Annotated in this window: 52 protein-coding genes, 2 tRNA genes, 1 other RNA gene and 1 CRISPR repeat array (1 of these 56 running past the window's edge); of the genes, 21 read left to right on the top strand and 34 right to left on the bottom strand. The window is 57.9% G+C overall.

Translation table 11 applies throughout. The features are described from left to right. The 6 genes from gcvP to ABRP64_RS06540 all read left to right on the top strand — a co-directional run. A protein-coding gene (gene gcvP / locus ABRP64_RS06565) for an aminomethyl-transferring glycine dehydrogenase (protein ID WP_349865903.1) crosses the window boundary here: on the top strand, positions 1–610 show its 3' end. It extends 2,234 nt beyond the left edge of the window; 610 of the gene's 2,844 nt are visible here — the last part of the coding sequence; its start codon lies beyond the left edge, outside the window; its stop codon occupies positions 608–610. Between the two features lie 2 nt (positions 611–612). Further along, on the top strand, positions 613–1,725 hold the full coding sequence (gene gcvT / locus ABRP64_RS06560) for a glycine cleavage system aminomethyltransferase GcvT (RefSeq protein ID WP_349865897.1): 1,113 nt from the start codon (positions 613–615) through the stop codon (positions 1,723–1,725). 45 nt (positions 1,726–1,770) lie between these two features. After that, the gene (gene gcvH / locus ABRP64_RS06555; RefSeq protein WP_284769478.1) at positions 1,771–2,163 is read left to right on the top strand and encodes a glycine cleavage system protein GcvH; all 393 of its coding nucleotides are present in this window, start codon (positions 1,771–1,773) and stop codon (positions 2,161–2,163) included. A gap of 103 nt (positions 2,164–2,266) precedes the next feature. Further along, on the top strand, positions 2,267–3,070 hold the full coding sequence (gene lipB, locus ABRP64_RS06550; protein ID WP_284782405.1) for a lipoyl(octanoyl) transferase LipB: 804 nt from the start codon (positions 2,267–2,269) through the stop codon (positions 3,068–3,070). A gap of 136 nt (positions 3,071–3,206) precedes the next feature. Continuing rightward, positions 3,207–4,271 (top strand): lipoyl synthase, encoded by a 1,065-nt coding sequence (gene lipA, locus ABRP64_RS06545; RefSeq protein ID WP_284782427.1) that lies wholly within the window; start codon positions 3,207–3,209, stop codon positions 4,269–4,271. An 82-nt stretch (positions 4,272–4,353) separates the two neighbouring features. Then, positions 4,354–5,139: a DUF4191 domain-containing protein gene (locus tag ABRP64_RS06540; protein ID WP_349865895.1), complete on the top strand. Its 786-nt coding sequence runs from the start codon at positions 4,354–4,356 to the stop codon at positions 5,137–5,139. A 144-nt stretch (positions 5,140–5,283) separates the two neighbouring features. Here ABRP64_RS06540 and ABRP64_RS06535 read toward each other — a convergent pair whose 3' ends face one another. Then, positions 5,284–5,757, bottom strand: coding sequence for an RDD family protein (locus ABRP64_RS06535; RefSeq protein WP_284782403.1), 474 nt, complete (start codon positions 5,755–5,757; stop codon positions 5,284–5,286). Positions 5,758–5,875: 118 nt separating this feature from the next. Here ABRP64_RS06535 and glnA point away from each other — a divergent pair, with 118 nt between their 5' ends. From glnA to ABRP64_RS06520, 3 genes are all read left to right on the top strand, one after another. Further along, the gene (glnA, locus tag ABRP64_RS06530) at positions 5,876–7,309 is read left to right on the top strand and encodes a type I glutamate--ammonia ligase (protein WP_284769474.1); all 1,434 of its coding nucleotides are present in this window, start codon (positions 5,876–5,878) and stop codon (positions 7,307–7,309) included. 231 nt (positions 7,310–7,540) lie between these two features. Beyond that, a complete protein-coding gene (locus tag ABRP64_RS06525; protein WP_284782399.1) occupies positions 7,541–8,485 on the top strand; it encodes an SLAC1 family transporter in 945 nt (314 codons plus the stop codon). A gap of 31 nt (positions 8,486–8,516) precedes the next feature. Further along, positions 8,517–8,891: a hypothetical protein gene (locus ABRP64_RS06520; protein WP_349865893.1), complete on the top strand. Its 375-nt coding sequence runs from the start codon at positions 8,517–8,519 to the stop codon at positions 8,889–8,891. Here the strand turns inward: ABRP64_RS06520 and ABRP64_RS06515 are convergent. From ABRP64_RS06515 to thrC, 4 genes are read right to left on the bottom strand one after another with little or no spacing between them, the layout of a single operon-like run. Continuing rightward, on the bottom strand, positions 8,888–9,433 hold the full coding sequence (locus ABRP64_RS06515) for an NUDIX hydrolase (RefSeq protein ID WP_284782395.1): 546 nt from the start codon (positions 9,431–9,433) through the stop codon (positions 8,888–8,890). The genes ABRP64_RS06520 and ABRP64_RS06515 overlap by 4 nt on opposite strands. 30 nt (positions 9,434–9,463) lie before the next feature. Then, positions 9,464–10,309 (bottom strand): trypsin-like serine protease, encoded by an 846-nt coding sequence (locus ABRP64_RS06510; protein WP_284782394.1) that lies wholly within the window; start codon positions 10,307–10,309, stop codon positions 9,464–9,466. Next, positions 10,284–10,430, bottom strand: a complete 147-nt coding sequence (locus ABRP64_RS06505) for a hypothetical protein (RefSeq protein WP_005278279.1) — start codon at positions 10,428–10,430, stop codon at positions 10,284–10,286. The genes ABRP64_RS06510 and ABRP64_RS06505 overlap by 26 nt, the downstream gene beginning before the upstream one ends. A 7-nt stretch (positions 10,431–10,437) precedes the next feature. Then, positions 10,438–11,880 carry a threonine synthase gene (thrC, locus tag ABRP64_RS06500; RefSeq protein ID WP_349865891.1) on the bottom strand — a complete coding sequence of 481 codons (1,443 nt, stop codon included), beginning with the start codon at positions 11,878–11,880 and terminating at the stop codon, positions 10,438–10,440. A gap of 38 nt (positions 11,881–11,918) precedes the next feature. Here thrC and ABRP64_RS06495 point away from each other — a divergent pair, with 38 nt between their 5' ends. Further along, positions 11,919–13,226: an MFS transporter gene (locus tag ABRP64_RS06495; protein ID WP_284769468.1), complete on the top strand. Its 1,308-nt coding sequence runs from the start codon at positions 11,919–11,921 to the stop codon at positions 13,224–13,226. A 5-nt stretch (positions 13,227–13,231) separates the two neighbouring features. Here ABRP64_RS06495 and ABRP64_RS06490 read toward each other — a convergent pair whose 3' ends face one another. The 6 genes from ABRP64_RS06490 to ABRP64_RS06465 all read right to left on the bottom strand — a co-directional run bounded on the left by ABRP64_RS06490 (position 13,232) and on the right by ABRP64_RS06465 (position 19,733). Further along, entirely contained in the window at positions 13,232–13,993 is a 762-nt protein-coding gene (locus tag ABRP64_RS06490; RefSeq protein WP_284782390.1) for an AAA family ATPase, read from the bottom strand. Between the two features lie 47 nt (positions 13,994–14,040). After that, positions 14,041–14,238, bottom strand: coding sequence for a hypothetical protein (locus tag ABRP64_RS06485; protein WP_349865889.1), 198 nt, complete (start codon positions 14,236–14,238; stop codon positions 14,041–14,043). A gap of 161 nt (positions 14,239–14,399) precedes the next feature. Further along, positions 14,400–14,867 (bottom strand): hypothetical protein, encoded by a 468-nt coding sequence (locus ABRP64_RS06480; RefSeq protein WP_284796354.1) that lies wholly within the window; start codon positions 14,865–14,867, stop codon positions 14,400–14,402. Continuing rightward, entirely contained in the window at positions 14,860–15,231 is a 372-nt protein-coding gene (locus tag ABRP64_RS06475) for a Cgl2226 family protein (RefSeq protein WP_349865887.1), read from the bottom strand. The genes ABRP64_RS06480 and ABRP64_RS06475 overlap by 8 nt, the downstream gene beginning before the upstream one ends. 97 nt (positions 15,232–15,328) lie before the next feature. Beyond that, positions 15,329–18,388, bottom strand: a complete 3,060-nt coding sequence (locus ABRP64_RS06470) for a bifunctional [glutamine synthetase] adenylyltransferase/[glutamine synthetase]-adenylyl-L-tyrosine phosphorylase (RefSeq protein ID WP_284782384.1) — start codon at positions 18,386–18,388, stop codon at positions 15,329–15,331. Between the two features lie 7 nt (positions 18,389–18,395). Further along, the gene (locus ABRP64_RS06465) at positions 18,396–19,733 is read right to left on the bottom strand and encodes a glutamine synthetase family protein (RefSeq protein ID WP_284769463.1); all 1,338 of its coding nucleotides are present in this window, start codon (positions 19,731–19,733) and stop codon (positions 18,396–18,398) included. 195 nt (positions 19,734–19,928) lie between these two features. Here ABRP64_RS06465 and ABRP64_RS06460 point away from each other — a divergent pair, with 195 nt between their 5' ends. Further along, positions 19,929–20,969, top strand: a complete 1,041-nt coding sequence (locus ABRP64_RS06460) for a DUF2786 domain-containing protein (protein ID WP_349865885.1) — start codon at positions 19,929–19,931, stop codon at positions 20,967–20,969. A gap of 175 nt (positions 20,970–21,144) precedes the next feature. After that, positions 21,145–22,902: a CYTH and CHAD domain-containing protein gene (locus ABRP64_RS06455; RefSeq protein WP_284782382.1), complete on the top strand. Its 1,758-nt coding sequence runs from the start codon at positions 21,145–21,147 to the stop codon at positions 22,900–22,902. Between the two features lie 69 nt (positions 22,903–22,971). Here ABRP64_RS06455 and ABRP64_RS06450 read toward each other — a convergent pair whose 3' ends face one another. Further along, a complete protein-coding gene (locus tag ABRP64_RS06450; protein ID WP_023023202.1) occupies positions 22,972–23,166 on the bottom strand; it encodes a hypothetical protein in 195 nt (64 codons plus the stop codon). Positions 23,167–23,417: 251 nt separating this feature from the next. Here ABRP64_RS06450 and ABRP64_RS06445 point away from each other — a divergent pair, with 251 nt between their 5' ends. Further along, positions 23,418–24,692, top strand: coding sequence for a galactokinase family protein (locus ABRP64_RS06445; RefSeq protein WP_349865883.1), 1,275 nt, complete (start codon positions 23,418–23,420; stop codon positions 24,690–24,692). Between the two features lie 3 nt (positions 24,693–24,695). On the opposite strand, the gene rnpB is transcribed toward ABRP64_RS06445, so the two are convergent. From rnpB to ABRP64_RS06425, 4 genes are all read right to left on the bottom strand, one after another. After that, an RNA gene (gene rnpB, locus ABRP64_RS06440) (RNase P RNA component class A) lies at positions 24,696–25,149 on the bottom strand. Between the two features lie 15 nt (positions 25,150–25,164). Next, positions 25,165–26,340 carry a bifunctional RNase H/acid phosphatase gene (locus tag ABRP64_RS06435; protein ID WP_349865901.1) on the bottom strand — a complete coding sequence of 392 codons (1,176 nt, stop codon included), beginning with the start codon at positions 26,338–26,340 and terminating at the stop codon, positions 25,165–25,167. Further along, positions 26,337–27,056, bottom strand: a complete 720-nt coding sequence (locus ABRP64_RS06430; protein WP_023017184.1) for a zinc ribbon domain-containing protein — start codon at positions 27,054–27,056, stop codon at positions 26,337–26,339. Before ABRP64_RS06430 ends, ABRP64_RS06435 begins: the two co-directional genes overlap by 4 nt. Further along, positions 27,057–28,199, bottom strand: a complete 1,143-nt coding sequence (locus tag ABRP64_RS06425) for a Nif3-like dinuclear metal center hexameric protein (RefSeq protein ID WP_349865880.1) — start codon at positions 28,197–28,199, stop codon at positions 27,057–27,059. Positions 28,200–28,292: 93 nt separating this feature from the next. Between ABRP64_RS06425 and ABRP64_RS06420 the strand changes: the two genes are divergently transcribed. Continuing rightward, a complete protein-coding gene (locus ABRP64_RS06420; protein ID WP_349865878.1) occupies positions 28,293–28,784 on the top strand; it encodes a low molecular weight protein-tyrosine-phosphatase in 492 nt (163 codons plus the stop codon). Between the two features lie 10 nt (positions 28,785–28,794). Then, positions 28,795–29,754: an SURF1 family cytochrome oxidase biogenesis protein gene (locus tag ABRP64_RS06415; protein WP_349865876.1), complete on the top strand. Its 960-nt coding sequence runs from the start codon at positions 28,795–28,797 to the stop codon at positions 29,752–29,754. 83 nt (positions 29,755–29,837) lie between these two features. Here ABRP64_RS06415 and ABRP64_RS06410 read toward each other — a convergent pair whose 3' ends face one another. The 4 genes from ABRP64_RS06410 to ABRP64_RS06395 all read right to left on the bottom strand — a co-directional run bounded on the left by ABRP64_RS06410 (position 29,838) and on the right by ABRP64_RS06395 (position 31,396). Further along, complete coding sequence (locus tag ABRP64_RS06410) at positions 29,838–30,119, bottom strand: hypothetical protein (RefSeq protein WP_349835602.1); 282 nt, start codon at positions 30,117–30,119, stop codon at positions 29,838–29,840. A 95-nt stretch (positions 30,120–30,214) separates the two neighbouring features. Beyond that, positions 30,215–30,544, bottom strand: coding sequence for a hypothetical protein (locus tag ABRP64_RS06405; protein ID WP_237791676.1), 330 nt, complete (start codon positions 30,542–30,544; stop codon positions 30,215–30,217). 310 nt (positions 30,545–30,854) lie between these two features. Then, positions 30,855–30,930, bottom strand: a tRNA-Val gene (locus tag ABRP64_RS06400). A gap of 67 nt (positions 30,931–30,997) precedes the next feature. Continuing rightward, a complete protein-coding gene (locus ABRP64_RS06395; protein WP_284782375.1) occupies positions 30,998–31,396 on the bottom strand; it encodes a DUF3052 domain-containing protein in 399 nt (132 codons plus the stop codon). Between the two features lie 358 nt (positions 31,397–31,754). Between ABRP64_RS06395 and aceE the strand changes: the two genes are divergently transcribed. The 3 genes from aceE to ABRP64_RS06380 all read left to right on the top strand — a co-directional run bounded on the left by aceE (position 31,755) and on the right by ABRP64_RS06380 (position 35,738). Beyond that, positions 31,755–34,499, top strand: coding sequence for a pyruvate dehydrogenase (acetyl-transferring), homodimeric type (aceE, locus tag ABRP64_RS06390; protein ID WP_284782373.1), 2,745 nt, complete (start codon positions 31,755–31,757; stop codon positions 34,497–34,499). A gap of 154 nt (positions 34,500–34,653) precedes the next feature. Further along, a complete protein-coding gene (locus ABRP64_RS06385) occupies positions 34,654–34,953 on the top strand; it encodes an acyl carrier protein (protein WP_284769452.1) in 300 nt (99 codons plus the stop codon). Continuing rightward, positions 34,950–35,738: an HAD-IIA family hydrolase gene (locus ABRP64_RS06380; RefSeq protein WP_284769451.1), complete on the top strand. Its 789-nt coding sequence runs from the start codon at positions 34,950–34,952 to the stop codon at positions 35,736–35,738. The genes ABRP64_RS06385 and ABRP64_RS06380 overlap by 4 nt, the downstream gene beginning before the upstream one ends. Positions 35,739–35,814: 76 nt before the next feature. On the opposite strand, the gene ABRP64_RS06375 is transcribed toward ABRP64_RS06380, so the two are convergent. Together ABRP64_RS06375 and ABRP64_RS06370 are read right to left on the bottom strand one after the other, a co-directional pair. Next, positions 35,815–36,231 (bottom strand): hypothetical protein, encoded by a 417-nt coding sequence (locus ABRP64_RS06375; protein WP_284769450.1) that lies wholly within the window; start codon positions 36,229–36,231, stop codon positions 35,815–35,817. A gap of 819 nt (positions 36,232–37,050) precedes the next feature. Beyond that, positions 37,051–37,845 carry a serine hydrolase domain-containing protein gene (locus tag ABRP64_RS06370; protein WP_284850119.1) on the bottom strand — a complete coding sequence of 265 codons (795 nt, stop codon included), beginning with the start codon at positions 37,843–37,845 and terminating at the stop codon, positions 37,051–37,053. Positions 37,846–37,990: 145 nt separating this feature from the next. Here ABRP64_RS06370 and ABRP64_RS06365 point away from each other — a divergent pair, with 145 nt between their 5' ends. Then, entirely contained in the window at positions 37,991–39,691 is a 1,701-nt protein-coding gene (locus tag ABRP64_RS06365; RefSeq protein ID WP_284850118.1) for an alkaline phosphatase D family protein, read from the top strand. 125 nt (positions 39,692–39,816) lie between these two features. Here the strand turns inward: ABRP64_RS06365 and ABRP64_RS06360 are convergent, their stop codons facing one another. Next, entirely contained in the window at positions 39,817–40,905 is a 1,089-nt protein-coding gene (locus tag ABRP64_RS06360; protein WP_349865874.1) for an alkene reductase, read from the bottom strand. Positions 40,906–41,060: 155 nt separating this feature from the next. Here ABRP64_RS06360 and ABRP64_RS06355 point away from each other — a divergent pair, with 155 nt between their 5' ends. After that, positions 41,061–41,648: a hypothetical protein gene (locus ABRP64_RS06355; RefSeq protein WP_284850117.1), complete on the top strand. Its 588-nt coding sequence runs from the start codon at positions 41,061–41,063 to the stop codon at positions 41,646–41,648. A gap of 3 nt (positions 41,649–41,651) precedes the next feature. Here the strand turns inward: ABRP64_RS06355 and ABRP64_RS06350 are convergent, their stop codons facing one another. Both ABRP64_RS06350 and ABRP64_RS06345 read right to left on the bottom strand, forming a co-directional pair. After that, complete coding sequence (locus ABRP64_RS06350) at positions 41,652–43,250, bottom strand: mechanosensitive ion channel family protein (RefSeq protein ID WP_349839018.1); 1,599 nt, start codon at positions 43,248–43,250, stop codon at positions 41,652–41,654. A gap of 106 nt (positions 43,251–43,356) precedes the next feature. Further along, a complete protein-coding gene (locus tag ABRP64_RS06345) occupies positions 43,357–44,412 on the bottom strand; it encodes a trimeric intracellular cation channel family protein (RefSeq protein WP_349839017.1) in 1,056 nt (351 codons plus the stop codon). A 130-nt stretch (positions 44,413–44,542) separates the two neighbouring features. Here ABRP64_RS06345 and ABRP64_RS06340 point away from each other — a divergent pair, with 130 nt between their 5' ends. Further along, positions 44,543–45,073 (top strand): hypothetical protein, encoded by a 531-nt coding sequence (locus tag ABRP64_RS06340; protein ID WP_284854152.1) that lies wholly within the window; start codon positions 44,543–44,545, stop codon positions 45,071–45,073. Between the two features lie 42 nt (positions 45,074–45,115). Here ABRP64_RS06340 and ABRP64_RS06335 read toward each other — a convergent pair. From ABRP64_RS06335 to cas3, 9 genes are all read right to left on the bottom strand, one after another. After that, a tRNA-Ile gene (locus ABRP64_RS06335) sits at positions 45,116–45,189 on the bottom strand. A 272-nt stretch (positions 45,190–45,461) separates the two neighbouring features. After that, positions 45,462–47,625: a CRISPR direct-repeat array (repeat unit 28 nt; unit sequence GGCTCATCCCCGCTCACGCGGGGAGCAC). A gap of 89 nt (positions 47,626–47,714) precedes the next feature. Next, positions 47,715–48,071: a type I-E CRISPR-associated endoribonuclease Cas2e gene (cas2e, locus tag ABRP64_RS06330; RefSeq protein ID WP_296087402.1), complete on the bottom strand. Its 357-nt coding sequence runs from the start codon at positions 48,069–48,071 to the stop codon at positions 47,715–47,717. Then, entirely contained in the window at positions 48,068–48,958 is an 891-nt protein-coding gene (gene cas1e / locus ABRP64_RS06325) for a type I-E CRISPR-associated endonuclease Cas1e (protein WP_284852219.1), read from the bottom strand. The genes cas2e and cas1e overlap by 4 nt, the downstream gene beginning before the upstream one ends. 47 nt (positions 48,959–49,005) lie before the next feature. Further along, positions 49,006–49,704, bottom strand: a complete 699-nt coding sequence (gene cas6e, locus ABRP64_RS06320; protein WP_284854150.1) for a type I-E CRISPR-associated protein Cas6/Cse3/CasE — start codon at positions 49,702–49,704, stop codon at positions 49,006–49,008. Next, entirely contained in the window at positions 49,701–50,417 is a 717-nt protein-coding gene (gene cas5e / locus ABRP64_RS06315) for a type I-E CRISPR-associated protein Cas5/CasD (RefSeq protein WP_296087389.1), read from the bottom strand. The genes cas6e and cas5e overlap by 4 nt, the downstream gene beginning before the upstream one ends. A 13-nt stretch (positions 50,418–50,430) precedes the next feature. Beyond that, positions 50,431–51,573 carry a type I-E CRISPR-associated protein Cas7/Cse4/CasC gene (cas7e, locus tag ABRP64_RS06310; RefSeq protein ID WP_349865871.1) on the bottom strand — a complete coding sequence of 381 codons (1,143 nt, stop codon included), beginning with the start codon at positions 51,571–51,573 and terminating at the stop codon, positions 50,431–50,433. A gap of 35 nt (positions 51,574–51,608) precedes the next feature. Beyond that, positions 51,609–52,280, bottom strand: a complete 672-nt coding sequence (gene casB / locus ABRP64_RS06305; RefSeq protein ID WP_349865869.1) for a type I-E CRISPR-associated protein Cse2/CasB — start codon at positions 52,278–52,280, stop codon at positions 51,609–51,611. Further along, positions 52,273–54,018, bottom strand: coding sequence for a type I-E CRISPR-associated protein Cse1/CasA (casA, locus tag ABRP64_RS06300; protein WP_349865867.1), 1,746 nt, complete (start codon positions 54,016–54,018; stop codon positions 52,273–52,275). Before casA ends, casB begins: the two co-directional genes overlap by 8 nt. Before the next feature lie 98 nt (positions 54,019–54,116). Beyond that, positions 54,117–56,816 (bottom strand): CRISPR-associated helicase Cas3', encoded by a 2,700-nt coding sequence (gene cas3, locus ABRP64_RS06295; RefSeq protein WP_349865865.1) that lies wholly within the window; start codon positions 56,814–56,816, stop codon positions 54,117–54,119. Between the last annotated feature and the right edge of the window lie 450 nt (positions 56,817–57,266).

Below are 57,266 nucleotides of genomic sequence, written 5' to 3'. Positions count from 1 at the left end.
TTCGTGGGCCTACCTGGCCATGACCGGTGCCGAGGGCCTCGCCGCCGCATCCGGCCACGCAGTGTTGGGCGCTAACTACGTGGCGGCCTCACTCAACGAGTACTTCCCTGTCCTCTACACCGGCAACGAGGGCTTGGTAGCGCACGAGTGCATCATCGATTTGCGCGAGCTTACCGATGCCTCCGGGGTCACCGCCGCCGATGTGGCCAAGCGCCTCATTGACTTCGGCTTCCACGCCCCCACCCTGGCCTTCCCCGTGGCCGGGACCTTGATGATTGAGCCCACCGAGTCTGAGGACAAGGGCGAGCTGGATCGCTTCATCGAAGCCATGCGCACCATCCGTGCCGAAATCCAGGAGATAATCGACGGTGAGGTGGCCTACGAGGACTCCGTTATCCACCACGCACCGTTTACGGCTGAGTCGGTAGCTACCGATAACTGGGAGTACTCCTTCGGCCGTGACAAGGCCGCGTGGCCGGTCAAATCCCTATTGCATAGCTACAAGTATTTCCCACCGGTTCGCCGCCTCGATGAGGCTTACGGCGACCGCAACCTGGTGTGCAGCTGCCCGCCGCCAGAAGCATTCGAGATCGACGATTCCGAGGAGTAACAATGACCGGACTTCTAACCTCCCCGCTCAATGCCAAGCACGAGGAACTCGGCGCTACCTTCACGGCCTTTGGGCCGTGGAATATGCCGCTGAAGTACAACAGCGAGCTGGAAGAACACCGCGCCGTTCGCAACAGCGCAGGCCTGTTTGATCTCTCCCACATGGGTGAAATCTGGGTCAATGGACCCGACGCCGGCAAGTTCTTGTCCTACTCCTTCATCTCTAACCTAGATTCGCTGAAGGTGGGCAAGGCCAAGTACTCCATGATCACCGCTGAAGACGGCGGCATCATCGATGACCTGATTTCCTATCGCTTCGAGGATGAAAAGTTCCTCGTCGTGCCCAACGCCGGCAATGCCGATACCGTCTGGGACGAACTCAATAAGCGCTCCGAGGGCTTCGACGTAGAGCTCAAGAACGAGTCCCGCGACGTTGCCATGATCGCCGTGCAGGGCCCCAAGGCCGCCGAGATCCTCGTCCCGCTGGTAGAGGACAATAAGCAAGAAGCCGTCTACGAGCTGGGCTACTACGCCGCCACGATGGGCAAGGTGGCACGCACCTTCGCCATCATCGCACGCACCGGTTATACCGGCGAGGATGGCTTCGAGCTCATCGTCTACAACTCCGATGCCCCGCAGCTGTGGGAAGAATTGCTCAAAGCGGGCGCGGAATATGACATCAAGCCGTGCGGCCTAGCCGCGCGCGATTCCCTGCGCTTGGAGGCCGGCATGCCGCTCTACGGCAACGAGCTCTCCCGCGATATCACCCCGGTAGAGGCGGGCATGTCGCGCGCCTTTGCCAAGAAAGAAGCTGACTTCGTGGGCGCAGACGTCATCCGCAAGCGCGCCGAGGAGGGCCCACAGGTCTTTATCTCCGGGCTCACCTCGGATCAGCGCCGCGCCGCGCGTGCCGGCGCCGAGGTTTACCTCAATGACACCAAGGTCGGCACCGTCACCTCGGGTCAGCCCTCCCCCACTCTTGGCCACCCAGTGGCCATTGCGCTGCTTGATACCAGCGCGGAGCTCGAACCGGGCACCGCGGTGGAGGTAGAAATCCGCGGCAAGCGTTATCCTTTTGAAGTAACCGCGTTGCCGTTCTACAAGCGCGACAAGTAAGCCACCCGCACACCCTAAAATCTCAGCCCGAAAGGACTACACACCATGTCTAACCTGCCCCAAGACTTTTCCTACTCCGAAGACCACGAATGGGTTAACGCCGCGAAGGACGCCGTAGAAGGCAAGACCGTTCGCATCGGCATCACCTCCGTTGCCGCAGACCGCCTAGGCGAGGTCGTCTTCGCCGAACTGCCTGAGGTAGGCGATACCGTCACCGCCGGCGATTCCTGTGGCGAGGTCGAATCCACCAAGTCCGTATCGGACCTGTTCTCCCCGGTCACCGGCACCGTGAAGGCCGTCAACGATGCCGTTCACGATGACTACGCCGTCATCAACAACGACCCCTTCGGTGAAGGCTGGCTCTTCGAGGTCGAGGTGGATGAAGCAGGCGAGCTCATGGAGGCAGAGGAATACGCCTCCGCTAACGGCCTCGACTAAAAGGCGGTTAGTTCGACGCCCTCGAACATAAAATAAGGCGGGAGGATGCCAAGGCATTCTCCCGCTTTGCTTTTCCCTACCAAAGAAGACGACACTAGAGATTATGACTGCACCACGCGATCCTTTCTTTCCCGCTGAACGCTCCATTCGCGCCTCGGATAACCCCCTTGAAATTCGCCACTTGGGCCGCATGGATTATCAAGAGGCATGGGATTATCAGGCGGAGGTGGCAGCGGCGCGCGCGCAGGACGCGCAGGACGATGTGGTCTTAGTGGTCGAACACCCCAATATCTACACCGCGGGCAAGCGCACGCAGCCTGAGGATATGCCGGATAATGATCTGCCGGTTATCACCGTGGACCGCGGCGGGCGCATTACCTGGCATGGCGAGGGGCAGTTGGTGCTCTATCCCATCATCAAGCTGGCGGAGCCTGTCGATGTCGTCGATTATGTCCGCCGCCTCGAGGAGGCCACCATCCAGGCAGTGCGCGAGATGGGCGTGACTACCGCAGGCCGCATCGACGGCCGCTCTGGGGTGTGGGTGCCTTCTACCACCCAGGCTAAAGATCCTTCCGCCTCGCAGCGCGATCGCAAGATTGCGGCGCTGGGAATCCGCATTACCCGCGGGGTTACCATGCACGGCCTGGCGCTCAACTGCAGCAATACGCTGGAGTATTACGAGCACATCGTGGCCTGTGGCATCGATGATGCAGATATCACGACGCTTTCGCTGGAACTGGGACGCGAGGTCACAATGGAAGAAGCCTCGCAGCCGCTTTTGCGGGCACTTGATGATGCCCTCTCGGGCCGTCTCATCGTCGCCGATCACAGTTTCGGTTCCGCGCCCGATCCCACGAAGCTTGCGAATGAGAAGGCGCGGGAGCGGCGTCGGCAAGCGCAGGCTTAAACCCGGTGGCCCTAGTTTGGGGCTAGCGTGGAATAGTTGTGTGCCCGCGCGCCTTGAACCTAGAAGAGCTATTAGCCATCACCATCTTTGATCGATAAAGTGAGTATTTGTGACTGTAAAGCCTGAAGGACGCAAGATGCTCCGCATTGAGAAGAAAAATGCGGAGTCGCCCATCGAACAAAAGCCGCGGTGGATCCGCAACCAGGTACGCACCGGACCGGGCTATGAGGACATGAAGTCCCGCGTGGCCGGCGCCTCCCTGCACACCGTCTGTCAAGAAGCCGGTTGTCCGAATATCCACGAATGCTGGGAATCCCGCGAGGCAACCTTCCTCATCGGCGGCGATAAGTGCACCCGTCGTTGCGACTTCTGCGATATTGCAACCGGCAAGCCGGAGCCGCTTGACCGCGACGAACCGCGCCGCGTGGCCAAAAACATCCAGGAAATGGACCTCAACTACACCACCATTACCGGTGTGACCCGCGATGACCTCCCAGATGAGGGCGCGTGGCTGTATGCGGAAATCGTGCGTAAGATCCACGAGCTCAACCCACACACCGGCGTAGAGAACCTCACCCCGGATTTCTCTGGCAAGCCGGATCTGCTCGAAGAGGTCTTCGAGGCACAACCGGAGGTATTCGCTCACAACCTGGAGACCGTGCCGCGCATCTTCAAACGCATCCGCCCGGCCTTCCGCTACGAGCGCTCCCTCGATGTCATCCGCCAAGCCCACGACTACGGCCTTATTACCAAGTCCAACCTGATTTTGGGCATGGGCGAGACCGAGGACGAGGTCGAAGAAGCATTGCGCGACCTGCGCGAGGCTGGCTGTGACATCATCACCATCACCCAGTACCTGCGCCCCGGCCCGCGCTTCCACCCCATCGAGCGCTGGGTGCGCCCGGAGGAATTCGTGGCCCACTCCAAGCTGGCCAAGGAGCTGGGCTTCGGCGGCGTCATGTCCGGCCCGCTGGTTCGCTCCTCCTACCGCGCCGGCCGCCTGTACGTGCAGGCCATGGAAAAGCGCGGCCTGGAATTGCCGGAGAATCTCAAGCACCTGAAGGAGACCTCCCAGGGTGCTACCGCCCAGGAGGCATCCACTTTGCTGGATAAGTACGGTCCTTCGGAAGAAACCCCGGTGACCACCCGCATGGCCAAAACTCCGGCCAATGCTAATTCGGTCGCGGCAACCGTGCGCTAAACCCTCGGAGTTTTCTTACTCGGCCCTCGCCATCTGCGGGGCCGTTTAACATTTTTGTCACCTGACCTTTAAAGTAGGAACCATGGCGAAAGATGACAAAGCAGCCCTGAAAGCTGCCAAGAAGCAAGAACGCGCGGCCAAGCGCCAAAAGCGTAAGCAAACCTGGTCACAGTTGTGGCAGGCATTCAATTTGCAGCGCAAGCAGGATAAGGCGCTCATTCCTATCATGCTGGCCGCCTTCCTCGGCGTCGGCCTATTGTTCTTCCTCATTGGCACGCTCTTTAATGGCCAGTGGTTCATGCTGATTATCGGCTTGGGATTGGGCGCGCTTTTGGCGATGTTCCTGTTTACCCGCCGCCTAGAACGCGATATGTACAAGCGCGTCGAAGACCAGCCCGGCGCCGCCGGTTGGGCCTTGGAGCAGCAGCTGCGCAATACCGTCGGCATCGTGTGGTCCGTAAAGTCCGGCATCGCCGCCACCCGCCAGCAGGATCTTATTCACAGGGTCATCGGCAATGCGGGCGTCATCTTCGTGTGCGAAGGCAATAAGAACCGCCTTCGCCCCACCCTGAACCAGCTGAAAAAGCGCGTGGACAAGATTGCCGGTGGCGTGCCGGTCTATGAGGTCTACGTCGGCAACGGCGAGGACGAGGTGCCGGTTTCCAAGCTGCGCAACCACCTCATGAAGCTGCCGCGCAACTACAATAAGAACGCCACCTACGACAATATCCGCCGCATTGAGGCCATGGACTCCATGCCGGGAACGATGCCGGGTATGCCCAAGGGCCCAATGCCGCAGCAGGCACAGAACATGTCGGGCATGAACCGCCGCATGCGCCGCGCGCAACAGCGCAAGGGAAAGAGCTAAATACTGCTTTAGCCACTCGCCCCGGCTAGGCTTTCGGCTCTCGCCTTGCTCTAAAGCACAAACGGTCCCTGCAACCACCCGATTGGGAAAGGTTGCAGGGACCGTCGTAGTTTTACGGTGCGCGGGACTTATCCCCGCGCGCCGCTAAGAGTTAATGACGATGGTGCCGGTTGCTCGGTCGTGCATGCCGCGGCCGTCCGCGTCCACCATGGCGGCGGGGAAGATTACACCGGTAAGCAGCGTGCGCACTGCCGCGCGCCAGAAACCCACCTGCGCGCCCGGCACATCCAGGCGGGCCACGCCCATGCCGAGGATGAGCATGCCCGGGGTGCGTGCAAATAGCCAGCCACATACGATGCCCATTAATGCCCAGAGGGCGTAGCCCAAGAAGGATACGCCGCCGAGCTGCGTGGTGAACATGAGGATGAGATTGGCCAGCAGCATGCAGATGATCCAGTCAATGGCTACGGCGCCTGCGCGGCGGCCGACCGACGCCATGGACCCAGGTCCGGATTCCGGCAAGCCCAAGTGTTCACCGGGCCACCGGCCGGGGGTTCCTGCATCGTCATATTCGCCTGGAATATTGGGCCCATCGAGCCACGTGCGCTTGTCTGCCATGCTGACCAATTTAGTTGCCCCTCTCCCAGAAGTGAAACGAGGCCAATGACCATGCCGGGTGGATAAAACTAGTAGGCTATAGGCAGATAATTCATCGGCCAACAAACAGGAGGCAATCTTGTCTTTCGAGACAGTGCAGGACATCGTCCAATTTATTCAGGATGAGGACGTAAAGTTCGTGGATGTCCGCTTTACGGACGTCCCCGGCACCGAGCACCACTTTTCCATCCCTGCCAGCGAATTTACTGAAGAAGAAGCAGAAAATGGTTTGGCCTTTGATGGTTCTTCCATTCGTGGTTTTACCACCATCGAAGAATCCGATATGACGCTGCTGCCGGATCCGGCCACAGCGCATATCGATCCCTTCCGTTCGGCGAAGACCCTGAATATAAAGTTCTTCGTCCACGATCCCTTTACCTTTGAGCCTTTTACCCGTGACTCGCGCAATATTGCCCGCAAGGCCGAGGAATACTTGCAGTCCACCGGCATCGCCGATACCTGTAACTTTGGCGCCGAGGCCGAGTTCTACCTCTTCGATTCCGTGCGCTATGGCACCGATATGCAGCACGGCTTCTTTGAGGTGGACTCCGATGAAGGCTGGTGGAACCGCGATAACGAGACCAACTTGGACGGCACTCCCAATACCGGTTACAAGACCCGCGTGAAGGGCGGCTACTTCCCTACCCCGCCGTACGATAAGCACAGCGAGGTCCGCGATGACATCGTGGCCAACCTGCAAGAGGTCGGCTTCCAGATCGAGCGCTTCCACCACGAGGTGGGCGCGGCCCAAAACGAGATCAACTACCGCTTCAACTCCCTGCTGCACGCCGGCGATGACATCCAGACCTTCAAATACGTGGTCAAGCGCACCGCCCAGGAGTGGGGCAAGGCCGCGACCTTCATGCCAAAGCCACTGGCTGGCGATAATGGTTCCGGCATGCACGCCCACATGTCCCTGTGGAAGGACGGCGAGCCCCTTTTCCACGATGAGGCTGGTTACGCAGGGCTTTCCGATATCGCCCGCTACTTCATCGGCGGCATCCTGCACCACGCAGGCGCCGTGCTCGCCTTTACCAACCCAACGCTGAACTCCTACCACCGCCTGGTTCCGGGCTTCGAGGCGCCGATCAACCTGGTGTACTCCCAGCGCAACCGTTCGGCTGCGATCCGCATTCCAATTACCGGTTCCAACCCAAAGGCTAAGCGCATCGAGTTCCGCGCACCGGACCCATCCAGCAACCCATACCTGGCCTTTGCTGCCATGATGATGGCCGGTGTGGATGGTGTGAAGAACCGCATCGAGCCGCACGCCCCGGTGGATAAGGACCTCTATGAGCTGCCGCCGGCAGAGGCTGAATCCATCCCGCAGGCACCGACCTCCCTGGAGGCTTCCTTGGAGGCGCTGAAGGAAGACATGGACTTCCTGACCGAGGGCGATGTCTTTACCGAGGATCTCCTCGAGACCTACATCAACTACAAGTACGAAAACGAGATCAACCCCGCGCGCCTGCGTCCCACCCCGCAGGAGTTCGAGCTCTACTTTGACTGCTAAGGCGTCGCTAGTTCTCAGCTAGTTTCTCCTACAAGGCAGCCACCTAAACAATGCTTAGGTGGCTGCTTTCTTTTTGCTTGCATCGGCACAGGTAAGCGTGCCCGAGAGTTTCGTCATACCCGCCGCCCACTTTGACAGTGGCCGCTCCCCAGCGCGCACATGAGGGTTTTTACTAGGCAAAAAGTGGCGCAGTCTAAGTAAGAAGCTCTGGATGAAACTAGAATCTGGGTAGTGACTGATAAATTCCGCCACCTTCCCCCGCCTGGTCCGGCTTGGGCCGGCAGCCTTATGGGTACTTCCATTGTCTCGCGCATGTTGGTTGAAGAAGACATGTTTGTTGCCGCTGGTGTATTTGCTGCACTTGCGTGCGCTATCTTCGTTGTTTTGACCGCCGGTTACACCCGCTACCGCAGTCCTCGGTTTGAGCGGACCACCATGGCGGAGTGGTCTATGTTTTTCATCGGCGTCCTCGCGCTTGGGGCGGCATTATCCGGTTTGACGGGCATTGGAATATTCCGCCTCGTCGGCTTTTGGGTGGGTGGTCCCGTCACCGTCATCACGTGGGGAATTCAGCTCACTCGCTTCGATGGAGAGCCGCGCTTTACCTGGGGTCTCCCTTTGGTTGGGCCGATGATTTCGGCATCGGTGGCTGAGTGGCTTGCCCTTGATTACGGGAAGACCTACCACATCATGGGCACCGTGCTCTTCGCTATGTCTTTGCTGACGGCAGTCCCGGTATTTGCCTACGTCTACTGGGCAGCCTGGCACGGCAAGGTGGATTTTAGTGGTGGAAAATCCGCCACCGCCTGGGTGCCACTGGGCGTGGTTGGGCAATCTACCACCGCAATGCAGATCCTCTACCCCGGCAGTGTCTCCGTGTACTACGGGCTTATTGCCCTAGCTATTGCCATCCCGCTATCGCTTTATGCGATGGTGACTTTTTATCCGCAAGCAGCCCGCTGGGTCCCCTATTCCCCTGCGTGGTGGGCGTGCACCTTCCCGCCTGGCACCGTGAGCATGGGCGGGCATCAAACGGCATTGGTCAATGGCTCGGAGTGGCTTGACGTTGTCGCGCTGAGCATTCCCTTGCTCCTTATTGCGCACTGGTGCCTGTGCTCAGCGCGGTTCTTAGGCTGGCTCTGGGAAGGCCGCACGCGCAAAGAACTGTCTCACTAAGGGATGTCCTTACCTCGTCTATCATCGGGCCATGAGCTCTTCGCCTATTACCTTCATCGCCTGGGATGCTGCGGACCTTGCTGGAGTGCGGGAGGTGCTCGCCGGCTTGCGGCGCGACGGGGTCTTCTTGTACCGAGCAGGCCTAACGCTTGAAACCTCCTGGCTTGGCGATGCCGCCCAGGATTTCTATGGCACCACCTGGGAATGGGGTCCAAAAGATAGCGAGCTATTTTTTGAGCTGGCGCGCCGCGGCAAGCTGCTGATGACGATCGATGCCACGGTCATATGCTGCGGATCCGATAAAGACGCGGCGGAGGCTCAGGAGTGTATCGCCCAAGAGTTGGTTGTAGCGAGCAGCGCCGAGGAGCTACGACACCTGCTTATTGACACGCAGGAGACGCGCTAGAGCCCGGGCTGCTCGCTGCGCTTCATCCAGCCCATGCGGGGAGAAAAGCCTTGCGGGTGCTTGAGATGCGCCACGGCATCCGCGATCATCAGGCGATGGCGGCGCGACAAGCTATCCGGAAGGTGGGCCACCGAGAACCACTGCGCTTCAGTATTTTCTTCATCGCTGATGACGGGCTCAGCACCGTCGGCAACAGACAGGCGCAGCGCAGTTCCCATGAACATGCATTCATCGCCATTGGGATAGGTCACTGGGCCGGATTGGCCAACGCCGAGGAGCGCTTCCACCTTGGCATCGAGGCCTACCTCTTCCTTGACCTCGCGCAAGGCGGTGGTCGTAATCTCCTCGCCAGGCTCACAAATCCCTTCCACAGGAGTCCACACGGCATTATCGGCGCGCTTTACCAGCAGTACGGATGGCACCTCCCACAGCGCCGCACCGGTTGGTACATCGCGGAGAATGATGGCACTGCACTCGGGGACGAAGATCTGATCGTGGCCGATGGATTCGCGCAGCTTCACAATATAATCAGGCGTTGGCATACTACCTAGCGTAGCCAATCTTGCCCGATGCTATGCCACGGGGCCGAGGACCCTCAGCGCCAGTGCTTGGATATCCGGTGCGGTGGTAAAGGCCACGTCAATGGTTTGTTGCGTGTCTTCACAGCTATGCCCCTCGTCCAAGGGCTCGGTAATTCCAGAGACCAGCCCCACGATGGTCTGCCGGCCATCGACATCGCCGTAGACAGGCCCGCCGGAATCCCCGACGGCGCTGCACACCTCCGCCAAGGCGGCGTTGGAATCGTGTTCTAGGCCCTGATAGTTCAGCTGTGTGGAATCCACCGAGTTTTTCAGGTTCCCACAGGTCACAATGGTGGAACTGCCTAGCTTGCACACCGCATCCGGCAATTTGTCTAGCTGCGTCGCCACGGTGGTGGCTACCTCGCCTGGGGTGAAGTAGTCCGCGTCGCGGTACAGCTCGATGAAGGCAACGTCCAAGTGATTGGTCTCCTCGGCAAAGAAGTCCGAATAGATCACCTCGCCTACTGGATCGGCTGGGTAGGCAAAGTCACCCTCTTGGGTTCCGGCCCAGACCTTATCGCCAGGTTTGCCGCAATGGGAGGCTGTCACGGCGATGGTGCGGCCATCGGCAAGCGCGAAAGACCACGCCGCGGTGCAGGACTGGAAGTTAAAGTACTCGCCCGGCTGCGGGTCACTCGTGGTTAAATTCAGCGCGGCGCCTGGAGGTACCGGCACCACCGCGGGCTCATAAAATTCATTCGGCGGTGCCGGCGGTGGTGTGTCTGTGGATTGCGCAACCACTTCATCCGGCTGCTGGGCAGCATCGGTGCTACACGATGCCACCGCGAACAGCCCTGCTGCTGCCAGCAGGCTACTGGCTATCCGTACCCGCGTCACCTGCAGAGTCCTTGTCCTGTTCTTCCTTATCCGCCTCTGCTTGTGCTTTTAAATCGCGGATGAATTTTTCCGGATCGAATTCGGTATAGTGCTCCGGTCCAGCGAAGTTTTCTAATGCCATGTGGTGGCTACACCTCCGTGTTCTTGATGCTCGAGGTAATAAAGTCCTTGACCGCTGCAGCATCGTTGGGCAGATCCGCCACGTGGCGCTCCGCGCTCAGGATGTCAGCAAAACGCTCGGGTGGCTGCGGTGCGCTCCCGATGGCCTCGGTGATGGTTTCGCTGAATTTTACCGGCAGTGCCGTCTCTAAGCAGACGATGGGCGTCGTCACGCCCTCTTTTTGGGCCGCACGCGCGACCTTGATGCCATCGGCCGTGTGCGGATCCGCCAGGTAACCATAGCGTTCGTTCACGTCCTTGATGGTGACAAGGCGGTCATCATGGGTGGAGGAACCGGACAAGAAACCGTAGTCTTCACGCGCGGCCGTAATGAGGTCTTCTTCAAGGTTAAACCCGCCTTCTTTGACCTTAGTGCCAAAGAGATCCGCAACGCGGGCAGCATCGCGGCCTAAAAGATCGAAGGCAAAGCGCTCGAAATTGGAGGCGCGGGAAATATCCATCGACGGCGATGAGGTGGCCATGGTTTCCGCGGCTGGGCGCGGGCGGTAGTTTCCGGTGCGGAAGAACTCATCCAAAACGTCATTCTCATTCGTCGCCACGATGAGGCGATCGATGGGAAGGCCCATGCTGCGAGCGATATGCCCGGCGCAAATATCGCCGAAGTTACCGGTAGGAACGCTAAAGGAAACCTTTTGCTCGTTATTATCGGTGACCTTGATCCAGCAGGAAATATAGTAAACCACCTGGGCCAATAGGCGGGCCCAGTTAATGGAGTTGACCGCACCGATGCGGTAGTTGGCCTTAAACTCCGCATCACTGGAGACGGCCTTTACCACGTCCTGGCAATCATCAAAGACACCGTCGAGGGCGATATTGAAGATATTCGGATCATCCAAGCCAAACATTTGCGCCTGTTGGAAGGCGGTCATGCGCCCGGCTGGGGTCAACATGAAAACGCGGATGCCGTCGCGACCACGCATGGCGTATTCGGCGGAAGAGCCGGTATCGCCAGAGGTAGCGCCCAAAATATTCAGCGTCTCCCCGCGGCGGGCAAGCTCGTATTCAAAAAGCTCGCCCAAAAGCTGCATGGCCATGTCTTTAAATGCAGCGGTGGGCCCCTCAGAAAGGTGACCGATAAAGAGGTCATCTCCTAGTTCAGTGACGGGGACGATCTCAGGGGAGGCAAACTTCGGGCTGGTATATGCCCGGGCGGTGATTTTATCCAGATCTTCCTCTGGAATATCATCGATGAACAGCTTGATGACCTCGGCCGCAAGGGCGGCATAGCCGTCGGTTTTAGCCACTTCACGCCACGCATCCAGCGTGGCGGAGTCCAGTTGCGGGTAGGTTTCAGGCAGGTATAGGCCACCATCGTGCGCGAGCCCTCCTAAGAGGATATCCGTAAAGGATGCGGGCTGGCCGGTGGTATCACGGGTCGAAATATACTTCACAAGATGAATCCTAGTAGTTAACGTGTAAGGTATCAGCCATGTCGCAGCCAAATCCAAGAGAAGTTATCACAACCCAGGCGTTAATGATTTGGGTGGCGGCCATGGCGGTCTACCTCGTAGCCATTACCGGGCGGTCTTCCTTCGGCGTAGCCGGACTCGATGCTATCGAGCGCTTCGACGTCGATGCTGGGCGCATCGCGGTATTTACCTCCGTGCAATTGGGTGTCTATGCCATCGCGCAAATCCCCACCGGCATGCTGATCGATAAATTTGGCCCCCGCATCCTGCTCGTGGTGGGCGCGGTCATTATGGGCGTAGGCCAGGTCATGCTCGGCTTTACCAGCAATTACGGGGTAGCCATCTTCGCGCGCGTGCTCATCGGCGCCGGCGATGCCACGGGCTTCCTGTCGGTAATGCGCATCCTACCCTACTGGTTCCCTCTACACCGCACGCCGATGTTTACCCAGGTGACCTCCTCGATTGGCCAGATGGGCCAATTCATTTCCGCCGTCCCCTTCCTCTGGTTGCTCGGAACGGCGGGATGGACGGCAGCATTCGTAACCTTGGGTGCAGTAGGCATCCTCGTCGCCATTGCCGCCGCCGTCGCGGTCGCTGACTCCCCAGAGAAGCTCGGGGTTATTCCGCTGGAGAAGGAACCACCCAATTCCCAGGGCAGCAGCATCGGCGCGCGCTTGAAGGCGGTCTTTACCTCGCCCATCGCCTGGCAGGCATACTTTATTCACTACAGCGGGATGTTGCCGCTGATTGTCTTTGTCATGCTGTGGGGCATGCCCATGATGACCCAAGGCATGGAACTATCCAAGGGCAAGGCCAGCCTCGTGCTGACCCTCTTGGCGGTATTTTTGGTTCTGGTCGGACCCTTGCACGGCCGGATTTCCTCCCGTGCGCAGAATATCCGCCCGTGGGTCGCGCTCGGGTTCGTCAGCCTGCACGTGCTGACCTGGGTACTATTCTTCGCCTTCGGCACCGGCGGGGGTTTGGCAGCCATCACTGCGGTCTCCTTTATCTTGGCGCTGTGCACGCCGACGGCGAATTATGGCTTCGACATCATCCGCGAGAACATGGACCGCTCTGTCGTCGCTACCGCAACCGGCTTAGGCAATATGGGCGGGTTTACCTCCGGCATGTTGGGTGCGCAATTATTCGGCATGGTCTTGGATCACTCTGCCGATGCCCCCAAGTACTCCATGCCCGATTTCACTTCCGCAGCCCTCGCCGTTCTAGCCGTATGGCTGTGCGGCATGGCCGGCGTCGTCATCACCCACATCCTGCGCCGGCGCGGTGGCTATGCGGGGCCTTCGGTGCGGATCGTGGAAGTTACCTAGCGGCTTTATTGAGGCCTTTCGGCCTCATCTGTTGCTATCTCCGTCGCGCCAGTCTCCTCTGCCTCTGGGTCCAAGATAAATTTGATAGTTCCTTCTGGATACGCGAGGAACTCCCTGGTGGCAGCCACAGCTTCGGCCTCATCAAAGGAAATGCGCTGGAAGCCGGTATCATTTAATTCCACGATATCGGCATTGGGGCAGCCCAGTAATATCGGTGAATGCGTAGCGATAAATACCTGCGCGCCGCGGTCAACGGCTTGGGCGATTTCAGCGATCAGCGCCAATTGCCGGACTACGGATAAGCCCGATTCTGGCTCGTCCAAGATATATACTCCCGCGCCATCGACGCGCTCATAGAGCACATCGAAGACGGATTCGCCGTGCGAGCGGGCCTGCACATCCACCTGGGTAGGCAGGGTGGAACGCCCGCCGGATTCCTCCGGGGATTGCTCGCGCGTCAGGAGGTATTCGTGGGTTTCTGCGCGCAGGAAGTATGCCCGCTGAATAAGCCCCGTGCGCTCGCAGGCCACCGGGCTTAACGGCACGATTGCTTCCGGATCCCCCATTCGGCCACCCTTGGGAGAGCACCCAAGATCTGTTGCCATGGCGGCCAATAGGCTGGATTTTCCTATACCGTTATCACCGACGAAAATCGTCACCGGGCGGGTAAAGGAAAAACGCCTTAAATCTGCCAGGTAATCGAAGACTGGCAGGCTGCGGCGATAATCCCGCGGCATGGATTTCAGGCGGACGGCATCAACCAACATGCTTGGTACTTTAGCAGCAGCGGCGGTGCTTGGACGGGGTCTTCACGTTATCGCCGCGCTATTGCGGTTGCTAGCTCGAATGCGGACTTGAGGTGCAGGATTAACGGATCCCCGGTTGCTGCTTGGGCAATGGTCTCTGCTGGAACCGCATTTACCGCAAAGGCAATACCTAATCCCCCGCTAATAGGAAAGACTATGGCTGCGGCCACCGCCGCGGTTGTAGATAACTTATTGTTGATTGTCATCGTCTCCTCCAGTCCCTCGGTAACGCACACCTTTATTCGTTACCGTTTCGTTATGGGATAACTCTAGGGAGACGAGCTGTTAAGGCCATGCCGTCAGTCTGCCGGTTTCCTGAAACTTCTTAGGGACCATTCGCAGGCATTCCAGTGCCCATGGCACTGGCCTAATTCGCTGGGGCGCTTTCGGCTACGATGCCATCGCTGGCTGGGATGACAATGCCTTTTTCAAAGGCGCCGATGATGGCCTTTTCATCTTCTTCATCCAGCTCGCCAGAGGCCACGGCGCTCTTTAACTCGCGCTCTAGATACTGCCGGACATCTGACTTTCCGGATTTATTCTGGGTAATATCGCGCGGCACCGATTCCAGGGGAATCCCCAACGCCTTTGCCAGCGACATCACGCGATTGGCCTCTGAAGACGCATCGCTTCCTACCGCACCATTCACCTGGGCGGGCGCTTCTTCTTGCACCACTCCCCCGGCTACGGCATCTCCCACGGTCATCGTCCCTTTAGGCGGGTGATGGCGACTGGTTGCCCACGTGCCAACGACGACGGCGATAATCGCCGCCACGGCGATACAGCCCCAGAGGTAGATAAGCTTCCTGCGGTGGGCTCCCGAAGATTTAGCCATGGTAATCCGAGTTTCCTCCGAAGAAGCCATAACCATTGCCGCGCGAGGAATTACCATTGCCGCGTTCATTCAAAATATCAATGAGCGAGCGGATCGTGGCCTCCCCAATGCGGTCGCCGCGCCCGCGCGAGCGGGAGTCCGCACCGCCCTCGCGGCCAAGGTCGTCTTGGTGATGCGGCGCGTCGAGACTCTGCCCGCCGCGGGATGCGCCTGTTTGTGGGGCCGAGACCTCAATGGTCAAGGTGGTGCCATCTAATTCTAGGGCGTCATCATCACGGACTCCTGCCGCGCGAGCGGCAGAAAGCAATGCGGCCAATTCTCCAACCGTGGCGGAGTCCACATCGAGCTGCAGCTGAAATGACATAACCAAAGATCCTTTCTCTAACTTATTCCTACTCTAGGGCGCGATACTTCAAAAGTTAAGGGAATTAGCGCTGTATAGACCAAGTTATGCGGCAACTTTAAGAATGCTCGAAGGATTCCTCCTCTCCCCAAAAGACTTCATCGACCACCTTGCGTGCGTGCCGGGTCAGTTTCAGGTAGGTATCTAGGAAATCCTGGTTATCCTCCGGCGTCCAGCCGGCCGCGCCGGCTACTTGAGCCAATTGCTGGCCCGGCCCAGGCAATTGATCCACACGCTTGCCGCGCACCAGCACCAACGCGTTGCGGGCATCCGTTGCCATCAACCACGCATCCCGCAGGTCACTAGTTTGATCGGCGCTTAAGATACCGCTTTCTTCCAGCGCCTCCAGCACCGGTAAGGTTCCTGGTTGCCGCAGCTCGGGATATTCGTGCCCGTGCATCATAATCAGCAGCTGCACCGTCCACTCAATATCGGTCAGGGCCCCGCGCCCCAGCTTCGTGTGGGTGGTGCGGTCGGCCCCACGCGGCAGGCGCTCATTATCCACCCGAGCCTTCATGCGCCGGATGGCGCGAATGGTGGACTGGCTTGCACCGCTATCCGGGTAACGGTATTCATCGATCATCTCCATAAAGCGCTGGCCCACTTCCTCGTCTCCGGCGATGAAGGCCGCGCGCAGCAGCGCCTGCATTTCCCAGGCCTCGCCCCACTCGCGGTAATAGCGCTTGTAGGAGGCAATGCTGCGCACCACAGCACCCGAACGCCCCTCTGGGCGCAGGCCCAAGTCAACGTCCAAAGGCGGATCCCCAGAGGGCTTGGCAAGTCGACGGCGCAGCTTATCGACGACCCCAATGGCCCACCGCATAGCCTCGCCTTCATCGTCTGCAGCCTCAGGCTCTGCCACAAAAAGAACATCTGCATCGGAGCCGAACCCAAGCTCACGGCCACCGAGCCGACCCATACCAATAACCGCAATGCGCGCCGGCGGTTCCGCATCCTCGTGGTCCATCCGCCAAGCCCGCACCTCAGCGCGCAGGGCGGCTTCCAAGACCGCGTTCCAGATGGTCGACAGTTCTTGGCACACCTGCTCAACAGGGATGATTCCTAGGAGATCGCCACTGGCAATGCGCGCCAGCTCCACCCTGCGTAGCGAGCGCGCGACCGCCACCGCCTTATCCGGGTGCGCATGGCGCTTGCTGGAATTAACCAGCGCCTTGGACACCTGCTCCGGCTTAGTTTCGAGCAACTTGGGGCCGGTCGCGCCATCGGAAAGCTGTTTTACCGAATCCGGGGCACTGATAATAAGGTCCGCGGTAAACGGCGAGGTTCCTAGAATATGCATCAAGCGCTGGCCGACGATCCCCTCATCCCGCAGGATGCGCAGGAACCACGACTTATCGCGGGCGGCCTCAGATAGCTTGCGGTAATTGAGCAACCCCATATCCGGATCCGCGGTGTCTGCTAGCCACTCCATCAAGGTCGGCAGCAAAATTGCTTGAATGCGTGCCTTGCGGGACGTACCGGATGCCAGGGAGGTCAGGTGCTCGAAGGCGCGCACCGGTGAGCTATAGCCCAATGCCGCCAGCTGCAGCTTTGCCGCCTCGGGCGAAAGTTTCAGCTCATCGGCGGACATGGTCACCACGGAATTAAGCAGCGGGCGATAAAACAGGCGCGAGTGCAACTCAGAAATGCGCATCCTGATGCGGCGCAAATGCGCCAACATGCCCTGCACCGCAGACTTTGTGCCCTGCGGGGAGAACCCCGAAATCACCGCGAGCCAGTTCAGGCCCGCTTCATCATCGTCTGCCGGCAGCGTGTGCGTGCGGCGGAAGCGCTCCAATTGCAGGCGGTGTTCTAAAAGGCGCAAGAATTCATAGGCCTCAATGAGCTGCGTGCCATCTTCGCGGCCCACGTAACCTGCGGAGATAAGCGCGTCGAGGGCATCCACTGTCGAAAGCGCACGCAGGGATTCATCGGAGCGACCGTGCACCAATTGCAGCAATTGCACCGCGAATTCAATATCGCGCAGCCCGCCGACGCCCAACTTGAGCTCGCGATGTTTGAGCTCATCCGGCACATTATCTAATACGCGTCGGCGCATGGCTTGGACGTCTTCCACGAAGGAATCGCGCTGCGAAGCCGTCCAGACCATCGGCCGGATTTGCTCCAGGTAATCCTCCCCCAACGGCAGGTAGCCGGTCATCGCCCGCGCCTTGAGCAGCGCCTGGAATTCCCAGGTCTCTGCCCACCGGCGGTAGTAGGTCACGTGCGAATCCAGCGTGCGCACCAACGCCCCAGACTTACCCTCCGGCCGCAGGTTCGCATCGACATCAAAAAATGTCGTCGAGCCAATCCGGTTAAACTCCGCGGCTAGCCTGGTGGCCTTGGGCGTTGCCTCGCTGCCGACGAAGATGACGTCCACATCGGAAATGTAATTGAGTTCGCCGGCACCGCACTTGCCCATCGCCATGACGGCAAGCTGCGCATCGAGCGGATCATCGCCGTAGATCTTGCGTACCGCAACGGCAAGGGAGGCGGTAAGGGCGGCATCGGCAAGCGCAGTCGTCAGCGTGGTGACCTGTCGGAAGCTTACCTCCGGCTGCGGGCGGGATTGCCCCTTGCGGGAGTGGAAGGTACCCGCCACATCGTGCGCGGCAAGCCGCATCATCAGCGTGCGGTACTGGGTCCGCATCTCCTTTTTATGCTCACCTTCGCTCGCGCGGTATGTACCCGGCGCGCTGAGATCCTCCCTCGCGGGATCGGGAGCATCGAGCTCTGCCGCAAACGTTGCCGGCTGCGCGCCGACCGTTTCAAGCAGGCTGGTGAGCATCTCTTCTGGCTCCGGCAGGGGCTTTTTCAGCTCTTCCCACAGCTCCGGGTGGGCAGCGAGGTGATCCCCAAACGCCGTCGACGCACCCAAGAGCGCAAGAAGGCGCACCCTCACTTGCTCATTGCTGCGGATTTCCGCATCGAGCTCCGGGGCCTGCTCGTAAATGCGCACGAGGTTATTAAGCGCTAAATCTGGATCACCGACCGCAGCCAGCGTCCATAAGATGTCAACGGACTCCGGGTTATTCCATCCCAGTTGTTCTAAGTCTTGTGCGGCATGGGACCGGCTAAGGCCCAGCGACGCCGGCGACGGCACCGTGGCAGGACGCATTATTCTCCTAGAAGTTCAGGTTGTTGCGCAGCTCGACTGTCGTAATTTGGCGCTGGTAATCGCGCCATTCTTCCCATTTGGCGCGCAAAAAGAACTCGAAGACGTGCTCGCCCAAGACCTCCGCCATAAATTCGGACTTTTCAAACTCGCGCAGAGCCTGATCCATGCTGGAGGGAAGATCCTTATACCCCATGGCGCGGCGTTCCCGGTGGGTGAGCTGGTGGACATCGTCTTCCGCAGGCTCGTCTAATTCGTAGCCTTCCCGGATGCCTCGCAGCCCAGCGGCGAGGATCACCGCATAGCCCAAGTATGGGTTCATAGAGGCATCGATGGACCGGATTTCCACCCGGCGCGATTCCTCCTTGGTCAGGCGGTACGTCGGCACGCGCACCAGGGCAGAACGGTTCTGCACGCCCCACGTAGCCGAACCCGGCGCTTCATTGCCAAACATCAGCCTCTTATAGGAGTTGGGCCACTGATTGATAATGGGGCTCATCTCCGTGGAGTGCTCCAAAATTCCGGCGATGAACTGCTTGGCGGTGTGTGAGAGCGAAAATTCATCATCCGGATCGTGGAAGGCATTGGACTGGCCTTCAAAAAGGCTAAAGTGCGTATGCATTCCGGAGCCCGGGAGATCCTCAAAAGGCTTGGGCATGAACGTAGCGCGCACATTTGAATCCGTGGCTACCTGCTTAATAACGCGCCGGAAGGTCATAATATTATCCGCCATGGTCAGCACATCGGCGTGGCGGAGATCGATTTCCTGCTGGCCCGGCGCGGTTTCGTGGTGGCTAAATTCGGTGGCGATGCCGAGCGATTCCAGCGCCAGCATGGCGCGGCGGCGAAATAGCGGCGCGGTATCGTGCGTCGCTTGGTCGAAATACCCGCCATTATCGGTGGGGACCAGGTCTGTCAGTTCCTTGCTGTGTTCCAGCAAATAGAACTCAATTTCTGGCGAAGCCATACAGGTAAATCCATCATTGGCCGCCTCGGTAACCTGGCGGCGCAGGATATGGCGCGGATCCACCACGGAAGGCTGGCCATCCGGCTGCGCAATATCGCAGAACATGCGCGCCGTTTGCAGGTCCGGCTCGTTGTCATCAAAGGGCAAAATTTGGAAGGTGGAGGGATCCGGCAGCGCAATGGTGTCCGATTCAGAGATGCGGGAAAACCCTTCTACCGAAGAGCCATCAAAGCCAATCCCCTCCTCAAAGGCGGATTCGAGTTCGGAGGGGCTCATCACTACGGATTTGAGGGCGCCCATGATATCCGTAAACCACAAGCGGATAAAGCGGATATCGCGTTCCTCAACGGTGCGTAAGACGAATTCGTGTTGGCTATTCATGCCCTAAACCTTACCGGCTCACCGCTAGGCAGTGTGCAGTTCATTAGTCAATTTCCACATGGTCAGATTCGCAGGTCGCCAGAGTATTCAGGGGGTAGCTAGCGGGGGTTAATGCAGCAGGTACGGCTTCGCGCACGTGATTTGCTAGTGGGGCAAGCGAACACCTGTACAAGCTTTCTAAAGGAAGAAACAAGTATGACCTCCCACGTTGATGAACTTTCTGCCAGCGTTATCGATGCCGTAGTGACCGCCGCCCAATACGGGTGGTCCCCTGACGATTTACGCCACATCCTTGGTTCTTATTCTTATCCCCTCATCTACCGCGCTAGCCCGCACGTACCTGCCCGCATCACCTCACCCGTGCTGCGCAAAGCGTGGTTGCAATTAGAAACCCCGCAAGAAAACTTCATTCCCCGCGATAAAATGCGCGCCATCATGAAAGAGCTGGTGCACCTGCCACGTTTGCGCGATACCGAACTTTTAGCAGGCGGCGAGTTGAGCCAGGCTGGTGACTCTAGCGATAAGCAGGACAAAATCCGCCACAAGGTCTTGGGGCTATTGCGCAAGGCAGAATCCACTTCCTTTGCAGAAGAGGCAGAGGTACTCATTTCCAAGGCACAGTCGCTGCAGCAGAAATACCGCATCGAAGATCTCTTAACCGTTGACCAACCGCGTCTCATTTCCCACCGCGTGCATGTTCACCCGCCATATATCAAACACCAGGTCACCTTGTTGGGCACCATCGCCAATGCCAATGGGTGCACCACCCTCCTCATCCACGAAAAGGGCCTTGCCTGCATCATCGGCGCGCCCGAAGACGCCGCGCACTGCGCCGACCTTTTCTCCTCCCTGAACCGCCAATGCGATTGGTACATGCGCAATAGTGAAGGGGCCGAGTTTGCAAGGGCGACACAGACCACCGCGGCCTATCGCCGCAGCTTCCGCCTTTCCTATGCCGCCCGTATTGGGGAACTGCTGCAGCTGGCCAATGAAGACGGCATCGAAGAAAAACTCGATGAATCTCCCTATTGCAGTCACCACGCAGAGCTCATCGCCACTCAGACGCTGCCTGCGCTCCAAGCGCGCACCGATCATGCCGCGGAAACCCGAAACCGCTTATTTCCCAACCTGACTACCTCCTCGCTATCCATGAATAGCTTGCACGGCATCACTGATGGCATCACGGCCGCGGAAAAGTCTCACTTGGGCGGGCCTGCCGCGGGCATCGATTCTTAATACCGGCGGCCCCCTCACCCCGCGGCTTCTTCTACCCGCTTTCAGCCCATGGTGCCGGCTGCGCATTTCTACCTGTGCGCACAGCAAACGCTGCGAAATTTTTCAGGCGGTCGCTGCGCGTCACGGGTAGGATCACAGGTGAAATTAATTGTTGTAAAAGCTTAAGGGTATGTGAATGTCAACACAGACTTTCCTGGAAGTAGAAGCGAAATTCGCCGTAGCAGAATCGACTCAACTGCCTGAACTCACTCGACTCGAATCCGTTGACCATATTGCAGAAACGCGCCACCACGCTCTATCCGCCATCTATTACGACACAGAAGATTTGCGCCTAACGCACGCCAAAATCACCTTGCGCCGCCGCACCGGCGGCAATGACGATGGCTGGCACATCAAGATCCCCAGCGAGGGTGGCCGGACCGAGATCCATGCCGAGCTGGGAGAACCGGTAGACGGCAAGTACGAGGTACCCCAAGAGCTGGTACGGCAGGTGCGTTCCATCGTTCGCCACAACGAGTTAAACCCCATCGCGCAGGTGGATAATAACCGCACCGAGATGCTGCTTGCGGATGAGCACAATAATCCTGTCGCGGAATTTTGCGATGACCACGTCACCGCCTTTTCCTTCCTGCCCGGCGGGCAGCAGCAATCCTGGCGCGAATGGGAAGTGGAGCTTGCCGGTGAGCTTCCAGGCACCGAAGCGGGAAGCCACTTCATTCGCCGCGCCACTTCCCTTCTCATCGGCGCTGGGGCTCGCGTTTCCTCCTCCCCGTCTAAGTTGAAGTCAGCCCTGGGAGATTCCTACAACAATGCTCCCCTACCGCCAGCACTCGTAACCCCGGATGTTGACGAGGATTCCCCGGCAGCCGCAGTTATTACAGCGCTGCAAGCCAACCGGGACAAGCTCATTGATTACGATCCGCGCGTTCGCCGCGATGAGTGGGACTCGGTGCACCAGATGCGCGTGGCCACCCGCGAGCTGCGCAGCCACCTGCAGACTTTTCACGGCATTGTCGTCGGCCCACAGATTGAGAAGATCGAAGCCGACCTCAAAGAACTCGCCGGCATTTTGGGCGTAGCCCGCGATGCAGAGGTCGTGGAAGAGCGCTGGCAAGAGCTCTTGGAGTCCGAGGACTCCGATACCTTGGATGCCGCCACCCGCGAACACATCTCCCGCGATATGGGAACGGCCTACCGGCGGGCGCACCGCAGGGTTATCGCCGCACTAAATTCTGAGGAATACCTCGAATTGCTCGAGTCCCTCGACCGCCTATTGGCAGATCCCCCTACTGCCGGTTCTCAATCCGCAGAAGATGCCGACGGTGATGACGATTCCGCTGCCGTGGACGCGACTGAGAAAGCGCCCGGAGATGCAACCGATAATTCAGCCGAAGAATCCGCGGAAACGCACCCCGCAGAGGAAGAATCGGCCGCTGAAAAGAAGACGGAAAAGTCGTCCAACACCGGCGATGCGGAGGCCGAGGACGTCGATGCCGTGATGGCACGCCACTTGGAAAAGGCCTACAAAAAGTTGGTCAAGCGCCATAAGAAGGCAGTAGACAACTGGGATAACGCGGAGCTTTCGCTGCACGAGCGCGAGGATTATTTCCACGATATGCGCAAGGCGGCCAAGAAACTGCGTTACGCAGCAGAGGCAGCCGGTTCCGCAACGAAGTTAAAGACCAAGCGTCTGTACAAGGCCTGCAAAAAGATGCAATCGGTCTTGGGGGATTTCCAAGACTCGGTTACCTCGCGGGATAAATTGCTCGAGCTATCCCAGAACGCGCACCGCCGCGGGGAAGATACCTTTGGTTACGGCCTGCTGTACCAGCGCGAACGCGCCATCGGCCTTTCTGCTTTGGATGATTACAACGAGTCTTTCAAGGACATCAAGGCCGCGTTTAAGCCGCTGCGCAAAAAGCTGAAGAAGTAGCGGGCCGTGGCACCAGTTGTGGCGCGTTAGGCTGCATTAATCGCTGTCAGGTGATGGTTGGGAATTAAACTAGTCCCAGCCATCATCTTCTTTATCTGCGGCATCGGCTGCCTTGGTGCGAGCGCGCGCGATTTCTATGGCGTGCTCGGCCTCTTCGCGGGTGTCGTAGGGGCCCATGCGGTTTTCCCAGCCGGATACTTTTCCTTTGCTGACTTCTTTGGTGGAGGGGTCGTAATACCATTTCTCATCTGCTGTGGTCGCCACGGTAGTCCCTTTCGTCTATATACTCTGGGCAGCACGTGTGCGCCGCCTGTTTGTGGTTGGTGCCCACACTACCCATGCACGAAAACACACGCCCGCTAGAATATGAGGGCAGTATTTCTTTTGATGCCTCCCCTGCTCTCTCACGCGGAGCGAGGGAGCCGCTTTATCGGCTACTTTGTCCATGGCGCTAGCCCGCGCCACGTAGCCGCGTGATTTTTATCCGCCGAATTGGAAAAGGAGCTTTTGCCTTCATGCCACTGTGGTCGACGCCTAAGTCCCCTATTGCTGAGCGCGTTGCACAACAACACGCCTCTATCGTGGGAACGGAGCCCACCCATGTCGCCAGCGCGCCCGCGACCTGGCCACTTATTGGCGAGCATATCGATCACTATGGGGGCATCGTCGCCGCAAGCTTGTCGGATCTCCGCGCAGCAGCGGCCGTCAGTTCGCGCACGGATGGCATCGTTTCGGTCCACTACATACCGGCTAGCGGGGAGCCTACGCACGATTCCATTAGCCTGCAGGAGGTGGCTGCGCTCGCTGCGGCCCAACAACCCACGACGGACTCTGAGGGCCAACCGGTCATCCCGCCCGCACCAGAAGGAGGGCTTGCCTCGCGCATCGGCGGCATCGTGCACACCATGGTCAACCGCCAGTTACTATCCCGGGAAACGGCTGGGGCGGATATCACCATCGTCAGCGATATCCCTGCCGATATCGGCTTAGGCGCCGCATCGGCGGCGGATGTTGCCGTTGCGCTTGCCTTAATGGGCCCAACCGATAACCTCGACGCGCCGTTGCGCGTGCGCGTTGCGGATGTCTGCACCCAAGGGGTGACCACCTTTGCTCATAAGCCTGCCCTTCGCGCGCGCCACACGGCCGCGCTGCGCAGCAGTGGTGACGGCGTGTGCATCATCGACTATGCCGATGGTTCGGTCACCCATGCGCCACAGGTGGTGGGCCAGGACGTGGTGGCCTTTGCCGTGGCGGTGCCCGGGGACGTTGCGCACGAACAGGAACAGGCAATTAGTGACATCCGCCAACGCCAGCAGTTTATTGATGATGCTTGCCATTCCTTCGGCACGGAGTCGCTGCGTTTATTGCCTGATGCACAGCAGCGAGTGGTGGAGTGGCTCAAAGCCGTACACAAGGTCTACGGCGAGGACGGTCGCCCCAGCATCAATGCGGCTACCGCGTGGATGGCATTTTATGAGGAAGAAACCACCCGTGTGGAGCACTTTGTGCGCTACCTGCGCTCACACCGCCGCAACGAGCTTTTCCCCATTGTCTTGCAATCACAGGCCTCGCTGACCAATATTTATGGCTTCGATTCCGCAGAAAAGCTCGCGGAGCTCGTCACGGTCCGCGGCGCGGTGGCCGCGCGCTCGGCGCACGCGGGACTATCTAGCGCCGTCATTGCTTATGTCCCCAGCAACCGCGCAGAAAACTTCGCGGCAGACCTAGCAGACGATGGGTTCCTGGTGGTCAAACTGGCCGCTGGCGAGCCAGCCAAGGTAGAAGGTTAAGGGCGAATGAGCCGGCCTATAAGCCGGATTCTGTCTAACCACGGCGCCCCAACAAGCGGAACGCCGCGCGGCGAACATCCATCTAGACCAACCGTTGCCAGTTGGTTCCAGCAGCTACCTTCAGGCTCGGGCGAGCAGCCTTAAAACGCCTGATCGGGCCCTGCGACGTGGCAGGGCCGTGATGCCTTGCTCCCGGCGGGGTTTACCCAGCCACCGCCATCGCTGACGGTGCTGGTGCGCTCTTAACGCACCGTTTCACCCTTACCTTGTGGTCCCAACTTGGGTGGAAGCGCAAGTGGAGCCACAAGGCGGTCTACTTTCTGTTGCACTTGCCCGCGGGTCACCCCGGGTTGCCGTTAGCAACCACCGTGCTCTGTGGAGTCCGGACTTTCCTCGGCGCCCACGTAGCAGCACCAACGCTGCCCGTTTGCGGCGACGCGATCGCCCGGCCGGCTCATTCGCGCTCCTTAGTCTAGCGCAGCCCCTCCAGGTGTCCCACATCGTTGAATCCATGCACCATAGAGCCACCGTCCCAGAACTCGACATCTGATAGCGCAGCCAGATCCAAAAACAGGTGTTGGAAGGTGGCCGGGCCCGCGTTCAAGGCTTGGCAGAGGAAGGATTTTATGGGGTTGACGTGGCTGACAATCAGCACCGTCTTGCCGCTATAGCGCCGCTGCAATTCCTTGCGGGCTGCGCGCACGCGACGGTTAACAGCCTGCAGCGATTCCCCGCCGGGGCACGGTGTGGCGGCATCGTGCAGCCATTGCTCGTGTATCTCCGGGTCGCGCTGGTGCGCTTCGGCTGCGGTTTTTCCTTCCCACTCGCCAAAGTCCACCTCGCTCAGGCCCTCTTCGGTCACCACGTCGATATCGCGGCCATGCGCGACGGCGGCCGCCGTTTCCTGGCAGCGCTTCAGCGGCGAGCACACGATGGCGTCGATGGTGGTACCGGCAAGGGTCTGTGCGGCGGCGAGCGCCTGCTTTTTACCCAGTTCAGTAAGCTCCGGATTGGCGCGCCCTGAGTATTGCTTGGCGGCAGACATTTCGGTTTGCCCATGGCGCAGCAGAATGAAACGGGTCTTATCGCCGCGCTCGCCTAGCCAGTCGGAAGGGTGCGGCGCGGAGGTATCCCACTCTTTCTCGCCCTCGGCAGGCGTTGAGTCACCCGGCGCGGCTGCGGACGAAGGCTCGGCGGCAGGCTCATCGGCATCGCTCTTGACAATGCCCACCTTATGCCCCGCCGCGGCCGCGTCCATCGCATCATTGGATAGCGCATCCGCCACCTTGTTTTTTGCGCGCGGGACCCAGTTCATGCTGAAGGAAGAAAACCCGTCGATATGCGTGCGGGCCTTAAGGGCCAGCTTTTGCATATCGGGGTGCTTGATTTTCCAGCGCCCGTTGATCTGTTCCACGACGAGCTTGGAATCCATATAGAACTCCACCTCGCTGGCACCTAGCTCGGAGGCTGCCTCGAGCCCGCGCAATAAGCCGTGGTATTCGGCCACGTTATTGGTGGCCTTGGCACCTACCACATAGACGATTTCACGCAGGGTGGTTGCGCCATCCGCGGCATAAACGACGGTGCCTGAACCGGCTACTCCAGGATTGCCGCGCGAGCCGCCATCGGCGTAGATGATGACCTTCATGATGCCAGGCGCACCAGGTAGGAACCGCAGTCGCTGCACTGTGGCAGCTCATCGGCAGGCGCATTGCGCACGGCGTTTTTATCGGCGGGCGGCAAGACGATGAAGCAGCCACCGCAGGCCCGGTTGGCCTTAAACTGCGCGGCGCCAACGCCGTTTTCTTGCCGCTGCGCGTCGTATTCCTCGAGGACATCGGAGGGCAGCTGTTCGCGCAAATCCGCAATGCGCACGGCGGGGTCGGGCTGGTTATCCGCGGCCTCCTGCGCGGCGTCGGCGGCGCGGCGCAGCATGTCCAGCTTGCGCTCGGAATCCGAGACGCGCGCGCCGTGGACGTCCAAGTTGGAGCGCAGCGCGTGGATCTCGTTGTGGGCTTCTTGCAGCTCACTCATCAGATCCGCGATGCGGGACTTGGTGGCGTAGAGATCGTGCTCGATGTCCTTGCGCTTTTCGGTATCCAATTCGGCACCGAGCTGGCCCTTGTCATCGCGTTCGCGCCTGCGCAGCTTGCGCTCATCGGCCTGGATGCGCAGGATTTCATTTTCCATGTCATCGACTGCCATCTGCGCGGAGCCGGAGGCATCGAGCAAGCGCTTGTGTTCCTGCTGCGCCTTGTCATACTCGACCTTTTCTGGCAGCTCTTTTTCCCCGCCAATGCCTTGCGAGCGTTCCAGGTTGGCCAATTCCAGCAGTACCGGCTGTAGTTCTTGCGATAGTTTCACTTATGACTCCTTTGGGTGCGCGGAGATAGTCCACGGATCAGTACGCAGGCTAATAATTTCCGTATCTAGTTCTAATGCTGCTTCTACGATATCGCTTGCTTGCGCCGTCCAGGGAAATTCGCTGGCCCAGTGGGCTGTATCGATGACGGCTGGTCCCCCGGCGCGCAAATGTTCGTCCACCGGGTGGTGGCGCAGATCGGAGGTGACATAGACATCGACGCCCAGCTTCGCCGCAGCCGCAAGGAAAGAATCCCCGGCGCCGGACGAAACCGCCACGGTGCGCACGGTCTGCTCCGGGTCGCCCGCGGCTCGGATGCCCCACGCGGTTTCGGGCAGGGCGTTGGCCACCTGCTGCGTAAACTCCCGCAGGGTCATCTCGCGGGGCAGCTCGCCCACGCGCCCCAGGCCCAGGGCGGTATCAAGGTCGCCGCTTCCGGCCGTTTCCACGATGTCATAGGCGGGCACCTCATATGGGTGCGCCTCGTGCAGCGCCGCACTCAGCGCGGCCCGCAGCGAGGCGGGAGCCACAAACTCCACCCTTATCTCTTCGCCGCGGTGCAGCTTGCCGATGTCCCCTTCTACCGGGTCCGCGCCCTCCTCCGGCTGGAATTGGCCTGCGCCCGCGATATCGAAGGAGCAGTGAGAATAGGCGCCGATGTGACCTGCGCCGACATCGAAAAGCGCCTGCTTTACCTGCTCCGCACTGCCGGTAGGAATATGCACTCCCCACTTATCGATGGTCTCTGGGGCCTCCGGCACGATGGGCCGCCCCGGATTAATGCCCACGAGCTCCGCGAGCTTATCGTTAACCCCGGGCCGGGCCTTATCGGCGTTGGTGTGGGCGGCAAAAAGCGCCACGCCATTTTTAATCAGGGTGTGTACGACCTTGCCCTTGGGCGTGTCGGCCGCCACGGATTCCACGCCGCGCAGTAGCAGTGGGTGGTGGACTACCAACATATCCGCGCCGAGCTCAACCGCGCGGTCCGCAACCTCTTGGGTGCAGTCCAAAGCAAAGGCGACGGTGCGCACCTCGTCTGCGGGATCGCCGCAAATAAGGCCTACGGCATCCCACTTTTCGGCCAAATGGGGAGGATAGGCCTGGTCCAAAACGCGGCGCACATCGCCCACTCGCACAGCAGACATGGGGATACTCCTTTATGCTCGATTCTTGTAAATTACGCTAGTGCTATATCCTGTCTCCCGCACTACAGTACTATCTGCGCAAAGGGTTTTCGCATGACTGAATCTTCTTCTCACTCAGGTCTCTACCTCGTCTTTGTGTGCACCGGCAATATTTGCCGCTCGCCCATGGCCGAAATCATCGTTCGCGATGAAATGGAAGATGACATGCTCGATCTCCTCGCCACGGTGGATTCCTGCGGGCTCGGCGGCTGGCACGTGGGGCAAGGCGCGGATGAGCGGGCAGTGGCAGAACTGCGCCGCGCCGGACACGATGGGGCCTCTCACCGCGCGTCCAAATTGGGCGAAGAACACATGGACGCCGACCTATTCATTGCGATGGATTCCGGGCACTATGATTCGCTCATCGATCTGGGTATCGAGCCTGCCAAGGTTCGGTTGATGCGCAGCTTCGATCCCAATTCCCCGGAAGGCGCCGAGGTCGCCGACCCCTACTACGGCACCGACGAAGACTTCGAAACCGCGCGCAAGAATATCGAAGCCGCGGTACCCGGCCTGCTGGATTGGATTCGCGAGAACCACGACTAGACTTGGGGGCATGCTAAAGACGTTCCTCAAGCCTGGCTGGGTACTCATGCTGCTTTTCGTGGTGGCATTTTCCTACCTAGCCTTTAGTGTCCTTGCCCCGTGGCAACTGGGAAAGGACGATGACATTGTGGAACGCAATGAAAACATCACCCACGCCTACGAGGCCGATCCTCAGCCGATTGACCAAGTCGTGGACGATAGCGGCGCCATTTCCGGTGACGAATGGTCCCGCACCACGCTCAAGGGGCACTACTTGCCCGAAGATGAGGTGCTGCTTCGCCTGCGCCCCGCCGGTTCCGGCCCGTCCTATCAGTCCTTGGTGCCTTTCCGCACCGATGCGGGCCTGACTATGCTGATTAACCGCGGTTGGGTCAGCGCCGAGGAGGGCAATGCGGTGCCGGATATTCCGCCCGCCCCCTCCGAAGAGTTAACGATTACCGGCATGGTGCGCTCAAATGAGGCCGAGCACAAAACCGCCCCCATCACGCAGGAGGGCTACCAGCAGGTTTACTCCATCCACACCGAGCAGGTGGGATCGCTTATCGGTGCCGACTTAGGCCAAGATTACATCCAGCTCTCCGAGGATCAGCCGGGCGTGCTCAACGCCATGCCCGTCCCACAACTCGATCGCGGCAACCACCTTTCCTACGGCTACCAGTGGATTGCCTTTGGCATCATGGCCCCACTGGGTTTGGGATACTTTATTTGGTCCGAGATCCGCGAGCGCCGCCGCCTGCGCGAAGAAGAAGCCGCCATGCAGGCCCTCAATGCGGATGCAGAATCGCTTGCCGATGCCCCCGCCTCCAGCCTCTCCGCCCACGGCGAGCCTGGAACCGAGGCTGCTACCACCGCCGCTGCCGAAGCCGATACCGCATCTCACGCCGCCGCGCTGCGCAACCGCTCCCGCTACGGCGATTCCAAGCCGGATCACTATGCCAAGCTGAAAAAGCGCCGCCGCGAGCGCTACTAACTTTCCTAGCCCTCCTGACCTGCTTTCGATTTTGTAGTGCTGGCAGACCGGTCCCACATGAGTAATGCGAAGCCCGCTGTTATCTAGGCCGCGAATACCCACCACGCGTGTCCTGCGCCTTGACCATCAAAATAGGACAAGGAACGAACGAGGTACCCCGTTGCGCCAATGGGCATCCGCTGCCCCAATGTAGCCCAGCCAGCAGGGAGCAACCATGGTCCGGTGGCTAGGCCCGAGAGTGGGTTGCCAAGGAAGATAGTAAACACCGCGCCAATTCCCACACCTGCGGTACCGATCACCGCAGCTAGGCCTGCCGTGAGCAATGAAGTGGAAAGAATACCCAGCGCGATGGCCAACCATTCCATACCAAAATTAAAGTGCCCCGAGTTTGAGAGTGTCTAATGGTTTGTGTGTAGGTTCCCAACCTGCATAAGGAGATAAGCCGAGCAGGGACCTTCCGTTAGTAGACATTTGACTCGGCAACTACTTCATCAGAATCGGGACCAAACAAAACAATTCTTTGTTCTATGGAGCTAGCAACTACTTCAAAAAGTCGCGCAGCCGCTCCAGTATCAGTTTGTTCATAAACATCGACAACCGTTTCATATTCGTCGATATCTGGTTTCAAATCCCAAAACGCAGTTACATAAGCACCACTAGGAGTGTTAAATCTGTAAGTTTCCTGGGAATCATCATCAGATTTTAGGTTAAGGCACTCTCCAGCTGTATCGAGAATCTTAATTACTCTAGCCAGCCGAGCATCAGTAACAAAAGCTATACTTTCCGCCACGTTTCCGTTTCACCGCCTTATTATCCTGTGAAACAGTAATTATTTCCTAAACGCGATCATACGGTCCTGACCCCGGAAAGTGGACACACCAAGCAGCACAAGCCACCAACGGCCATGGAGACGACCGACCAGCATGTTTCAACAGCGGCATCGACTCTAGCTACAACCACTCTATGGGAATATACAAAGGTCACATGCTCTAAACCACACACCCCACCAACACAAAATGTCATTTAGGCCGGATGCCGCATGGTTGTAGTAAAAATATTAAAGACCCCCTCTTCGATTTCTCGAAAAGCGGGGTCTAATTTGGTGCGGCCTGAGGGGATCGAACCCCCGACCTATTGGGTGTAAACCAATTGCTCTTCCAGCTGAGCTAAAGCCGCATGCGCCCTTGCGCTGTTATGTACAGTAGCGCAGGATTGTGAAGCTACACAAATCAGCTGGTGAAAGCTATTTTTTGGTGTAACCGCGCGGTACCAGGCAGGAACCTTGCCACTCGCCCAAGCGCTCAGCTTTGGTCTGCACCAAGCCGGCGAGCTGTGCCGATTCAGAAATGAGACCAGGCTCAATAGTGCCAGGCTTGCCAGCGCCTGGGGTCAGCAACCATACGGAACCGTTATCCGCGAGCGGGCGGATGGCATCCACCAAGCCGTCCACGAGGTCGCCGTCTTCCTCGCGCCACCAAAGAAGGACTACATCGCACAGCTCATCATTTTCCTCTTCGAGGAAATCCTCACCGAGTACGGCTTCGATAGATTCAGAGATTGTGGTGTCACAATCCTCGTCCCAACCAAGCTCTAGAGCGATTTGCCCTTCCTTGATTCCGAGCTTGACTGCAGCGTCAGCCACTATGCATTTCCTTCCTTATTCGGTGAATTCTTGCTCACGCCCGGCCCGCGCTTGGCGGAGAGGGCGTGTGTTATTACATGTAGTTTAACGTCCCAGGGCGTCTTTTACTTGCTATAGCACTCCTTTCCCCCAATTTGCAGGCCCTTTTCTGCTCACACCGGCGCCTGTTTTGTGGGAGAACTAGCGCCGTTTAGGGGCCTACTACCCACGTTTGCACGCCGAGCTAGGAAAGCAAACCGCAGGTTATAGGGGGTGCATCGGAAAGCGCGGCGTTTTATCCGACCTAGACTCCCACTCGCGATCTGGGAACGCGTATCGTAGGGGATAAACTCTGCAGACCCTTAATTAGGAGGTTTACATGGCCGAGAAGGACCCCGCCAAGGGCGATTCCAACTTCCCGCTTATCCGCGATGGTGTTGCATCGTACCTTCACGACAGCGACCCAGAAGAAACTCGCGAGTGGATGGATTCCCTCGATGGTCTGCTGGACCATTCTGACCAAGAACGCGCACGCTACCTGATGCTGCGCCTTCTGGAGCGCGCCACCGCCAAGCGCGTGGAGCTTCCCTCGTTGACGTCGACGGACTTCGTCAACACCATCCCCACCAACATGGAGCCGGAATTTCCTGGCGATGAAGAACTAGAAAAGCGCTACCGCCGTTGGATCCGCTGGAACGCTGCCATCATGGTGCACCGCGCGCAGCGCCCCGGCATCGGCGTGGGCGGCCACATCTCCACCTACGCGGGTGCCGCCCCGTTGTACGAAGTCGGCCTCAACCACTTCTTCAAGGGTAAGGACGATCCTTCAGGCGGCGACCAGGTCTTCTTCCAGGGACATGCCTCCCCGGGCATGTACGCCCGCGCTTACATGGAAGGTCGCCTTTCTGAGGAAGACCTCGATGGCTTCCGCCAGGAAGTCTCCCTTGGTGAAGGCAAGGGTCTGCCCTCCTACCCGCACCCGCGCCTGATGCCATGGTTCTGGGAGTTTCCCACCGTGTCCATGGGCATTGGCCCGATGAACGCCATTTACCAGGCACGTTTTAATAAGTACCTGGAAACCCGCGGTATCAAGGACACCTCCAAGCAGCACGTTTGGGCTTTCTTGGGCGATGGCGAAATGGACGAGCCAGAATCCCGCGGCCTGCTGCAAACCGCTGCTCTGTACGAGCTGGATAACCTCACCTTCGTCATTAACTGCAACCTGCAGCGCCTCGACGGTCCAGTGCGCGGTAATACCCAGATCATCCAGGAGCTGGAGTCCTTCTTCCGCGGCGCCGGCTGGGACGTTATCAAGGTCATTTGGGGCCGCGGCTGGGACAAGCTGCTGGAAAAGGACACCGAAGGTGCCCTCGTCAACATCATGAATACCACCTCTGATGGCGACTACCAGACCTTCAAGGCCAATGACGGCGCTTATGTGCGCGAGCACTTCTTCGGCCGCGATGAGCGCACCGCAAAGCTGGTAGAAGACTTCTCCGATGACGAGATTTGGGCACTGCGCCGCGGCGGCCACGACTATCGCAAGGTCTACGCAGCGTACGCTCGAGCCCTGGAGAACAAGGGTTCCGGCAAGCCGACCGTCATCTTGGCCCACACCATTAAGGGCTACGGCTTGGGTCACAACTTCGAGGGCCGCAACGCTACCCACCAGATGAAGAAGCTGACGCTGGAGGATCTCAAGAACTTCCGTGATAAGCAGGAAATCCCCTTCTCCGATGAAGAGCTGGAAAAGGATCCCTACCTGCCGCCGTACTACCACCCGGGCAAGGATTCCCCGGAGATCAAGTACATGCTGGAGCGCCGTAAAGAGCTCGGCGGCTTCCTGCCCGAGCGTCGCACGGACTTCACCCCATTGGAAGCACCTTCCTTGGACAAGCTGCGCTCCGTGCGCAAGGGCTCTGGCAAGCAAGAAGTCGCTACCACCATGGCCTTGGTGCGCACCTTCAAGGAGGTCATGCGCAATAAGGAACTGGGCAAGCGCATCGTGCCCATCATCCCGGATGAGGCTCGTACCTTCGGCATGGACTCCTGGTTCCCCACCATGAAGATCTGGAACCCGCGCGGCCAGAACTACGTGCCGGTGGACCACGACCTGATGTTGTCCTACCGCGAGGCCACCGATGGCCAAATTATGCACGAGGGCATTTCTGAGGCCGGTGCGGCAGCATCCTTTACCGCCGCCGCTACCTCGTATGCCACCCAGGGCGAAGCCATGATCCCGCTGTACATCTTCTACTCGATGTTCGGCTTCCAGCGCACTGGCGATGCCTTCTGGGCCGCCGGCGACCAGATGGGCCGCGGCTTCATCATCGGCGCTACCGCCGGCCGCACCACCCTGACCGGTGAGGGCCTGCAGCACATGGATGGCCACTCCCCTGTCTTGGCAGCCACCAACCCTGCGGTCATTTCTTATGACCCGGCCTTCGGTTTTGAGGTTGCACACCTGGTAGCGCGCGGTATCGAGCGCATGTACGGCGAGGACAATGAGCCGGTCATGTACTACCTCACCGTGTACAACGAGCCAGTCCACCAGCCGGCCGAGCCGGAAAACTTGGATGTGGAGGGCCTGCACAAGGGCATCTACCACTTCAATACTGCCGAGAACGGCTCCACCCCGGCCAATATCCTGGCTTCGGGTGTTGGCGTGCACGAGGCTCTTCGCGCACAGGAGATGCTGGCTGAGGATTACGATGTCAAGGCTTCGCTATTCTCCGTGACCTCTTGGAACGAGTTGGCCCGCGACGGTGCCCGCCGCAATAAGGAAGCGCTGCGCAAGGGCGAAGAGCCTTCCGAGGCATTCGCTACCTCCCAGCTCAAGGACTTCGAGGGCCCATTCGTTGGTGTCTCGGACTTCACCACCGAGCTGCAGGAGCAGATTCGCCCCTACGTCCCAGGTACCTACATCACCTTGGGCGCAGACGGCTTCGGCTTCTCCGATACGCGCGAGGGTGCCCGCCGCTTCTTCAACAATGACGCGGAATCCATCGTCGTCGCAGTGCTCGATGGCCTTGCCCGCGATGGCAAGATTGAGCGCTCCGTCGTAGAAAAGGCGGCCTCCGAGCTGAAGTTGGACGACCCAACTGCACCTAATAGCGGCGAGTAATATCGCCCGCACCTCCACAATGGAGATGTAGCTCAGGCGCTTCCGGCTTAATGCTGGAAGCGCCTGAATTGTTTTTCGCCCCATCCCCCCTAACCAGTACCGCGTGAGCCTATTTCTCCTATGTCACGCACCAATCGCTACTACACTGGTCATTATGGCAAATGACCTCAGTGCCCAATTGCAGGCAAAGTTTCAGGGTTCTGACCCAGATAAGGACCACGACCCGGATCGGGATACGCTGGGCGAGCTCATCGCCCTCATCGTCAAAGTCACCGATACCGAGGCCGAACTTGGCAAAGACACCGCGCTTTCTGATGTCGGCGTTGAATCCCTAGAGCTTATAGAGCTCACCGTGCGTGCAGAAGAGCTCTTTAAGGTGCGACTTACTGAGGAAACAATGCTTAACTGCGAGACCATCGGCGATATCGCTGACTATTTGGAGGACCACCAATGATTTCTTACCTATCCGATATGGACGGCGTACTCATCAAGGAAGGGGAAATGATCCCCGGCGCCGATAAATTCATACAGGCGCTGAAGGATAACGATATTGAGTACATGGTGCTCACTAATAACTCCATGTCCACCCCGCGCGACTTGGCAGCGCGGCTGCGTAATACCGGACTGGATATTCCGGCCGAGCGCATCTGGACCTCTGCCACGGCGACGGCAAACTTCTTGGCCACCCAGGCCAGCTCCAGCAAGGCCTACGTCGTGGGAGAGTCCGGCCTGACCACCGCGCTGCACGAGGCCGGTTGGATCCTCACCAATGATGACGCCGATTTCGTGGTCCTTGGTGAAACCCGCACCTACTCCTTTGAGGCAATTACCACCGCTATCAACCTCATCCGCAATGGCGCCCGCTTCATCGCCACCAACCCGGACGTTACGGGCCCTGCTCCCGAAGGTGTGCTCCCAGCAACTGGCGCGGTAGCAGCATTGATCACCGCCGCTACCAACCGGGAGCCCTACTACGTGGGAAAGCCCAACCCTGTCATGATGCGCTCGGCCCTCAATCACATCGGCGCACACTCTGAAAACACCATCATGATTGGTGATCGCATGGATACCGATGTCAAGGCGGGCCTAGAGGCCGGTATGCGCTCCATTTTGGTGCGCTCCGGCATTTCCGATGACCGCGAGATCTCCCGCTACCCGTATCGCCCCACCGCCGTGTTTAAGTCTGTTGCGGAAATTCCCGATAAGATCATGGATCCTTTCGCCGACGAGGAATCCTAAACGGCACCCCGCCGCGCGACCTAGCTCGTGCGGCTCGGCTCACATGGCCGCGCTCGAGCCGATTCGCTCGAGCGCTTTAGCTAAAACGCACGGTGGCACTAAAACCATAGCGTTGCGCAAGATAGCACACCGAACTCTCGAGCGCGGCAAGCTCCGCCTCGGTTCCGGTGAGCACCTGATGGCAGCCAATGCCGATGCCGGAATCAATCTCCGGCCCCATGGCCTCACCTCGCACGAGTGCCTCCATAGAGATCTCATCGCGGTACCACCGAGTACACCACTGGGCGGTCAGCGGGTCATCGCCTGGGACGATGAACTCCGATTCGGTGCGAATGCACCGATCCATGGCGCGCTCTACTTCCGGGCGCAGCGCACGCGGCATCCCAGAAATTTTCAGCACACCAGTGACCACGACGGCCGCGCCGTTGCGGCTGGGCCACGTGTAGTTGGAGGCCGGTTGATCAACCGGCACTGTATTGACGCAAGTATTCATAGCCGATATCTCCCTCGACAAATCACCACTGCGAACCACACGCATGGCATGCGGCGCAGTGCAAGACGAGCTTCGTCTTCCCCAACGAACTGTCATTTGCGTCTGGACCCAATTTTCCTGCGTCACACCACCCTCTACAACCCTCAACTTTCACTTCAACCCCCAAGTTCTAAACCTCAACCCAAAGTCCAGACTGTGATTAAAGTGACTAAAGAAATTGAAGTTACAACAGTGAAATTTGAGAGATTTACCCCCTCAAACCATTCGCCCCGAAGCGACTTCCTGACAGAATCCGTTCACACGGCAGGTACCAGCAGAAACGCTTACCCAATAGCGCTCATCCCCTGAAACCTCGGCCGAAAACTGCCCCAATCCCGATAGAAGCGAAGCCCTCCAAAAAGCCCCGGGGCGTAAACCCACAGCGGGGGTAGCTAGCTGTCCCACCCCACCCCCACACCCAGCCTTATAGAAAACGCGCAAGCCGCAGCGGATAGTCGATATACATTTATTTGTAACTAAGAAACAGTTTGACACCGTCCACCCACGCTGCCTATACTGAGATAAATTCAAACAATCCGGTTTGAGTGCACCCCTACAGAAAGGTACAACCATGCCTGACATGCCTGAAACGTATTCTTCGTCCGATTTCGGCTTCGATCTTCTGAGCGCCTTTGACGGCTTCTTCACCCAAATCGCCATGATCCTAGAGAAGATCGTCGGCCAATCCCTGTTCTAAATAGAGCAGCTTTAAGCTCCCCACTCCACTGGAATGGGGAGCTTTTCCCGTTTTCCTATTAAGGAAAACTGCGAAGAAGCCTCTTATAGCGCCTGCCAGATCTTCGTATTGGTTTCATTCCACAGCGGCTTTGCCCAATCGCCAAAATCTCGGTCCGTTAATGCCACCATGGCGTAGTCGCCGGCCAGCCAGAGGTAGGTTCCGGACATGCCGAAGTGCCCAGTGGCATCGGCAGGCAGTGCTCCCATCCAATGGTCTTTCTCACCGCGGATCTCAAATCCAAGCCCCCAGGTGCAATCCTTAAAGCTCCCGTAACCAGGCACAATGCCGCGCAAACCAGCAAAGTGAACGCGGCGCATATCGGCCACGGTGCTGGAGTGCAAGAGCTGCGGGTCGTGGACCTCGGCAGCAAATGCAGCGAGATCCTCCACAGTGGAAACCAAGCCGTGCCCAGCCGAGCCCTCTAAGCGGGTGGAGGACATTCCAAGCGGCTCGCACACGCCTTCGCGCAGGTACTCTGCAAACTCGATGCCGGTGGCTTCTTCTACGATCTCTGCCGCCCATTCATAACCGGCAGAAGAATAGATACGCCGCTCGCCCACTGGTTTTTGTTGCTCGCGCGAATCGAACTTCACGCCCGAGGCGTGCGCGAGCAAATGCTCGAGGGTAGAACCTTCCGGACCGGCGGGCTGCTTCAAATCCACCGCACCTTCTTCCACTGCCATCATCACCGCGTACGCCGATACCAGCTTGGTAACTGAGGCAACCGGAAACTGGCGCGAAGTATCTCCTACCGTATCTATCGACTCACCGCTGTGGATCAACGCTCCAGCCACGGTATCTACGGGCCATTGACTTATCTGCTGCAACTCGCTCATGACTTCCAGCCTACTGTGCTCTAGGCCTCAGAATAAGGTGTGCCGATCGGTGCGGAGGTAAACCCGTGGTTACTGATTAAGGAATTTCTGGTGTAATGCAGCCTGAGCGGTTGCAGGCCCTTTCTATCTAAGAAACCTTATGAATATGACTAGCAGAAACCACAGCACGCAATCAGAGATGTCTCATGTCAACCGCCGCAAATTCCTCCAAACCAGCGGCACCGTCGGCGCCGCCCTGGCGCTGACCACCACTGCCAGCACGGCCAACGCCAGCACTGCTCATGCACAAAGCAGCCTTTCCTCGCGCCCAGAACCACACATGGTAGAGCCCACGCTCGGTGAACGCCCCTTCCTGCACGGCGTAGCCTCGGGAGATCCCATTCCAGATTCCGTTGTTTTGTGGACACGCGTGACACCAGATGCAGATGCGATGCCTGGCTCCGGTGCGGGCGCGCCTACCACCGTGGAATGGGAAATTGCGCGGGATGAGGAGTTTAGGGACATCGTCAAGCACGGCGAAGTCACCACCGATCCTGCACAGGATCACACCGTCCACGTGGATCCTCACGGCCTCGAACCAGAAAGCGTGTATTACTTCCGCTTTCATGCCCAAGATAAAATCTCCCCCGTAGGTCGCACCAAAACCGCACCGGCGGTTACGGCATCCCCAGAGGAGCTAACCTTTGGTGTGGCCAGCTGTGCCAACTGGGAGTCCGGTTTCTTTCAAGCCTATGGTGATATCGCAAAGCGCGGACGAGCCGGGCAACTAGATTATATGGTCTTTCTAGGAGACTATATTTACGAATACCCACAGCGCGAGTACGCCGGTTTCGGTCCAGTGCGCCTGCACCACCCAGCGCATGAGATTACGACGCTGGAAGATTATCGCACGCGCCTTGGCCGCTACCGCACCGATGAAAATCTCCAAGCGGCGCATGCTGCCCTGCCGTGGATCGCGGTCTGGGATGACCACGAAACCGCAGATAATTCTTGGAGGGACGGCGCCCATAACCACACGGAGGGGAAAGAAGGCGCGTGGATCGATCGCCGCAACGCCGCGATGCAGGCCTACTTTGAATGGATGCCGGTACGGGCAAGTAATCCTTCCAATGATGGCCATCTCTACCGGTGCTTGACCTTTGGGGATCTTGTGGAACTGACCATGATGGATCTGCGCACGTACCGCGATAAACAGATACTCTTTGGACCTGCCAGGATGGCCTCGGAGGGGCGAAGCATGCTCGGTTCGGAGCAGTACGACTGGCTGGTCAACAAGATCGATACCTCCGCCGCCGCGTGGAATATGCTGGGCAACTCCGTCATGTTCTCCCCCATGAACCTGGCTACCCTGCAGCGCGACGACAAGCTAGCACCCGTATCATCCTCACTGTCATCCAATATCACCGGCATTCCCGTCAATGGCGACCAATGGGATGGATACTCGGCAGAACGCCGGATGCTTATCGATGCCCTTGCGAAGCACGACTCCCACGCCCTCTTTGTTACCGGCGATATCCACTCCGAATGGGCGCATAATATCAGCAAGGATGGGCACATCTTCGGGGCCGAAATGGTGTGCTCATCTGTCTCCGCGCCCAATGTCAACGAACAGCTTCACTTACCCGAGGACAACGAGCTTTCCAAGTTGGCAGAGAGGTTCCTTTTGGAGGCAAACCCTCATACACGCCACGTAAACCTCGATCACCACGGATATAGCTACGTCACCATCCGCCCGGATTCTGCGGAAATGCACTGGCTGCGCGTTGAGGATCTCCTCAATCCCGCCGCACCAGTAAACGAAGCCGTCACGCTGACATGGCGCCCGGATCAGGGATTCAATTCTTAATTATTAGCGGGCAGTTGTTAACGCTCGCTGGGTGCACGTTCGATATAGAGAGTGAAAGATCCTCTCTGGGATATTTCACTCTCTATCACTCGCGCTCTCCCCCCCTACCTGCCGCGGACTACGGGTTAGTCCGCGGCAGTTTCATAATCAATGTAGCCGCGCTCGCCGCCGACGTAGAACGTGGCCTGATCTGGCTCATTAAGGGCCAGACCTTCTTCCCACCGGCGTACCAAGTCCGGATTAGCAATGAGCTGTCGACCCACGACAACGGCATCCACGTGATCCAATTCCAGCTCGCGCTCGGCATCTTCCTTAGTGGTGACAGTGCCGAAACCATCATTCATCAAGACCTTGGTTTCGCCATTGGCACGAGCCTTCTTTGCCAAGGCCGAGATGAGTTCGCCTTCCGGCTCGGCGTGCAGGAAGGAGACATAAGCCAAGTTTAGCGGGGCGATAGCATCCAAAAGGCCGCCGTAGGTGGCCAACATATCCGCCTCGTCATCTTCAACAATGCCCTGTACAACGTGGGCTGGGGAGAAGCGCACGCCCACGCGGTCAGCACCGATTTCATCCACGACAGCACGAATAACCATCTCTGGCAGGCGCCACCGGTTTTCTGGGCTGCCACCAAATTCATCGTCGCGCTGGTTGGCAGATGGTGCCATGAATTCGTGCAGCAGGTAGCCATTCGCATTGTGGATTTCTACACCATCAACGCCCGCGTCGACGGCCCGGCGTGCGGCAGCACGGAATTCTTCAACGATGCGCGGGAGCTCATCGGCTTCTAGGGCGCGCGGTACCGGTGCATCCATCTTGCCGGCAAAGCCGCGAACCTGGCCGTCCCAATCCAGGGTGCTCGGGGCCTCTGCCTGGGCGCCATCAATGAGATCCGGGTGGCTGGTACGGCCGCCGTGCATGATCTGCATGAACAGCACGCCGCCCTTGTTATGTACTTCGTCAGCTACCTCGCGCCAACCAGCGGCTTGCTCGTCATCGACGATGCCCGCCTGACCAGGGAACGCGCGGTTGGTCCATGCGGGGAAGGTTCCCTCGGTCACGACGAGACCGGCGCTAGCGCGCTGGGAATAGTACTTTTTGTGTAGCTCGCTGGGTACACCACTGTGACCTGCACGCTGACGAGTCAGCGGCGCCATGGTCACGCGGTTGTTCAACGTATAACGGCCAAGTTCCAAAGATGTAAATAATGATGTCATGTCTACTGAAACAGCCCGTGGTTTAAATTTGTTCCACCTTTCGCCGCATTTCCTATAAGTCCGCAGTTAGATACCGGTTTAAGTGCTAAAGTTTTCACAATTCACACCGTCGATTGCTACCAGTTTTTATGATGATGAAACGCCACACTTCCTTAATGCTTGCCGCCTTGTCCCTCACCATGCTCAGCGCCTGCGGTACCTCCGATGATTCTGATTCTGCCGATCCCGAACCTGCCTTTGTGCCCAGCGACGCTTCCACGGCTCCTACGACCGTGACGGAAACCCTGGAGAATACTCCAGACTCCACCGAGGAAAAGGGCGATAAGGAAGGCGACGAGCATGGCGATGCCGGCTCGGATGATGACGCTCCCCCTGCTGGAAATCACACGCTTTACGCCGGAAAAATTGGCGGCGACTGCGGATACACCAACCAAGGAGACACCATCCACGCAGGTGAACATACATCCTGCGAATTTACCGGCCCCATTTTTGATGAAGCGCTCAAGCACACTTATACATTCCAGCAGCGCGATCCGAGAGCCAACGGCGCGTATAGCACCGAAATTTCCGTCGCCAGCCCTATCACCGGTAAGACCTATGACCTTCGCTGTTCAATTGGATCAGATCGCCGCGGACTCATCTGCGGGAAAGACGGAGACAATAGCTTAAGTGTCATATACCGAGCCGAGGAACTCGATCGCTTCTGGACGGACCGCCTCGACGTAGTCGACGGCTCCCACTAGCATCTAGTGGGGTTCTGAAGGAATCGTGGTCTGTTGGCTATCCGCCGCCCCGCTATTTCCGTCTGCGCCGGAGTCTCCGTCGCCATTCCCTTGGCCATCGCCAGCATCGCCGTTTGAGTCAGCGGGCCCATCCTGACCGCTGCCGTGCCCGTCCCCGGAATTAGGCGTGGAGTTGGGCGCCTGGCTGGGATAGCTAGGAACGGTCGGCGTATTGGTGGTCGTTGGTGTTGAATCTGCGTCCGTCGGTTCCGTTGGGGTACCGGTAGTTAGAGGATCTTCTGTAGGCACAGGCTCTTCAGATTCCGATGGTGTTTCGGAGGAAGATTGCGTATCGCGATCCTTCCAATAGTCCGGCGACAGCCAGCCGGCTTCCCCTTCCTCTGGGTTGCTTGCCGCGAGGATGAGCAGGCCAACGACAAGCAGGGCCGCCACGAGGCCGGTGGTGGAGGCGCGCACGCGCCCGCCGATGGTGGCAATCTTTTGGAATTGGGTACTGGTCTGAATCGTGCGCCAGATCTTTCGGCGCGATTCCTCGTCGCCTTCTGCGGCATCTTCGCCCGCTTCGGCCGTGACTGCTTGTTCATCGACCTTGGTCTCAGCACGATCGACTTCTTCTGGGACCAATTCCTCTTCCGCCGTGGGGTCATCTACTGGCGTATCGGGGCGGGAGCCTTCCCCAGCGTCCAAGGCGTCTTTGGCCGACTGCGCCGCGGCATGCTTTGGGTCCGCAGGTTTCTTCTTTTTCTGTTCCTGCAGCTCATCAAAGTCGATGGCGGAGCCGTAGTGGTCCCAGAATTCCGAGAGCAGCGACGAGCGGATGGCGCGCTCCACGGACCACTGGCGGGCGGGATTCACCGTCACCATGATGCGGTAACCCACCTGCCACGGCTGGCCGGCAACCTGCGGGCTGACCAATTGGGTGGCGGGAAGGACCGTGAGCTCGCCGGCGACGTCGACGGAGATCTCTGGGGCTTTAATGGCGTGCTGCGAAATCTCTTTGACGCGGCTCGTAATCTCCGGCAGGGACTCGCCCTCATGCACTGGGACATTGATATTGACCACCGCGCGGGACCATTCCTTGGAATAGTTGGTCACCACGCCGGCGGAGCTATTGGGGATGGTCACCAACTCACCGCTAGGGGTGCGCACCTTCGTGGTGCGCAGGGTCAGCGTCACCACATCGCCTTCTACCCCAGGAATGCCGGCAAAGGAGACGTAGTCTCCCACGCCGAACTGCTTTTCCGTGAGGATGAAAAATCCGGAGAGGAAATCCGAAATCACGGACTGGGCACCAAAACCAACCGCAGCAGACACTATCGTCGCAGGCACCGCGGCGCCCAGCGCCGGAACTCCGAGATTAGTCAGCGCGGCCGCGACCAATAGGAAGTACGCCACCGCTTGGACGATGTAGACCAATGCGCCGGTCAGAGCCAACCGCGCCTTCGTGGATTCTTCTTGCTCATCCAAATTATGTTCGATAATCCGGATGGCTAGGCGCCCCATGCGGGGCAAAAGAATGCCGATAATCACGAATGCGATGAGCGGCAAGCCGTGGTCAACAATGAGGCCCCACAGCTCAAAAAAGTAATACCTCAAGTTCATGGTTCAAGGATATGGCACCTAGCTGAGAAATTGATGCCAGTTTTCTGCCAGAAGTAAGAAGGAAGGAGTCGGAAGATGGGGCATCAGCAAGCAGATGCCCCGGGGCCTAGTCGCGCGATTGGTAGCGGTCCATCAGGCGATCAATCAGCTCATCAGTAAGCTTGTCATCTTCCAAAATCGTATCGAGCAGCCGCTGGGATTCCTCGCTGGAGGTCTGCTCCTCTTCCTCATAGGAATCGCCGCTAAAGTCCACGCCAAAGTCCATGTCCTCGGACTCCGCTGGCGCCGAGCTGAACTGATCGACGTCTGATTCGAAGGACTGCAAAAACTCGCTGGCCTCTTCCGCCGCATCCTGGCGGCGCTTGCCGGAACGCACTTCCTTTTCGATGCGCCGCTGCAGCGCCTCTTCCATCTGCCGGTGGCGCCAGGAGCGCACGCGGTGCGGCTCCAGCTTGCGCCCGACCGCGCGGCTCTTGTTCTCAGCCTTCTTCGCCAGCACCTTAACCTGCGCAGCCGTATCATTAATCGGCGCCCACTCCTGGTTCGCGGGCACGCGCCAACCGGCCCAAATACCCAGCAGCGCCAAGAAAATGGACACCAACGGTCCCACGATCATGCCGACGGCCAACATATCGAAGTGGTTGCCCACCAACACGATCACGGTGCAGGCGATGGCCGGAATCACCGTCGGCTGATTATCGCCAAAGACGGCGGGCTCGCGCCCCATGGCGATATCGCGAATCATGGAACCGCCTGTAGCGGTAAACACGCCCATCATGATGCACGGAATCGGCGGCAGACCATAGGTAATGGCCTTCACGGCGCCGGTACCGGCCCACAGGCCAGAAACCACGGCATCACCATGCGCCTGGATATAATCCCAGGTCTTGCCTTTGAAGTAGACAAAGCGCGCAATCAACGCGCCAGTAAACGCCAGGTAGAGGTACTCCGGCTCGCTCATCGCCGCCACGGTGCCGCGATTAATAAGCACATCGCGCACCATGCCCCCGCCCAGGGAAGAAAACATCGCAATGAAGAAAAACCCGATGATGTCATACCCGCGCTTGCGCGCAATGGTGCCGCCGATAATTCCCATCAGCAATACACCGCTGACATCGGACCAGCGATAGAGGGACTCAATGAGCGGATCTACTTCTGTCATGCCATTTATTAGACTGCACTGCTCACCCACGCGCAATTCGCCTGCCCACATGCGCTGCGGTGCTACACTTTTCCTGTTCTAATGCCCCTTCTATCTCTTCCTACATTCCGCATGAAAAAGATTCTCTCTCTTGCCGGCATTCCTGCTGGTTGGGGGCTCGTCCACCCCCGCTGACGACGAGCCCAACTTCACCGATACCAGCCCGCACAGCACCGGTTCAGACAGCGGTGCGCTTGCCGATGCCGACGCCGATACCGATTCCGCGCCTTCCGCGACTGCCAAGCTTTCCAAGCCGCAGAAAGCGGAGAAAGACGATGATTCCGCACTCGCTGCGCAGGTAGGCGGTATGTGCGGCATTCGCGATTATGCACAAATCATCGCCGACGATGCCACCGATTGCGCCTTTGCCCTGGATATTTATAAGCATGCAGTGGATGCCACATACAGGCTCGAAACCCCTGATCCAACCGTTACTGCAGCCTGGCAGAGCGATATTACTGTGAAGAACCCGAGCTCTGGTGACAGCTACGATCTCCACTGCATCATGGCCACGAATCAAAAATCCGTCCATTGCAGGTCCCAAGAAGACGAAAATATCGGCACCCGCATCGAGCTGACCGCCAGGCCGATTTTCTCCGAGCGCGTGCGCACCGAATACTAAAAAGGAGGCGCCAGCATTGCTTGCCGACGCCTCCTTCTACCGTGGGGCCACCGGGGCTCGAACCCGGGACCGACGGATTATGAGTCCGGAGCTCTAACCGACTGAGCTATAGCCCCACACGGATGCCATGTCGTAAAATACGAAACTCCGCTCCCAAAAGATTAGTCAATAGCTCGCGAAAGACCAATTCTCAGCCCCTCATAAAATAACCCCAGTTGAGTGCGCGACGCCCAACCGTGGATGTCCGTGCTGCGACTGGAACCCACGTTAGAGCCTCAGCGAAGATGAATTCTGCCCCTCATAACCGAAGTGCTGATCGTCGTTACTAGATGTCCTTTCGATTTGTTGATTATTGGGTAGCAAGAAATTTGAGGCATTAAATCAAAAAAATTTATCCCCGCTCACGCGGGGAGCACAACTTTATTCCAAGCCATGCCAACACCGCCTAGGGCTCATCCCCGCTCACGCGGGGAGCACCAGACGGTGGAATAGCGGACCCGAACCACCCTGGGCTCATCCCCGCTCACGCGGGGAGCACGTCCACCCGCTGCCTGAGGTTGACCTTATGGCCGGCTCATCCCCGCTCACGCGGGGAGCACCACGGCGTTGAACACAAGGGAATTGGCGCGTAGGGCTCATCCCCGCTCACGCGGGGAGCACTGGCAACTGGCACTTATCTTGCTGGGTACCTTGGGCTCATCCCCGCTCACGCGGGGAGCACTCGCCGTCACTCTCACGGGTAAAGCGGTCGGGGGGCTCATCCCCGCTCACGCGGGGAGCACAGGGCGCGGACTTCCCCCGGTGCGATTGTGTGGGGCTCATCCCCGCTCACGCGGGGAGCACGTGGGCCTGTGCAGCTTGCTCAGCGAGCTTTACGGCTCATCCCCGCTCACGCGGGGAGCACCACTTGCTTCCCCGCGGTCCAGTAGGACCTTGGGGCTCATCCCCGCTCACGCGGGGAGCACGTCGTTGATGAGTGTGCGTAGCAGGCCGGGGCCGGCTCATCCCCGCTCACGCGGGGAGCACGTCACCTTGTCACCCCACGGGGGCTTACCGTAGGGCTCATCCCCGCTCACGCGGGGAGCACGGTTTACGGGTCTTAAATTCACGCATTAGTCGGGGCTCATCCCCGCTCACGCGGGGAGCACAGGTCTTGGTAGGCGGTGCCCTCGAGTTTCGCGGGCTCATCCCCGCTCACGCGGGGAGCACACCAACGCCCGCCACCTCATCGAAAACAAGTACGGCTCATCCCCGCTCACGCGGGGAGCACCTGCGGTGCTGTTCCAGTCGTTGAACATTGCGGGGCTCATCCCCGCTCACGCGGGGAGCACGCAGAACGTCCCACCCGCAAGTTCCTCCAACAGGGCTCATCCCCGCTCACGCGGGGAGCACTCGAGGGTGACGTATCGGTGTACCCATAGCCAGGGCTCATCCCCGCTCACGCGGGGAGCACTCTGAATCTTCCTTATTTGTGGTGTAGAACGTGAGGCTCATCCCCGCTCACGCGGGGAGCACCCGTGCTCCCAATAGTCACGTAAGCGCTCAGCGGGCTCATCCCCGCTCACGCGGGGAGCACTCATTCGCCAACCCTAAACTGGTGGCACCTCACGGCTCATCCCCGCTCACGCGGGGAGCACGACGGCGGCAGCTGGAACGCCCATAGCCACGAGGGCTCATCCCCGCTCACGCGGGGAGCACAGTCGCTCCTGCGCCGCCAACAGGTCTTGCTGGGGCTCATCCCCGCTCACGCGGGGAGCACTGCGACTCCGATAGGTGCTTAGTACGCCTTGGGGGCTCATCCCCGCTCACGCGGGGAGCACCACGGCGTTGAACACAAGGGAATTGGCGCGTAGGGCTCATCCCCGCTCACGCGGGGAGCACTCACACCACGCATCAGACGAAGCGACCGGCCAAGGCTCATCCCCGCTCACGCGGGGAGCACCTGTCGAAGTCTGGTTCCCGAATGTTGGAGACGGGCTCATCCCCGCTCACGCGGGGAGCACGACGTGAGCCAGTCGACAACTTTTTCTAAAAGCGGCTCATCCCCGCTCACGCGGGGAGCACAAGGACGTAGCTAAGCCCACATGGTCTAAGTGGGGCTCATCCCCGCTCACGCGGGGAGCACAGCATGTCATGCAAGCGTCGGTGGACACCACTGGGCTCATCCCCGCTCACGCGGGGAGCACAACGGTGAATCCGAACTGGCAGGAAAGCAATTCGGCTCATCCCCGCTCACGCGGGGAGCACGCCGACGTGGCCAACACCAAGCCCTATGCACCGGGCTCATCCCCGCTCACGCGGGGAGCACCGGAATTGGCGGCCCTCGGGCGGCAGTGGGAACGGCTCATCCCCGCTCACGCGGGGAGCACACTTGAAAGGACACGTTTACCGTGACCAATCCGGGCTCATCCCCGCTCACGCGGGGAGCACTATCCAAGTCGGTCGCCGAGTCCAAGCCGTATGGGCTCATCCCCGCTCACGCGGGGAGCACCAGCTACCGTCATCTTGGCGATTTACTGGGACGGGCTCATCCCCGCTCACGCGGGGAGCACACTTGCTGAACAGCAGAAATTCGAGCCTTAAACGTATTTTACATACAACTTGTATTTTGGGGGAAGCTATCCTCGAAGCTCCACGCAGCCTAATATCCTCCCTTCTGTTTCTTATAAGAAATACGGGTACGTCGGGCTTGAGACCATCCAGTCCTTCGCTGTGGTTGCTTAGACTTAGCCGGTCGCGTCATCAAGGTAATCCCGTCAAAATCCGTAGGTTCCCAATGATGTCGGTGAGCCTTGAACTCCATTCCCTGCTCATTCGCGGCTGAATACACCAAAAGTGCGCGGCCATCTTTACAAAGCTCGGTTGTACGTTCCCAGAGCAGATCACGAATACGAGCAGAGGGACGTCCCACGAATACACCGGGAGTCAGTTCAATGAGCCACTTGGACAGATCGCCGCGTAGTCCAGCGGGACAAGCAGTAATAACCAGCACCATCATGACAACGTTTCCTCTTCTGCCCAGTTAAGACCAGAAGCGATGACTTCAAGTTCACTCCACAGCATTAACTCGGCATCACTGACAAGCTCGTCATCTGGTACATCAAAAAGTGCTTTAAGGTCTTGAACCATCCGCGGCATGAGGCGGCGTGAGACAACTTTATCCCGCACGAAACGACGCACTTCCACAGAGGGATTACCCTGTTGTGCTGCGACAGCATCAAATGCCGCTGGAATAGAAATCTCTGCTTTGTAAAGGTCAGCAATGTCGTAGACGAATGACCTATCGGTGCCTGTATGCACTATCCCTAAGGCAGGGATGAAACCAAGCGCTGCAACGACAGCATGAGCAACTCCATATAGCGCGGCGCTGCCTGCAGTCAGAGCCTGGTTAATTGGGTCAGAAGAATCGAAATCATTGGGATCATAAGACCGCCGATTCCAATAGACTCCAGTACGCTCGGCTTCAGCCGCATAAATCCGCTTCATGCGTGCGCCTTCGCGGCCACGCAGCTGGGACATCGTCAACTGAGAAACGTCTTCTCCTGGAAACCGCATGGCATACATTCTGCGAGCCACGTCCAAACGCTTCCGCTGGTGAGACACTACCTGCGCATGAATTTCAGCCATGCGGGACGATTTCGCTGGTGGCCGACCGTGCGCATAGTACCGAACGCCGCGCTCACCTACCCAGAGGGTGGTAACCCCGGCATCGCCAAGCAAAGCCATGCCCGCGTAAGTAATCCTCGTTCCTGGACCAAGCAGCAGTGCCGCCAGCTGTGTGGCTGGCACATGTGCGACGCCGCGCTGGTCCGTGATCGTTAGAGAATTACCATCTCGATTGATCACGCAGCGCTCGGCGTACAAGAAACTGATTCGGTCTCCCATCCGGGACAAAGCTTGGCGGGTGACAGGGACTTCGCTCGGATTTGACATCAGGACCCCATCGGCCGGGCTAGAGTCATTAAGCCACAACCATAACCACGAGCTCTTCCTATCCCATGAGTAAGGGTGTGCCGAAGAGCCTCAGAATCTTTGACCTCCAAGGTTCCGCGGTATCGGGCTGTGGCGATACGCACACGCCTATTGCCATTTCCTTTCCGGAAATCCAACGTTTTTCGCTCAATAATCGCGGTTTCTTCTTCAACGGACCACCGAGAACGCTCATCATCGCTGACATCATCCCCTGCTCGGGGGGCTAGTTCAAATCCGGCATTTTCTGCTCGCCGATACAACCACTCCAACTGGTGTTCCACAGACACATGAGCCTTCACTTTTCCTCGCTTGCCTCCATTAGCTTGCGAATACGTTGGGTTGGCTACCAGTTCAAAGATCCATCTTTGCCCCTTAGTGAGTGAATTCAGCAGACGGTCATACTCAACCGATTGCCCCGGCCGTGTATCCCACCCTGCTTGTTCCACAATCACATGGTCAGTTGGCTTTTCAGGCCCCACCACATAGAGGGAGTGGTGATGAGCGCCTTCATCAAGGCGCCATAGAATACGCCCAGACTCTTGATCCACATCCGGTGGAAATGATGCGGCGACCGCCGCGTGCATTGCTTGTGGATTAGCAAGTAGCTTTCGCCCTTGACGCCGCTGAGGATTGATAAGAATTTTGGTTAACGTACTCATGCATTCATCACCGCCTCCAAAAACGGATCCGGGCGCCGCTCTGCGCTATCTAAGGGGTTGTCCACATTCGCAAATTCCTTTTGCACCACGGTGCGCCATGAATACTTGCGGTGCTGCGGATCAAAAGAGTTCGGTACATCCTGGCAAGCCACGCCGGATTCTCCTGGGAGGGAGTCCCGGTAAATCGGCAGCGATACTTCCCCACCACTGGATTTCATATACTCCTTGGTGGCGTGCCACGTGCCGTGCTCTTGTAATGCCGTAACCGCAGGCTTTTCAACCACACCAAGCACCACATTGGGCGGAGCCGGGCACGAACGCCGACCCAAATAGAGCGGAAATACCGGCCGATTTAGATTCTCTGCAAAATTCTCGAGTTGCTCGCGATCCTCACTTTCGATTGCCGCAACGAATGCGGCATCTGATAGGAAATAGCGGGTAATGAGTTTTGCGGATGCCTGCGGATCCTTTTGCCAGTTTTGCGCGGTTTGATAATCCCGCAAAAGGCTACCGGATTGATCGACGCGCACCGCGAACTTGAGTCCAGCCAAGTCAGCCATATCTTCATCGCGCCTGCGCCCTTCAGCTGCGGCTAGCATGCCAAGAACTCCTGACTTTGAGGGCAAGGACGAAGTTGCACGGGTAGCGTAGCGAGATTCCGTTCCCCACGACTGCATCGGCCCTTTAAGCAGCAACAACAATGATGCTGTCATCGTTTTAAGCCTCCTACTCCGAAAGCGCGGAAGACAAACGCTGCGAAAGCTCTGGCAGCGTCACTTCGTCAGCGATTTGTGCGAAAGCCTGACGGGCCTCGCTCAACCCAACCACAAAGGCTGCCTTAGGCTGCAGCCCATAGTTTTCTTCAAACTCGGTTTCTTCTTTCGCCAACGCTTCGGCACCGGCGACGCGCAAGCTCTGACCGGCGGTTGGCTCTACTGGTTCTTCGAAGGCCGTAACTAGGCTCACCGGGCGGGTATCGCGAACTGCGATATAGATGAGCTCAGGCATTGTTTGGTTGGCAAAGGTATTGATTTTGCCCGTGGGCATAGACTTGATGAATGCATCAACGAAATTCACTGCGGCTTGCTTTGCGTTTTCTGCCGAGTCGAGATTTTGTGTCAGTCCATCTAGATTCACCGTGGCATAACGGTACAAGGTAGAAGACATCATTTGTACAGTGCCAATCATGCCTGCACCAGTTTCTTCGCCTTCCTCGGCCAAGTCATCGACCGCGGTGAAATAGTCGAATTCAGGCGCGCTGGCGTGAATTCCCAGTGCATGCGCAACTTGTACCGCAGCATCGACGTTATACGCAGCATCATCGGCAACCATGCGCCCAAACAACGCCATATCTACCGAGTGCTGGGTATCAAGGATCTCCAGAGCGTCCTTCTTCTTAATCTTTTCACCATCGGCCGCAATAATCGCCTCTGCGGCACGTTCAATCTGGTGTGGGCTCAAGAACAACAAGTATTTGGTCTGCGGATACTGCGCTGCTGCTAGTTCTTCTTCGGTGGTTTCCTCGGAATCTTTCAGCGCCTTGATACGCTTCGCGTCCACTTCCGTCTTAATTCCTGCAGCTTTGAAAAGCTCAGCAACTTCCTTTTGAGCTCGCTCTGCATTCCATCCCTCGTGTTCTTGAGCCTTTCGTGCGATCTTTTCTGGAAGCCTCTTCGAGCGGTCACCCACAGATTCGGCATCGATTTCAGATTCAAAGTACTTGCGGATTGCACGCTTCCATGCCTGCGAAGAGACTCGCTGACGTGGCACGCCGCCGTAAACGGCAGACTTAGGCGCCCCGGTGTCATCACGGTTAATCAGAGAAGGCGGAAGGGTCTGGAGTGCGTGGATATCGATGGTCAAAGCCATAGCGAAAATTCCTTTCTAGAATATGAAAATTGATTTTAAGAAGTCTGTTCGGTCTGGGCAGACGCATAAGAACCGAATGCGAAGTCACGTGCCCATTTCAATAGCACGCCTTGTCGTTGCGTATGCGCTTTTTGAGTAGTGCTTTTGCTGCCTAGAACCCGCAGGTCCTGTGCAAATGCACCGTAGTCAAACCCCAAATTTTCCCCGCGCAATAGCGTTACCAAGGAACGAATATGTATGAGGCGGGAAGCCTCATCGGAAGATACGAGCATCGCATCAAAACGCGGTTTCGTGGATTGTGACTGACTGTGCGCATAGAAACGACCGCAGGCCCGTGCGAAGCTTTGGCCTTTAATATGTGCTTCAGTGCTAGCGCTTTGTAGATGGATACCTAGCATCGTCATGGCTTGAAAGGCCGCGAGCTCTGATGCAGATGGTGCGGCGCCCTTTCCCATCTCTTGTTCACTCAATGCAGGCTCCAATAAAAGGAGGACCTCTTCAAGTGCCACGGGATGTTGTTCAAGACGTACCGCAGAATACTTACGCAATTGGGCTAGGACTGCACGTGCTCGCGCTTGTTTATTGTGTTGCGGCGAATGCAAATAATCATTCTGTAGCGCCTCTGCGGTACGCGCCACGGAGGTTCGCAAACGCGGGCCTGTGTACTCCGCAGCAGTTTCTGCCTGCGGATGACTGGTGTCATGCATGGGCAACACCTTCCTTCATAGGTGAGCTAGGATTCTGATTTCGTGTGGACTTGCCTGTTAACGGCAGGTTCTTATCAAAACGCCGCTGTAGCTGCTGAAAAAGGGATCCAGCTGAGACAATTCGGCCCTTTCCGTCTTCTCCTGCGTCTACTTCCCTGCCGATAATCGCCTTCATCCCGGCGCCGCGCAGCAGTTCCATTGCGTGGGAGACAGCTACTGATCGAACTCGTTCTTGCCAGTTGATCTGAGCGCTGTCTGCATTTTCAGCAGAAATGGTCTGCATCCACGCAATAAACTCCGGCTCTAACTGGGCGTAAAACCTGTCCTTAGACTTAACGCCGAATTCATAATCATCGCCCGCGGCTACCCGCAGTTGACCTTCAAACCAGCCCAAGCTCACGGCTGTTTCATAGGTCTTTTGGGCGGCAGTGCGGACAGCGTTACGCGCTTGCCTGCCAAGATCATCTTCGCGCAATACCACTAGGGGAAGCCCGATCGTGGTGCTGAAAGTAGTGGCTACTGAAGATTCCTGTGGTCCGTATTCCATCGAAACCAAAGCAATATCAAAGGCGCCTTGGTTTAGGTATCCATCAACGTCAAGCGCAGCGAGATTGCTGAGATTGGCTGGTCGCTTCGGAGCTTTTGTCTTCTTCTGGTCAAAGCCTGGGTCGTCTTCGACGGCAACCAACGCATCAAGTGCACGCCACATGGTCTGAGTGGAATCATATGGACGCGCGTAGTAAGCATCTTGGCCGGCCTTCGACTGGTTGGGGCTATACCGATACGGTGTCATAGGATCATTCATGACATTCTTTCCCGCATCCGGAATGCGATCACCATTCGATACGAGGACGCGAGTAATCTGGCCTTCTTCAGCTACTAGGCGCACTCGTCGTGCCTGCCAAGTCGCCAAATCAGCCGCGCCTTGGGGCACAGCACCAAGCTTGTAATCTGATCCACGGCGCTGCGCAGCAGTATCGGGTTCTCTTTCCCATACCGATTTATCCAGCTCAATTGGGTTAGTTCCCTGCTCCGTCATAACAGCTGCCATAGGAGTATTTAACAAAAGTGTTTCTAAGAGGCCTTCAGTACCAAGTACTAAAGTTCCGCCCGTTCGACCAGTCCAACCTGTGCCGATGGGATAACCTCGACCACCCTTTACGCGAGGGTCTCCTACTGCGCCGGTTTTAATACCGGAATAATCATAAGCCTGCAGGTGAAGTAGCCATCGGGCAGCCTCATCTAGAGGGATCGCCCGCCGACCCTCAGCCGTGCGCATCGTGAAATGATCATCAGCGGCTTCTGGAACTATATAGGAAATCGGTCGAGTCTCATTTTTCTGCGAGTGAAGATCCGCCACCTGCATGAAGGGAACAGTGTCAGAGAGTAAGTCGAATCGGTCTCTAAAGGCATCAAGATAATCTAAAACAACTTGGTCCCGCTTCGTCTCGCTTAATTCTTCACGCTTTTCCGCGAACCATTCGCCCCAATCAAAGCTGGCACGTTTCCGCCTTCCGCCTGCTGCTTCTGCTAATTCTTGCGCATGAGCGCGCCAAAATATAGCCAATAACAGTCTTATGACCGCATAATCCTGGGTCGGTGAATCGCCCACAATCTTGTGGGCATCACCCTGTCCAGAAAATATGTCCCGGATGCTCAACGCTTTGCGATTATCCGCACTGTCCATGCACAGAATCCATGGCTCATCGAGCAGGTTAAAGGTTTCTGTATCAGTCATTATCTTTCGCCTCCTTTCTTTTAAAAGTGAATTGGTGGATGATGTGGCTGCCCCTAGTAAAAGGAGGTGCTCTCAGCCTAACTAGTGCCTCGGACATATCACTCACGCCCAACACTCATAATTTCGATTCCCAGCTGGCTTGTATACCGCAGAACAAAGCGTCCTACCTGAGTTTCTCCTTCTTCATTTAACGGCAAAGCCAGTTGTCCTCGCAGTAAATAATGTGAACCCCACTCGGCCGGGGTTGCCCCTTCGAGGTCATCGACTACCGCATCAAAGTCCGAGTCATAACGGGTCATTCGCACAGGTAGTCGTACTGTACTAGACGCAAGATGAAAGGCCAGCCTATACGGAATATCGGCAGCCTCAATGACTTCTTCATCCCAGCCCCACGGGCGATAACCGTAATCAGTCTCGATGATGAGGATCACCTCAACGCTAGGCTCTGCGTCACGGACTCGGGCTGCGCCTTTGATCTCGGCATCGTCTGCGGAATCATCCTGCAGCCGTGCAAATAGAGCGTCCAGGCCATTGGTACTCCACGGATCCGGCAATCGGAACGTTGAGGACGCTGAATGCGCTTTCGATTCCTCAAAATCACGCGTCGCAATAGCTTCTCCCCACGATGCATTCCATGCCTCTGGCGGCTTAAAGCTGCGATCATATGCAGCTGCTACAAGCGGAGCGATGTCATCTGGTCGGCGAATTCTGCTTGGCAGTACTGCATAGGTTGATAGCAATATCGCACGGCCGTAAATGGCCTCCGCACCTGATTCAAATTCCGGAACTGGTGAGGAAGTTTCTATCCCGCGAATAACAACCTTTGGCTCACGCAGATTTTCGGGTCGATCGCTGGAAGGACGCGCGTGGCGGTGCAACCTTCCGATGCGCTGAATAAGCAAATCCATAGGTGCGATATCAGTAATCAGAGCGTCGGCATCAACATCCAAACTCTGTTCCGCAACCTGAGTGGCCACCACAATTTTTTGCTTCGGCCGGCCCGTTCCTCTGTGGGCATCGGGGCCAAGTTGGCGCCGTAATGAATCTTCTTTTTCTACGCGTTCCCAAGCCACAAATCCCGCATGATGAAGCTCCACGCAATCACCATAGCTTTCGACGAGTTCCGAATATGCGGCCTGAGCTCGTGCGATAGTATTGCAAATAATAAGAACGCACCCTCCATCCACGAGCCATTCCTTGAGAAGTTCGTGCAATGAATCTTCGCCTTCCGCCAGGAAAGTGATGGTGGTTTCAAGGTCTGTTGGAGACGCCGGGACCTCTAGGGAACGGATTTCGTCTTCTGTCGCCACCGTGATTAATGGGTAGCCAGCCGGCTCTTCCTCTGGCCATTGACCGTCGGAGTACGCACTGACCAATGCGCGCCGCTTGTCCGCCGGCAACGTGGCGGACATGACGATGACGCTGGCACCATAAAATCCCAACCATTCGATGGCACTCCGGAGGTAATCGGAAGAATAAACGTCAAAGGAATGGACCTCATCAAAAATTACTACTTTGCCTGCCAGGCCAACATGTCTCAGCATGGAAAACCGCTGCTGTAGCGCCATCATGAGCACTTGGTCAACGGTACCCACCACGAAATTGGAAAGAATGCCGAGCCGCCGTCCCGACATCCACTGCGATGCAACAACGTTGCCGCCTTCTTCTTCGTAACGGTTGATTCCCGTAAATTTTAAATCCGTATAAGGCTTGGCCAATGCATTTTTGGAATGCGCGAGGTACATCGATCGAACCGAATCTGTCGTTATGTTTCGACTCCATTCGATGGTCCTTTGCAACAGGCCATTCGCGGTGGCCATGGTCGGAGCGGCAAAAAAGATTCCTTGTGCTCCACTTCTCGCCGCAAGCACCTCCGCTGCTGCTAAGGCGGCTTCGGTTTTTCCTACGCCTGTTTCAGCCTCTAGGACTATGAGCGCTGGCTCATTGATCGCACTGGCAGCCTCTACCATTTTCTGCTGTACTTGTCGCGCTTTAAACTCAGCCGGCCACCCAAACGATTGCCGGAATTGCTCGTCGATGTCTTGATGCAATCGAGTTTCCGGTTCCCAAGGCGAGGTCAAGTCAATGAGCTCCGCAGCCCGTCCCACTCGGTCTAGTTGAGTTCCCTGCACGCGTAAGCCGAAAGCCTTTTCATTGGAAGCAATCCAGTCCGCCATAACCACTAAACCGGTAAGCATTTGGGCAGCTGCGGGCGAGACTTTCGGCAGCTTGGCAAAGACCCGCGCAAGCTCATCTGCCCCGCAGAGTTGAGCCATGGCATCAAGAAGTTCGCCATGAACCATTCGCCACGCCGAAGGGTAATCCTGAATCAATTCTCGGACCGCTTTATTCGGACCACTTGCCGCACCATGATGCGCATTGACAACCGCGGCCACAGAGTTAGCTTTTGGCAGGGTAAGCCCCTGTTCTTCAAGCCAGATTGCTAGAATTTCACCAGAAGCAATACCGTGCGGAAGCTTGGACATATTCGCCTCTGAGGCGCTCAATTCGATATCCAGTCCCGCGTCGCTAACGGCGTGGACTAAATGCGCAACGTCACTGCGGTCAAGAAGAAGCCGCTGGAAAGTTTTAACACCTTTTCCAACATCATGGGACCCAGCAAGAAAGACGTAGAGAACTTCTATATCCGTCTCTGAGACACGCAACTCGGCTTTCAGGAACTCCTTTACTGAACGAGAAAGCCAAGAGTTATACACCAAGGATGCAGCACAAGCGGAATCAACCATATGTTGCGGCAGGTTGAGATGGTCTACACCGTCACCCGATTTCGCCCACAAGCTCCGCGCCTGCAGGCTGCGTTAACCGGCCCAACCATCTGCACGAGTGCAAAAATCCACTGTCTTCGCTGGCAATTTCATGGTTCTATCTCCACCACAGGCTCACCCAGTCCACCTTTATGGTGAACTGGAGTTATTAACTAATGATTTAAGACTATACCTTCCTTAGCACTAACGTGTTGCACTTTTTGAAATGTACTTTAAATCTGCATCAATTTTTGCGGTAATATTACAGGAGGCGAAACGCCAAACTCCCAGCCAGCGCTGGGATGAGCCCACGTCAGTGCTCATTTGACTAGTCAATTGACTAGTTCCCCGCGTCAGCGGGGATTATTTTCTATCTCCATAATTCAAGGCGGGTTAAACGCCAAAAGGGGATGCGGACGAAATCTTGGAGGATTTTCCGTATGTCTAATATTCGATACACGAATGCGCAACGACTTAAGGCGT

The organism is Corynebacterium sp. KPL4015 (assembly GCF_040225725.1).
GTDB lineage: Bacteria > Actinomycetota > Actinomycetes > Mycobacteriales > Mycobacteriaceae > Corynebacterium > Corynebacterium rhinophilum.
This window is presented reverse-complemented; position numbering and strand designations above follow the sequence as displayed.

Bases quoted from the DNA above. Each gene is read 5' to 3' on its own strand.
- ABRP64_RS06380 (WP_284769451.1), top strand. From the start codon at position 34,950: ATGATTTCTTACCTATCCGATATGGACGGCGTACTCATCAAGGAAGGG.
- ABRP64_RS06435 (WP_349865901.1), bottom strand. From the start codon at position 26,340: ATGAAGGTCATCATCTACGCCGATGGCGGCTCGCGCGGCAATCCTGGA.
- gcvH (WP_284769478.1), top strand. From the start codon at position 1,771: ATGTCTAACCTGCCCCAAGACTTTTCCTACTCCGAAGACCACGAATGG.
- ABRP64_RS06410 (WP_349835602.1), bottom strand. From the start codon at position 30,119: ATGGAATGGTTGGCCATCGCGCTGGGTATTCTTTCCACTTCATTGCTC.
- ABRP64_RS06415 (WP_349865876.1), top strand. From the start codon at position 28,795: ATGCTAAAGACGTTCCTCAAGCCTGGCTGGGTACTCATGCTGCTTTTC.
- ABRP64_RS06485 (WP_349865889.1), bottom strand. From the start codon at position 14,238: ATGACAATCAACAATAAGTTATCTACAACCGCGGCGGTGGCCGCAGCC.
- ABRP64_RS06475 (WP_349865887.1), bottom strand. From the start codon at position 15,231: ATGTCATTTCAGCTGCAGCTCGATGTGGACTCCGCCACGGTTGGAGAA.
- ABRP64_RS06495 (WP_284769468.1), top strand. From the start codon at position 11,919: ATGTCGCAGCCAAATCCAAGAGAAGTTATCACAACCCAGGCGTTAATG.
- ABRP64_RS06455 (WP_284782382.1), top strand. From the start codon at position 21,145: ATGTCAACACAGACTTTCCTGGAAGTAGAAGCGAAATTCGCCGTAGCA.
- ABRP64_RS06470 (WP_284782384.1), bottom strand. From the start codon at position 18,388: ATGCGTCCTGCCACGGTGCCGTCGCCGGCGTCGCTGGGCCTTAGCCGG.
- ABRP64_RS06445 (WP_349865883.1), top strand. From the start codon at position 23,418: ATGCCACTGTGGTCGACGCCTAAGTCCCCTATTGCTGAGCGCGTTGCA.
- ABRP64_RS06520 (WP_349865893.1), top strand. From the start codon at position 8,517: ATGAGCTCTTCGCCTATTACCTTCATCGCCTGGGATGCTGCGGACCTT.
- casB (WP_349865869.1), bottom strand. From the start codon at position 52,280: ATGCATGACACCAGTCATCCGCAGGCAGAAACTGCTGCGGAGTACACA.
- ABRP64_RS06385 (WP_284769452.1), top strand. From the start codon at position 34,654: ATGGCAAATGACCTCAGTGCCCAATTGCAGGCAAAGTTTCAGGGTTCT.
- ABRP64_RS06505 (WP_005278279.1), bottom strand. From the start codon at position 10,430: ATGGCATTAGAAAACTTCGCTGGACCGGAGCACTATACCGAATTCGAT.
- ABRP64_RS06540 (WP_349865895.1), top strand. From the start codon at position 4,354: ATGGCGAAAGATGACAAAGCAGCCCTGAAAGCTGCCAAGAAGCAAGAA.
- ABRP64_RS06480 (WP_284796354.1), bottom strand. From the start codon at position 14,867: ATGGCTAAATCTTCGGGAGCCCACCGCAGGAAGCTTATCTACCTCTGG.
- ABRP64_RS06420 (WP_349865878.1), top strand. From the start codon at position 28,293: ATGACTGAATCTTCTTCTCACTCAGGTCTCTACCTCGTCTTTGTGTGC.
- ABRP64_RS06365 (WP_284850118.1), top strand. From the start codon at position 37,991: ATGACTAGCAGAAACCACAGCACGCAATCAGAGATGTCTCATGTCAAC.
- lipB (WP_284782405.1), top strand. From the start codon at position 2,267: ATGACTGCACCACGCGATCCTTTCTTTCCCGCTGAACGCTCCATTCGC.
- lipA (WP_284782427.1), top strand. From the start codon at position 3,207: ATGCTCCGCATTGAGAAGAAAAATGCGGAGTCGCCCATCGAACAAAAG.
- cas5e (WP_296087389.1), bottom strand. From the start codon at position 50,417: ATGACAGCATCATTGTTGTTGCTGCTTAAAGGGCCGATGCAGTCGTGG.
- cas1e (WP_284852219.1), bottom strand. From the start codon at position 48,958: ATGGGAGACCGAATCAGTTTCTTGTACGCCGAGCGCTGCGTGATCAAT.
- ABRP64_RS06345 (WP_349839017.1), bottom strand. From the start codon at position 44,412: ATGACAGAAGTAGATCCGCTCATTGAGTCCCTCTATCGCTGGTCCGAT.
- cas6e (WP_284854150.1), bottom strand. From the start codon at position 49,704: ATGAGTACGTTAACCAAAATTCTTATCAATCCTCAGCGGCGTCAAGGG.
- ABRP64_RS06350 (WP_349839018.1), bottom strand. From the start codon at position 43,250: ATGAACTTGAGGTATTACTTTTTTGAGCTGTGGGGCCTCATTGTTGAC.
- cas7e (WP_349865871.1), bottom strand. From the start codon at position 51,573: ATGGCTTTGACCATCGATATCCACGCACTCCAGACCCTTCCGCCTTCT.
- ABRP64_RS06375 (WP_284769450.1), bottom strand. From the start codon at position 36,231: ATGAATACTTGCGTCAATACAGTGCCGGTTGATCAACCGGCCTCCAAC.
- ABRP64_RS06425 (WP_349865880.1), bottom strand. From the start codon at position 28,199: ATGTCTGCTGTGCGAGTGGGCGATGTGCGCCGCGTTTTGGACCAGGCC.
- ABRP64_RS06535 (WP_284782403.1), bottom strand. From the start codon at position 5,757: ATGGCAGACAAGCGCACGTGGCTCGATGGGCCCAATATTCCAGGCGAA.
- ABRP64_RS06490 (WP_284782390.1), bottom strand. From the start codon at position 13,993: ATGTTGGTTGATGCCGTCCGCCTGAAATCCATGCCGCGGGATTATCGC.
- ABRP64_RS06515 (WP_284782395.1), bottom strand. From the start codon at position 9,433: ATGCCAACGCCTGATTATATTGTGAAGCTGCGCGAATCCATCGGCCAC.
- aceE (WP_284782373.1), top strand. From the start codon at position 31,755: ATGGCCGAGAAGGACCCCGCCAAGGGCGATTCCAACTTCCCGCTTATC.
- ABRP64_RS06370 (WP_284850119.1), bottom strand. From the start codon at position 37,845: ATGAGCGAGTTGCAGCAGATAAGTCAATGGCCCGTAGATACCGTGGCT.
- ABRP64_RS06460 (WP_349865885.1), top strand. From the start codon at position 19,929: ATGACCTCCCACGTTGATGAACTTTCTGCCAGCGTTATCGATGCCGTA.
- ABRP64_RS06360 (WP_349865874.1), bottom strand. From the start codon at position 40,905: ATGACATCATTATTTACATCTTTGGAACTTGGCCGTTATACGTTGAAC.
- casA (WP_349865867.1), bottom strand. From the start codon at position 54,018: ATGACTGATACAGAAACCTTTAACCTGCTCGATGAGCCATGGATTCTG.
- ABRP64_RS06465 (WP_284769463.1), bottom strand. From the start codon at position 19,733: ATGAATAGCCAACACGAATTCGTCTTACGCACCGTTGAGGAACGCGAT.
- gcvT (WP_349865897.1), top strand. From the start codon at position 613: ATGACCGGACTTCTAACCTCCCCGCTCAATGCCAAGCACGAGGAACTC.
- ABRP64_RS06355 (WP_284850117.1), top strand. From the start codon at position 41,061: ATGCTTGCCGCCTTGTCCCTCACCATGCTCAGCGCCTGCGGTACCTCC.
- cas2e (WP_296087402.1), bottom strand. From the start codon at position 48,071: ATGATGGTGCTGGTTATTACTGCTTGTCCCGCTGGACTACGCGGCGAT.